The 57,671-nt window shown below is 39.8% G+C and carries 57 protein-coding genes, 2 rRNA genes, 1 pseudogene and 1 other annotated feature (1 of these 61 running past the window's edge); of the genes and pseudogenes, 49 read left to right on the forward strand and 11 right to left on the reverse strand.

Features of this window, described 5'->3' with window-relative positions:
* Nucleotides 1–76 precede the first annotated feature (76 nt).
* Nucleotides 77–192: ribosomal RNA gene (rrf, locus tag VP97_RS20175) — 5S ribosomal RNA — on the forward strand.
* Between the two features lie 341 nt (nt 193–533).
* Here the strand turns inward: rrf (VP97_RS20175) and madM are convergent.
* Together madM and madL are read right to left on the reverse strand one after the other, a co-directional pair.
* The gene (gene madM, locus VP97_RS20180) at nt 534–1,298 is read right to left on the reverse strand and encodes a malonate transporter subunit MadM (protein WP_050183960.1); all 765 of its coding nucleotides are present in this window, start codon (nt 1,296–1,298) and stop codon (nt 534–536) included.
* Complete coding sequence (gene madL / locus VP97_RS20185; RefSeq protein ID WP_050183961.1) at nt 1,279–1,704, reverse strand: malonate transporter subunit MadL; 426 nt, start codon at nt 1,702–1,704, stop codon at nt 1,279–1,281. The genes madM and madL overlap by 20 nt, the downstream gene beginning before the upstream one ends.
* 235 nt (nt 1,705–1,939) lie before the next feature.
* Here madL and VP97_RS20190 point away from each other — a divergent pair, with 235 nt between their 5' ends.
* The 7 genes from VP97_RS20190 to VP97_RS20220 are packed head-to-tail and all read left to right on the forward strand — an operon-like array spanning nt 1,940 to nt 8,715.
* Nucleotides 1,940–2,590, forward strand: a complete 651-nt coding sequence (locus VP97_RS20190) for a GntR family transcriptional regulator (RefSeq protein WP_050183962.1) — start codon at nt 1,940–1,942, stop codon at nt 2,588–2,590.
* Nucleotides 2,591–2,619: 29 nt separating this feature from the next.
* Entirely contained in the window at nt 2,620–3,552 is a 933-nt protein-coding gene (locus VP97_RS20195; protein ID WP_050183963.1) for a malonate decarboxylase subunit epsilon, read from the forward strand.
* Between the two features lie 24 nt (nt 3,553–3,576).
* A complete protein-coding gene (gene mdcA, locus VP97_RS20200) occupies nt 3,577–5,229 on the forward strand; it encodes a malonate decarboxylase subunit alpha (protein WP_050184038.1) in 1,653 nt (550 codons plus the stop codon).
* A gap of 15 nt (nt 5,230–5,244) precedes the next feature.
* Nucleotides 5,245–6,102: a triphosphoribosyl-dephospho-CoA synthase gene (locus tag VP97_RS20205; protein WP_050183964.1), complete on the forward strand. Its 858-nt coding sequence runs from the start codon at nt 5,245–5,247 to the stop codon at nt 6,100–6,102.
* A 15-nt stretch (nt 6,103–6,117) separates the two neighbouring features.
* Nucleotides 6,118–6,429: a malonate decarboxylase subunit delta gene (locus tag VP97_RS20210; protein ID WP_050183965.1), complete on the forward strand. Its 312-nt coding sequence runs from the start codon at nt 6,118–6,120 to the stop codon at nt 6,427–6,429.
* A complete protein-coding gene (locus VP97_RS20215; protein ID WP_050183966.1) occupies nt 6,407–8,095 on the forward strand; it encodes a biotin-independent malonate decarboxylase subunit beta in 1,689 nt (562 codons plus the stop codon). Before VP97_RS20210 ends, VP97_RS20215 begins: the two co-directional genes overlap by 23 nt.
* Nucleotides 8,086–8,715 carry a malonate decarboxylase holo-ACP synthase gene (locus tag VP97_RS20220; protein ID WP_050183967.1) on the forward strand — a complete coding sequence of 210 codons (630 nt, stop codon included), beginning with the start codon at nt 8,086–8,088 and terminating at the stop codon, nt 8,713–8,715. Before VP97_RS20215 ends, VP97_RS20220 begins: the two co-directional genes overlap by 10 nt.
* A gap of 239 nt (nt 8,716–8,954) precedes the next feature.
* Nucleotides 8,955–9,053 (forward strand) — a sequence feature (23S ribosomal RNA rRNA prediction is too short).
* Nucleotides 9,054–9,294: 241 nt separating this feature from the next.
* On the opposite strand, the gene VP97_RS20225 is transcribed toward VP97_RS20220, so the two are convergent.
* On the reverse strand, nt 9,295–9,885 hold the full coding sequence (locus VP97_RS20225; protein WP_156153580.1) for a restriction endonuclease: 591 nt from the start codon (nt 9,883–9,885) through the stop codon (nt 9,295–9,297).
* A 324-nt stretch (nt 9,886–10,209) separates the two neighbouring features.
* Between VP97_RS20225 and VP97_RS20230 the strand changes: the two genes are divergently transcribed.
* The 7 genes from VP97_RS20230 to VP97_RS20255 all read left to right on the forward strand — a co-directional run bounded on the left by VP97_RS20230 (nt 10,210) and on the right by VP97_RS20255 (nt 15,302).
* Complete coding sequence (locus tag VP97_RS20230; protein ID WP_050183968.1) at nt 10,210–10,494, forward strand: hypothetical protein; 285 nt, start codon at nt 10,210–10,212, stop codon at nt 10,492–10,494.
* 128 nt (nt 10,495–10,622) lie between these two features.
* A complete protein-coding gene (locus tag VP97_RS20235; protein ID WP_050183969.1) occupies nt 10,623–11,003 on the forward strand; it encodes a hypothetical protein in 381 nt (126 codons plus the stop codon).
* Between the two features lie 683 nt (nt 11,004–11,686).
* The gene (locus VP97_RS20240) at nt 11,687–11,875 is read left to right on the forward strand and encodes a holin (protein WP_050183970.1); all 189 of its coding nucleotides are present in this window, start codon (nt 11,687–11,689) and stop codon (nt 11,873–11,875) included.
* Nucleotides 11,876–12,651: 776 nt separating this feature from the next.
* A complete protein-coding gene (locus tag VP97_RS24585; RefSeq protein ID WP_245629948.1) occupies nt 12,652–12,732 on the forward strand; it encodes a Fic family protein in 81 nt (26 codons plus the stop codon).
* Between the two features lie 617 nt (nt 12,733–13,349).
* Nucleotides 13,350–13,550 carry an alpha/beta-type small acid-soluble spore protein gene (locus tag VP97_RS20245; RefSeq protein ID WP_050183971.1) on the forward strand — a complete coding sequence of 67 codons (201 nt, stop codon included), beginning with the start codon at nt 13,350–13,352 and terminating at the stop codon, nt 13,548–13,550.
* Nucleotides 13,551–13,923: 373 nt separating this feature from the next.
* Nucleotides 13,924–14,412 carry a hypothetical protein gene (locus tag VP97_RS20250; RefSeq protein WP_050183972.1) on the forward strand — a complete coding sequence of 163 codons (489 nt, stop codon included), beginning with the start codon at nt 13,924–13,926 and terminating at the stop codon, nt 14,410–14,412.
* A 401-nt stretch (nt 14,413–14,813) separates the two neighbouring features.
* Nucleotides 14,814–15,302, forward strand: coding sequence for a hypothetical protein (locus tag VP97_RS20255; protein ID WP_050183973.1), 489 nt, complete (start codon nt 14,814–14,816; stop codon nt 15,300–15,302).
* 670 nt (nt 15,303–15,972) lie between these two features.
* Here the strand turns inward: VP97_RS20255 and VP97_RS20260 are convergent.
* A complete protein-coding gene (locus VP97_RS20260) occupies nt 15,973–16,836 on the reverse strand; it encodes a DMT family transporter (RefSeq protein ID WP_050183974.1) in 864 nt (287 codons plus the stop codon).
* Nucleotides 16,837–17,007: 171 nt separating this feature from the next.
* On the opposite strand from VP97_RS20260, the gene pdxR reads away from it, so the two are divergent.
* The 3 genes from pdxR to VP97_RS20275 all read left to right on the forward strand — a co-directional run bounded on the left by pdxR (nt 17,008) and on the right by VP97_RS20275 (nt 20,073).
* Nucleotides 17,008–18,399, forward strand: a complete 1,392-nt coding sequence (pdxR, locus tag VP97_RS20265; RefSeq protein ID WP_050183975.1) for a MocR-like pyridoxine biosynthesis transcription factor PdxR — start codon at nt 17,008–17,010, stop codon at nt 18,397–18,399.
* 612 nt (nt 18,400–19,011) lie between these two features.
* Nucleotides 19,012–19,281, forward strand: a complete 270-nt coding sequence (locus VP97_RS20270; RefSeq protein ID WP_050183976.1) for a CD3324 family protein — start codon at nt 19,012–19,014, stop codon at nt 19,279–19,281.
* A gap of 141 nt (nt 19,282–19,422) precedes the next feature.
* Entirely contained in the window at nt 19,423–20,073 is a 651-nt protein-coding gene (locus tag VP97_RS20275; RefSeq protein WP_050183977.1) for a FusB/FusC family EF-G-binding protein, read from the forward strand.
* A 677-nt stretch (nt 20,074–20,750) separates the two neighbouring features.
* Here VP97_RS20275 and VP97_RS20280 read toward each other — a convergent pair.
* From VP97_RS20280 to VP97_RS20290, 3 genes are read right to left on the reverse strand one after another with little or no spacing between them, the layout of a single operon-like run.
* Nucleotides 20,751–21,497, reverse strand: coding sequence for an amino acid ABC transporter ATP-binding protein (locus tag VP97_RS20280; RefSeq protein WP_050183978.1), 747 nt, complete (start codon nt 21,495–21,497; stop codon nt 20,751–20,753).
* A 13-nt stretch (nt 21,498–21,510) separates the two neighbouring features.
* A complete protein-coding gene (locus tag VP97_RS20285) occupies nt 21,511–22,194 on the reverse strand; it encodes an amino acid ABC transporter permease (protein ID WP_050183979.1) in 684 nt (227 codons plus the stop codon).
* Nucleotides 22,195–22,209: 15 nt separating this feature from the next.
* The gene (locus VP97_RS20290; RefSeq protein ID WP_050183980.1) at nt 22,210–23,028 is read right to left on the reverse strand and encodes an amino acid ABC transporter substrate-binding protein; all 819 of its coding nucleotides are present in this window, start codon (nt 23,026–23,028) and stop codon (nt 22,210–22,212) included.
* Between the two features lie 464 nt (nt 23,029–23,492).
* On the opposite strand from VP97_RS20290, the gene VP97_RS20295 reads away from it, so the two are divergent.
* The 5 genes from VP97_RS20295 (at nt 23,493) to VP97_RS20320 (ending at nt 29,962) form a co-directional block, all read left to right on the forward strand.
* Nucleotides 23,493–23,909: a DUF2512 family protein gene (locus VP97_RS20295; RefSeq protein WP_050183981.1), complete on the forward strand. Its 417-nt coding sequence runs from the start codon at nt 23,493–23,495 to the stop codon at nt 23,907–23,909.
* Between the two features lie 465 nt (nt 23,910–24,374).
* A complete protein-coding gene (locus VP97_RS20305; protein ID WP_050183983.1) occupies nt 24,375–25,694 on the forward strand; it encodes an alkaline phosphatase in 1,320 nt (439 codons plus the stop codon).
* Between the two features lie 494 nt (nt 25,695–26,188).
* A complete protein-coding gene (locus tag VP97_RS20310; RefSeq protein WP_082220471.1) occupies nt 26,189–27,562 on the forward strand; it encodes a M20/M25/M40 family metallo-hydrolase in 1,374 nt (457 codons plus the stop codon).
* Between the two features lie 29 nt (nt 27,563–27,591).
* Nucleotides 27,592–29,136, forward strand: coding sequence for an AbgT family transporter (locus tag VP97_RS20315; protein WP_050183984.1), 1,545 nt, complete (start codon nt 27,592–27,594; stop codon nt 29,134–29,136).
* Between the two features lie 163 nt (nt 29,137–29,299).
* Nucleotides 29,300–29,962 (forward strand): GntR family transcriptional regulator, encoded by a 663-nt coding sequence (locus VP97_RS20320; RefSeq protein WP_050183985.1) that lies wholly within the window; start codon nt 29,300–29,302, stop codon nt 29,960–29,962.
* A gap of 732 nt (nt 29,963–30,694) precedes the next feature.
* Here VP97_RS20320 and VP97_RS20330 read toward each other — a convergent pair.
* The gene (locus VP97_RS20330) at nt 30,695–31,300 is read right to left on the reverse strand and encodes a TetR/AcrR family transcriptional regulator (RefSeq protein ID WP_050183987.1); all 606 of its coding nucleotides are present in this window, start codon (nt 31,298–31,300) and stop codon (nt 30,695–30,697) included.
* 176 nt (nt 31,301–31,476) lie between these two features.
* Between VP97_RS20330 and kynU the strand changes: the two genes are divergently transcribed.
* Genes kynU through kynA form a run of 3 tightly spaced genes read left to right on the forward strand, consistent with a single transcriptional unit; the run spans nt 31,477 to nt 34,262 of the window.
* On the forward strand, nt 31,477–32,757 hold the full coding sequence (gene kynU, locus VP97_RS20335; RefSeq protein ID WP_050183988.1) for a kynureninase: 1,281 nt from the start codon (nt 31,477–31,479) through the stop codon (nt 32,755–32,757).
* A gap of 13 nt (nt 32,758–32,770) precedes the next feature.
* The gene (gene kynB / locus VP97_RS20340) at nt 32,771–33,400 is read left to right on the forward strand and encodes an arylformamidase (protein WP_050183989.1); all 630 of its coding nucleotides are present in this window, start codon (nt 32,771–32,773) and stop codon (nt 33,398–33,400) included.
* A 28-nt stretch (nt 33,401–33,428) separates the two neighbouring features.
* Nucleotides 33,429–34,262 (forward strand): tryptophan 2,3-dioxygenase, encoded by an 834-nt coding sequence (gene kynA, locus VP97_RS20345; RefSeq protein WP_050183990.1) that lies wholly within the window; start codon nt 33,429–33,431, stop codon nt 34,260–34,262.
* Between the two features lie 421 nt (nt 34,263–34,683).
* Here the strand turns inward: kynA and VP97_RS20350 are convergent, their stop codons facing one another.
* Complete coding sequence (locus VP97_RS20350; RefSeq protein WP_050183991.1) at nt 34,684–35,085, reverse strand: hypothetical protein; 402 nt, start codon at nt 35,083–35,085, stop codon at nt 34,684–34,686.
* 693 nt (nt 35,086–35,778) lie between these two features.
* Here VP97_RS20350 and VP97_RS20355 point away from each other — a divergent pair.
* The 18 genes and pseudogenes from VP97_RS20355 (at nt 35,779) to VP97_RS20445 (ending at nt 51,941) form a co-directional block, all read left to right on the forward strand.
* Complete coding sequence (locus tag VP97_RS20355; RefSeq protein WP_050183992.1) at nt 35,779–36,090, forward strand: hypothetical protein; 312 nt, start codon at nt 35,779–35,781, stop codon at nt 36,088–36,090.
* Nucleotides 36,091–36,481: 391 nt separating this feature from the next.
* Nucleotides 36,482–37,495, forward strand: a complete 1,014-nt coding sequence (locus VP97_RS20360) for an SIS domain-containing protein (protein ID WP_050183993.1) — start codon at nt 36,482–36,484, stop codon at nt 37,493–37,495.
* Between the two features lie 65 nt (nt 37,496–37,560).
* Nucleotides 37,561–38,370 carry a substrate-binding periplasmic protein gene (locus VP97_RS20365; protein WP_050183994.1) on the forward strand — a complete coding sequence of 270 codons (810 nt, stop codon included), beginning with the start codon at nt 37,561–37,563 and terminating at the stop codon, nt 38,368–38,370.
* Between the two features lie 16 nt (nt 38,371–38,386).
* Entirely contained in the window at nt 38,387–39,061 is a 675-nt protein-coding gene (locus VP97_RS20370; protein WP_050183995.1) for an amino acid ABC transporter permease, read from the forward strand.
* On the forward strand, nt 39,039–39,806 hold the full coding sequence (locus VP97_RS20375; RefSeq protein ID WP_050183996.1) for an amino acid ABC transporter ATP-binding protein: 768 nt from the start codon (nt 39,039–39,041) through the stop codon (nt 39,804–39,806). The genes VP97_RS20370 and VP97_RS20375 overlap by 23 nt, the downstream gene beginning before the upstream one ends.
* A 55-nt stretch (nt 39,807–39,861) precedes the next feature.
* Nucleotides 39,862–40,698 carry a PfkB family carbohydrate kinase gene (locus VP97_RS20380; RefSeq protein ID WP_050183997.1) on the forward strand — a complete coding sequence of 279 codons (837 nt, stop codon included), beginning with the start codon at nt 39,862–39,864 and terminating at the stop codon, nt 40,696–40,698.
* A 67-nt stretch (nt 40,699–40,765) separates the two neighbouring features.
* Nucleotides 40,766–41,491 carry a GntR family transcriptional regulator gene (locus tag VP97_RS20385; RefSeq protein WP_082220472.1) on the forward strand — a complete coding sequence of 242 codons (726 nt, stop codon included), beginning with the start codon at nt 40,766–40,768 and terminating at the stop codon, nt 41,489–41,491.
* Nucleotides 41,492–41,601: 110 nt separating this feature from the next.
* Nucleotides 41,602–42,681: an SIS domain-containing protein gene (locus VP97_RS20390; protein ID WP_050183999.1), complete on the forward strand. Its 1,080-nt coding sequence runs from the start codon at nt 41,602–41,604 to the stop codon at nt 42,679–42,681.
* A gap of 14 nt (nt 42,682–42,695) precedes the next feature.
* Entirely contained in the window at nt 42,696–43,247 is a 552-nt protein-coding gene (locus VP97_RS20395; protein WP_050184000.1) for an HAD family hydrolase, read from the forward strand.
* 140 nt (nt 43,248–43,387) lie between these two features.
* Nucleotides 43,388–44,260 (forward strand): amidohydrolase family protein, encoded by an 873-nt coding sequence (locus tag VP97_RS20400; RefSeq protein ID WP_050184001.1) that lies wholly within the window; start codon nt 43,388–43,390, stop codon nt 44,258–44,260.
* Nucleotides 44,245–44,676 (forward strand): secondary thiamine-phosphate synthase enzyme YjbQ, encoded by a 432-nt coding sequence (locus VP97_RS20405; RefSeq protein WP_050184002.1) that lies wholly within the window; start codon nt 44,245–44,247, stop codon nt 44,674–44,676. Before VP97_RS20400 ends, VP97_RS20405 begins: the two co-directional genes overlap by 16 nt.
* A 34-nt stretch (nt 44,677–44,710) precedes the next feature.
* Nucleotides 44,711–45,493, forward strand: a complete 783-nt coding sequence (gene frlD / locus VP97_RS20410; RefSeq protein WP_050184003.1) for a fructoselysine 6-kinase — start codon at nt 44,711–44,713, stop codon at nt 45,491–45,493.
* 33 nt (nt 45,494–45,526) lie between these two features.
* Nucleotides 45,527–46,363, forward strand: a complete 837-nt coding sequence (locus tag VP97_RS20415) for a sugar phosphate isomerase/epimerase family protein (protein WP_050184004.1) — start codon at nt 45,527–45,529, stop codon at nt 46,361–46,363.
* 110 nt (nt 46,364–46,473) lie between these two features.
* Nucleotides 46,474–47,211 (forward strand): annotated as a pseudogene (locus tag VP97_RS24590) (sugar phosphate isomerase/epimerase family protein).
* Nucleotides 47,212–47,312: 101 nt separating this feature from the next.
* A complete protein-coding gene (locus tag VP97_RS20430) occupies nt 47,313–48,104 on the forward strand; it encodes a YitT family protein (RefSeq protein ID WP_281175128.1) in 792 nt (263 codons plus the stop codon).
* An 80-nt stretch (nt 48,105–48,184) separates the two neighbouring features.
* Nucleotides 48,185–48,982, forward strand: a complete 798-nt coding sequence (locus VP97_RS20435) for a substrate-binding periplasmic protein (RefSeq protein WP_050184008.1) — start codon at nt 48,185–48,187, stop codon at nt 48,980–48,982.
* A 130-nt stretch (nt 48,983–49,112) separates the two neighbouring features.
* A complete protein-coding gene (locus VP97_RS20440; RefSeq protein WP_050184009.1) occupies nt 49,113–50,462 on the forward strand; it encodes an aminotransferase family protein in 1,350 nt (449 codons plus the stop codon).
* Between the two features lie 45 nt (nt 50,463–50,507).
* Nucleotides 50,508–51,941, forward strand: coding sequence for an aldehyde dehydrogenase family protein (locus VP97_RS20445; RefSeq protein WP_425388507.1), 1,434 nt, complete (start codon nt 50,508–50,510; stop codon nt 51,939–51,941).
* A 129-nt stretch (nt 51,942–52,070) separates the two neighbouring features.
* On the opposite strand, the gene VP97_RS20450 is transcribed toward VP97_RS20445, so the two are convergent.
* Nucleotides 52,071–52,805 (reverse strand): GntR family transcriptional regulator, encoded by a 735-nt coding sequence (locus tag VP97_RS20450; RefSeq protein ID WP_050184011.1) that lies wholly within the window; start codon nt 52,803–52,805, stop codon nt 52,071–52,073.
* A 799-nt stretch (nt 52,806–53,604) separates the two neighbouring features.
* On the opposite strand from VP97_RS20450, the gene VP97_RS20460 reads away from it, so the two are divergent.
* From VP97_RS20460 to rrf (VP97_RS24990), 5 genes are all read left to right on the forward strand, one after another.
* A complete protein-coding gene (locus VP97_RS20460) occupies nt 53,605–53,721 on the forward strand; it encodes a GapA-binding peptide SR1P (RefSeq protein WP_050184013.1) in 117 nt (38 codons plus the stop codon).
* Nucleotides 53,722–54,377: 656 nt separating this feature from the next.
* Complete coding sequence (locus VP97_RS20465) at nt 54,378–54,722, forward strand: hypothetical protein (RefSeq protein ID WP_050184014.1); 345 nt, start codon at nt 54,378–54,380, stop codon at nt 54,720–54,722.
* Nucleotides 54,719–54,877, forward strand: coding sequence for a hypothetical protein (locus VP97_RS24080; protein ID WP_156153581.1), 159 nt, complete (start codon nt 54,719–54,721; stop codon nt 54,875–54,877). The genes VP97_RS20465 and VP97_RS24080 overlap by 4 nt, the downstream gene beginning before the upstream one ends.
* A gap of 959 nt (nt 54,878–55,836) precedes the next feature.
* Nucleotides 55,837–56,871 carry a sugar phosphate nucleotidyltransferase gene (locus tag VP97_RS20470; protein WP_050184015.1) on the forward strand — a complete coding sequence of 345 codons (1,035 nt, stop codon included), beginning with the start codon at nt 55,837–55,839 and terminating at the stop codon, nt 56,869–56,871.
* A gap of 311 nt (nt 56,872–57,182) precedes the next feature.
* A 5S ribosomal RNA gene (gene rrf / locus VP97_RS24990) occupies nt 57,183–57,294 on the forward strand.
* A gap of 62 nt (nt 57,295–57,356) precedes the next feature.
* Here rrf (VP97_RS24990) and VP97_RS20475 read toward each other — a convergent pair.
* Nucleotides 57,357–57,671: the 3' portion of a glycosyltransferase gene (locus VP97_RS20475; protein ID WP_050184016.1), read on the reverse strand. Its footprint extends 771 nt past the window's final position; 315 of the gene's 1,086 nt are visible here — the last part of the coding sequence; its start codon lies beyond the right edge, outside the window; it ends in the stop codon at nt 57,357–57,359.

Below are 57,671 nucleotides of genomic sequence, written 5' to 3' on the forward strand. Positions count from 1 at the left end.
ATTAACAATGGCACGGTATGTCGTTACTTTACAGAGATTATCCAGTTTTGAAGGAACAATTTTGTTCCATACATAGTCTGGTGGCTACAGCGAAGAGGTCACACCCGTTCCCATCCCGAACACGGCCGTTAAGCTCTTCAGCGCCGATGGTAGTTGGGGGTTTCCCCCTGTGAGAGCAGGACGCCGCCAGGCTAAAGCGGAAAGACAGCGGAAGCTGTTTTTTTTATTTCGGCATGATCTTCCATGAGAAAAATTGGCTTTAGGATAACCTATAAAGAAAAGGTGAGGTGCTACAACAGCTACCTCCTTTTATACAGATAAACACCGCTTGAATAAAATTCAGGCGGTGTTTCCGTATTTAAAATTGAGAGTGATAAAATATTAGTTGAACTTGAGCTTTGTGAGAAATATTTGTATTTTTGATAAGGACAAAAGCAAAGAAAGGAAAAGCAAGTATACATCTTTATTTAAAGCCTTTAGATGAAGGGGCTGTCCCAAGTCAGTATATAACTGACTTGGGATAGTCTTTCTTATTATCCTATAATGGCTTTTGTTACGAGAAAAAGAACAGAGGGTCCCATTAAACAGCCGAGGCCCGTGTAAAATGTAGCTGTCACTGCTCCATATGGCACCAATTTTGGATCAGTTGCCGCCAATCCGCCAGCAACGCCGCTTGTTGTCCCGATCAGCCCTCCGTATACCATGGCCGATCGTGGATTGTTTAAACCGATGTATTTAGCGATAAATGGGGTACCCACCATCGTTAAAATAGATTTTACGAGACCGGCAGCAATGCTGATCGTAATAACTGTAGAGCTTGCCCCTATGGCTGCGCCAGTGACAGGGCCTACAATGTACGTCGCTGTACCGGCACCAATTGTGGTAAGACTAACAGCATCTGTATAACCAAAAGCAAAAGCAATCGCAACCCCAACAACAAAAGAAAGAACCACACCAATAAATAATGAAGCGACACCACTAAATCCCGCTTTTTTTATTTCATCGAAATTAGCACCAAACGCGGTCGAGACAATGGCAAAATCGCGAAGCATGCCCCCGCCCATTAAGCCAATGCCGGCAAAGATACTAATATCGGATATGCCCTTTTCCCCACCAGTCCACACACCGCCAGCATAAGCAAGAATCAATCCTAAAATGATAGCAATGGCTGAACCATGAATGCGGCCTTTTGTTAGTTTATCAGACATGAAATAAGCAATATACATTGTAATACCGACTAAGGCAAAAGAAACAATCAAAGGGTTGTCTATAAATACGTCACTTAATATTTGAAACATTTGATTCCCCTCCCGCTAACATTGAATTTTCCTTTTCTTCCTCAATTGGAATTTGGTGAGCGCCTTTACTTAAAAGGGGAACAAACAGCCAGCTGATTACCACAGCTGTAACACCTGCCACAACAGCAAGCGGGCCTCCATCTAAAGCTGCTGCCACGTTTTGGTTTGCCGACATAGCGATGACAATGGGAATATACATAGCACTCCAAAAACCAAGTCCTTCTTGCGCAGGCAGGCTGAGCTTTCCGCGCTTTTTTAAGTGATCGATGACTAAAACAAGCATAAGCATCGCTAGGCCAACACCGCCAACATTTGCTTCAATACCCATTAAAACACCAAGCACCTCCCCTATAAAGAGACCGGTTAACATACAAATTGCCAGTAACGCTACACCAAAAATAACCATTATTCCACCTCACTGTTTTTTAATAATAAGGAGTCCATGGAAAACATCATTTAAGTAAGCGGTTACAAAAAAAGAAATGAATACAGTCGACTGTATTCTAAGAAATATCATAAACGCAAAAATATAAAAATGCAAACTTTATTTTTTGTTTTTTCTAAATATTGAATTATTTTTAAAACATTTGTATAATATAATCGACAGTCGACAATTTTTAAAACTGTGAAGAGGTGACAAGATGGCAGGACGTAATTTTATAAATAATGCGTTATCTAATTCCATTGCAGAACATATTACAGAACAAATTATTGCAGGTGATCTACAGCCGGGAGAAAAACTAATAGAACAAAATTATGCAGAAGAATATGGAACAAGCAGAGCACCTGTGCGCGAAGCTATTTATTTGCTGGCAATTGAAGGACTGGTTGAAAGAATTCCGCGAAAAGGTGCAGTGGTAAGGGAATATACAGAAAATGAGATTTACGACTTATTGGAAATCCGAAACATGTTAGAGAATATGGCAATGGATCGAATCAAAAAGCATGGAGCAGATCCAGAAGTGCTAAAAGAAATGAATCAGCTTCTTAAGGAAATGAGAAAAGCAGAAGATATTCATTCTTATACACAATTAAACCACTCTTTTCATATGTGTCTGATTAAGATGAGCAAAAGCGAAACGATTCGAAACGTTTATTCACGTCTTGGATGGCCGCTGTTAAGGGTTCAAAGTCTTTCTTTTGCGAGAGAGGGAAATGTTCAAAAATCTATTGCAGAGCATGAATTGATTATGCAATTGCTAATAGAAAAAAATATGACCGAGTTAGCTGATATTCTGTTGAAGCATAATAAAGATGTAATTTCCAGCCTTCATCAAAAGTTTAGGTCGTAGATGCTTGTAAATGAAAGGGGGTGAACGATATGAAAATTTCTTTTTTGTTTCCCGGACAAGGCTCCCAAAAACCAGGAATGTTAACCGATCTGCCAGCAGGAGATCCAGTTCACAAGGTTATAGCTTCCGCAAATGAAACATTGAATGAAAGCGTCTACAAACATCATTCGAAAGAAGCGCTCTATTCAACCAAGTCGGTGCAAATTTCCATGTTAACTGCAGGAGTTGGAGCCTTCAAATCGTTTGAAGCAGCCGGCGTTAACCCAGACTTTGTGGCAGGACATTCGGTTGGGGCATTTGGTGCGGCTGTTGCGGCTGGTGTTATTGACTATCGAGACGCCTTAAAAGCAGTCCGTTTTCGGGGGGAGCTAATGGAGCGAATATACCCAAGAGGGTACGGTATGGGTGTTGTACTGGGCATGGATGAGAATATGCTAAAGTCTATTGTCCGCCAGTACTATGAAGAGACAAACCCGGTATTTATTTCAAACAAAAATGCACCGGATCAAATCACGCTGTCAGGAGCCTTGCCCGGGATACAAAGAATTTTAGATGTTGCCAGACAAAATGGGGCGCGCTGTGCTTCCTTCTTGAATGTCAGCACGCCCTCCCACTGTCCGCTTCTCTCATCTGTCTCAGAAGAACTGTTTGAAATGCTTCGTGACATTCCGTTTTACCGACCTTTGATCCCATATGCGGGCAATAGAGGGGCTAGACTTTTGTTTGATCCAGTCGACATTCGACAAGACCTTGCTGAAAGTGTTTCTTCCGCTGTTCAATGGCATGATGCATCAACAATTTTGTATGAAAATGGCACCAGACTATTTATTGAAATGCCATCAGGAAATGTACTTTCCCGTTTAGCAGCAAAAGCATTTCCTGAGGCCAGAGTAATCTCAGTAGCGGAAAACGGATTTGATGATTGTGTTTTTATCGCGAGACGCGAACGCTTGAAATCATGAAGGGGGACTGCAAGGATGGAAACGATGGAACAGGCTGTACATCAAAAACGTTCATGGACAACAAGGCTGGATGCGAAGAAAAAGCGGATCGATAGTGTGAAAGGTCTTGTTAATGGAAGAGTTATTCCGACTGATCGAATTGTAGAAGTAATGGAAAAATTGATTAGACCGGGTGACCGGGTCGTTCTCGAAGGAAACAATCAAAAACAGGCTTCCTTCCTTTCAGGAGCACTCGCGCAGACAAACCCTAAAAACTTGTTTGATCTTCACATGATTATGTCCAGCATTTCAAGACCGGAACACTTAGACCTGTTTGAACGCGGGATTGCAAATAAAGTTGATTTTGCTTATGCAGGGCCGCAAAGTCTTCGGATAGCCCAAATGCTTGAAGACGGGAAGCTAACAATGGGTGAAATTCATACGTATGTTGAATTGTACGGCCGTCTTTTCGTTGACCTCATTCCTTCTGTTGCCCTCGTAGCTGCAGATAAAGCAGACAGGCAGGGAAATCTGTATACCGGTCCAAACACCGAAGAAACGCCAACGCTAGTTGAAGCGGCTGCATTCCGGGATGGTATTGTGATTGCACAGGTGAATGAACTGGCTGATGAACTGCCCCGGGTGGACATTCCCGGTTCCTGGATCGATTATATTGTGGTGGCAGATGAACCATATGAACTCGAACCGTTATTTACACGAGATCCCCGTCATATTACCGACATTCAAATTTTGCAGGCTATGATGGTCATCCGAGGTATATATGAAAAACATGAAGTACAATCGTTGAATCACGGGATTGGATATAATACAGCGGCAATTGAATTATTACTTCCTACGTACGGTGAATCACTTGGACTAAAGGGGAAAATTTGCAAGCATTGGGCGCTAAATCCGCATCCGACCTTGATTCCCGCTATTGAGAGTGGCTGGGTTGACAGCGTTCACTGTTTTGGCGGGGAAGTTGGAATGGAAAAATATGTAGCATCTCGCCGGGACGTTTTTTTTACTGGACGAGACGGCAGTTTGCGTTCAAACCGGACTCTCTGTCAAATGGCAGGGCAATATGCAGTCGATTTATTTATAGGGTCAACCCTGCAAATGGACCAGGATGGAAACTCTTCTACTGTAACACGCGGCAGGCTCGCAGGCTACGGAGGAGCACCCAATATGGGACATAATCCAGGAGGGAGACGCCATTCAACACCAGCCTGGTTAAATATGATGTCATCTAATGATTCATTGGCTCGCGGGAAAAAACTGGTTGTTCAAGTTGTTGAGACGTTCCAGGCTGGAAACAAGCCCGTTTTTGTTGAATCATTGGACGCGATTGATGTCAAGAAAGATACCGGCCTTGCGACAGCGCCTGTTATGATTTATGGAGATGATGTTACGCATATTGTTACAGAAGAAGGCATTGCTTATTTATACAAAACGGACAGTATGGAAAAACGAAGAGAAGCGGTTGCAGCAGTTGCCGGGGTAACACCGGTTGGGCTTGGGCATATTTCCAAGAAAACAGAAAGCCTGCGGCGCGAAGGGCTGATTGCACTTCCGGAAGACTTAAACATCCGGCGGACCGATGCCAAGCGCTCACTGCTGGCGGCCAAAAGTGTAGAAGAAATCGTTCAGTGGTCGGATGGGCTGTACGAACCGCCAGCTAAGTTTAGAAGCTGGTAAACAGGAGGGATAAAAATGAGCCATGCCAAAAGGACATTCAGCCGCTATGCAGCCTCGACAGCCGTTCTCTCATTAATAGAAGAAGCTGAACTAACACCGAAGCCAGGACTGGTGGATAAACATAATAATGGCGCTCACCAGGACCTGACCATTGATCTCATGAGAAAGTCAGCTGTATCACTAAAAGAAACGTTTGAAGACATAGCGTACATTAGCTATGGGAGGAGCCCGTCCGTTTTGTTAAGGGAGGAAATTGGCGCAATTGGCCGCAAAGGGGAACAAAGAATGCTAGAAACAACAGGCGGCATTAATACACATAAAGGAGCTATCTGGGCAGTTGGCCTGATCGTTTCAGCTGCAGCGATAGGAAAAGGCAGCTATTCAATAGAAGAAATGGTTTCGCTAGCCGGGGAAACCGCTCGATACCCAGATCGGAACTGTCCTATTACGGCTACAAATGGAAGACGTGTTTCTGAAAAATATGGTGTCAGCGGAGCCAGGGGAGAAGCACAGCAGGGGTTTCCACATATTATCAATGTTTCACTTCCCACCCTGAAGAAATCGCGGGCAGTTGGGCTGCCAGAAAGCAGCGCTCTCCTGAATACGCTACTGGCTTTAATTGCCCAGTTAAATGATACATGTATTTTGCATCGCGGCGGTCCTGAAGCTCTTGAATTTGCTAAAAAGCAAGCAGCCGCAGCGCTGGCAGCTGGCAATCTTTCTTATATACAGACACTGGACGAAGAATTTACAAAACGCAATATTTCTCCAGGCGGCAGTGCAGACCTGCTTGCTGCTACAATTTTTTTGGATAAAATACAGCCAAATCGGATGACCAATAACATTTTAAAAGAGTTGCAATACACACATTAAACGGAGGTGCTTTGTGTGGAAACACTCAAGTATACATTTCCTGCAACCAAAAAAATCAGCCAGCGTGCACACGTTGGGGTTGTAGGTTCAGGGGATATGGAAGTGATAGTAGAACCGTATGATGGGAAAGAAGCGGAAGTCACCGTTCGAACAGGCGTTACCGGATTTAAAAAAACATGGGAAGCCGTCATTGATCGTTTTTTTACACAACATGATATTGCAGCAAAAGTAAAAATCAATGATTTTGGCGCTACACCCGGTGTTGTCACTATACGCCTTGCCCAGGCATTGGAGGTGAGCTCTCTTGACACAAGCGTTAAGAGCTAGTTTTGTAGAATGCAGTGGACGAGAAAGAGCAATAAAGCTGTTGGACAATGGAACATATAAAGAACTGCTCAGCCCATTTGACGGAGTGGAGTCTCCTCACCTGGAACCTCAAGGAATCGTGCCTCAAAGTGATGATGGCGTTATTGTAGCAAAAGGAACCGTTAATGGACAGCAAGCTGTGGTTATTTCAATCGAGGGAAGTTTTCAAGGCGGCGGTATAGGCGAGGTATCCGGTGCAAAAATTGCTGGTGCATTGGAAACAGCCCTGAAACAGTGTGAAAATGGAATGAAAGTGATCCCTGTTTTGGTGTTTGATACAGGTGGTGTGAGACTTCAAGAAGCCAATTATGGGCTGCTTTCCATTGCGGAAATTGGCGCAGCCATTGTAGCGCTTCGTCGTCATGTTCCTGTAATTGCAGTGATTCCAGGGAAAATTGGTGCATTTGGAGGAATGTCGATTACAGCAGGTCTGTGCAGCGCTATTATTATGACGAGAGAAGGCCGTCTTGGATTAAATGGACCAGAAGTAATTGAACAGGAAGCGGGCATCCGTGAATTTGATTCCAAAGACCGTCCGTTGATTTGGAGTACCATTGGCGGGGAGCAGCGAATGGCAGCCGGCTTTGCAGACTTATTAATGGAAGATGATACAGAGTCTATTAAAGAAGCTGTTGCTTGTATAATAAAAAGCGGCGGCATGTTTGCACCAAGAGCCGAACAGGTGGAACGATATGAAGCATTTTTAAATCAATTGGATCTGTCACAGCGACTAATACCTGAAGATGTACGGAAGCTCTGGAATGAACCCGGTAAAAAAACAGTTCAAGAAAATCAATCCCTTTCAGAAAACATAAAGTCCAAAGGTCGGGGACAAGTCTGGTTTGACCTTCTGCGAAATGGTGCTCCAGAGATAAGTGATGTCCCTTCTATACGGGTGGCAGATGCTTTAATTGGGAAAACCAAAGTACGGTATATTGCTGTTGTACCGGATGCGCAAAGCCGCTTTGCAAGAGCACGAAATGGAGAAGTAGGTTTGCGGGAAGGCTGGACAATCGCAAAATACATTCGGGAGGCTATTCAGGAAGATCAGAACGGAGAAAAACGAGCGATTGTGGCGATCGTCGACGTTCCGAGCCAGGCGTATGGTTATCATGAAGAACTGCTCGGCATTCATCAAGCCTGCGCAGCGGCTGTAGATGCTTATGCTTCTGCACGTTTAAATGGTCATCCAGTTGTTTCATTTATTCCAGGTAATGCTATTTCCGGTGCTTTTCTATCACATGGCATGCAGGCCCATCGGTTAATTGCCCTGCGTGATCCTGGCGTAACCGTACATGTTATGTCAAAAAAATCAGCAGCTCGTATTACGCATAGAAGTTTGGAAGAGTTAGAAGCAGCAACAAAAAAGGTAACGGCTATGGCATACGATATTGAATCATTTGAAAAGCTCGGTGCTTTGCATTCGCTGGTCGATGGCATAGAGGCGGACAATCCAGAGCTAAAGGACCGCGATATGATTTATAAAGAAATAAAAGAAGCGATTGAAGATATTGAAATGGTTGGCTCAATGGGTTTAGAAGTTCGGCTCACATCTCCTCTTGCACAAGACGGAGGCCGCGCTGCATCCATTTTAGTAAGAAAAAAGTTGAATGAACAATGGAATTAAAGCCACATGATTTGTTAAAAATTAAAAAAGTCGAAGATTTGATCAGCTATACGCCTGTACCAGACTGGGTGGAAGCAGCCCTTGCTAAAGCACCTTTCGTGGTTGTGCGCCGGGCCCGTGCCGCCCAGGGATTGGTGGCAGTCGGCATACGGGGTTCCGTAAGAAGTGAACGGTTTGGCACTTTTTTACCTGTTGATCTTATTGTAAACCGCATGTCACCTGAACAGCTGGCGGAAGAAAAAGGATGGAAGAATCGTTCAAAGGAAATTTTTCAGTCCTTAGAACAAATCAGTAATGTAATGGAGCGCGCTTCTCTTCAATGGGGTCCTGTTGGAAGTCTCGGATTTGAGCTGGTCAGCGGAAATGAAACAGTTACAGAAAAAAGTGATATCGATATTGTTATTCGTTTTTCAAGAAAACTTACCTTAAATGCTGCCAAGAAAATAGATGATATATTGAAGAAAAATCCTTTTCGAATTGATGCTCAAGTAGACATGACAGAAGGTGCTTTTTCATTAAGTGAATATGCTATATCAGGAGAAAAAGAGATTTTAGTGAGAACGGCAGATGGTCCACTGTTAAAAAAAGTAAAAAACCACCCTTTACTGTACAGCCAGTAAGGGGTGGTTTATCTATTACCTAATAATATAAAAGAAATAAGGATCACGTATACTTGCGGACTGTTATCATACTTGATGCGGCAATCTTTGATGACGTCGATATTAAATTTGCTTGTGCCATGTTATAAGCTGCTAAGTCGACGCTTTAAAAGTTCTACAGTAGGTTGCTAATTAAAAGCATACATTTGATCAGGTATACTTTTGGGGTTTGCTGAAGCCCCCCTCAAGATGAGATTTCCCATTACGCAAGTAAGTAAGATCCCTTGAAGAAGACGAGGTAGATAGGTTCGAGGTGGAAGTGCGGCGACGCATGGAGCTGACGAATACTAATCGATCGAGGACTTAATCAATCGAAAAGCGAAGGGCAGCCGTTCAGGTACGGCAGGGATAAGACAAACTTCCTGTGACGTTCTTTGCCACAGGACAGGATGACTTATCACCGAGTATCTGGCTGTCTGAGCTGGATAACCGACTCTTGTCTCCATAGGAAAACACCTCCAAGTTGGCTTTTAGGTATTTACATACCCGTTTTTCAACTTAAAGGTGCTTTTATTTGTCTTCCTCTATGGGATCAGTCCCCTAAATTGGACGGGGCTTTTCTTGCGTCTGTATGATTGCCTTACTTTCCGCAATTAAATTTATCAAGTCTTTACGGTCAATTAATTTCACGTTAAGCCGTTCCGCGCAGTTGCAGGCGTTTTTGGTGAATGTATTATTCGTTATGACCCACGCCTCGTTTGTTCCATAATATCCTTTGGCGCCGCTTGCTTCCTGGACAGCTTTAACTCCCACAGCGCTTCTGTATCGCTTTGCCTGGATTGCGATAGTCCTATTTTCTTTGCGTAACAATAAATCGGCACCATAGTCGCCTGTCGTGGGAGTATATTGCACTTTATAACCCTTATCCTTAAACAAAGCGCCTAAGTATTGCTCGAATTGTACGCCGGGCATACGGTCGATCTCATCTAATCCTGCCTGCAATAATTTTCGTTTCTCCTTATTCTTCGCATACCAGCGTAGTAAAAAATACGGTATTGCTAAAAGTGCGGCGAGCAGGGCATAGCCAATAATTACTTCAATGTTCTGCAAGATAAAAAAAAGAATTAGGGCGTAAAGCATATAAATCGACATTTTATCATATCCAGATCTTTTGCTGCGCCTTTTTGCCACCGTCTCAACTCCCTCAATTACGTTTAACCTGTATTATTTTCGCTTTTATACAGCTTTATTCAAAAAATGTTATAGAACGGGTTTTCTGTTTATATGTATTAACGAATTGAAGGCACGCGGCGACATCGATGATATTACCGCACATGAGCTGCAGCAACTATTCCCAGACAGCGCCTGTGTCAAAAACATTGCGATGAATCTCCTGCCACTGCGCGAATTTTCCACGGCTATAATGAAATGAACGACCGCCTTGGTGAATCTTAAATGGTACGAACGTAGATAATCGCTGCGGAACAATAAATGCAAAAATCAAGAGTTTTTAATATGACAACACGCAGTATTAAAGTTATGGAGTTCTGTCAGGATAACCTTCTGGAAACCATACGAGGAACATTGGGAAATTCGCGAACGGTAGTAGGACCGCGTAAAGTTGCGAAAAAGGACGATAAAAAGCTCAATCTGTTCACTTTGCAGACGCCAGTAGAAGAAGTGGTCGATGTAACCGATATAATCCCAGCTTGGATATATCCCAAAGAAAAAGGAAAGAACATGTCTGCCGTAAAACTGGCGCAATTGTTCGTGATTGAGCTGGCACCATGTGTGGTGTAAATATAGAAAAGCCCGTTTGGAGCGATTCTGGCAGGTTTCTATCAATTATTTAAAAGATATTCAAAAATAGTTAATCGAATTAAGCTGATTGCCTTCTTTGTCATAGTATAAGGAAAGGAGGCGGATAAATGGCTAATTTTTTTGAAGAAATCAATATCTCATTGGAGATTTCTAACCCTTATAATGACGAATCCATTACTTTTAGCGGAAGAGTATTGAATTGGTTTATGGAAAGATCGAATCCTGAAGGACTAAAACAACTCTTTTTCTACCAAGCAGTACATGGTGAAGGTACTGGAGATCTAGGAAATAACTATGATTTTGCTGGGGTGGTCAGTGAGATTATAAATCTAAATCATCAAGAAATAGAGGTAGCCGAGATTGAATCAAGGAGCAAGGTGATTTCTGAAGATCCTGCACCAGGTTTCACATTAGTAGTTAAGAATAAAATGACTATCAATCCAAATGAAGATATAACTATGGATACTAACTTTTATTCTGAATATTGATAATGCAAACAAAAAGCCTGGCGCCTGCATTGTGTCGGATAAATTTATTTTAGCGACAATATATATCCCGCTTAGTTTAACTGCAATAAAGTATTAAGAAGGATTATTTGCACCTAAGACCATATAAAACACGCTATAAAAGCGGCAAATAGGGGGCAGGGGGCTGCTCGTCATTGCGTGACGTTTAAGGGCTAAGGAGATATAGGGAAAATACGCAAAGATAGTAGAGAAAACTTCTTTGTCGTATCTATGTATTACGAGGAATAGCTGCAAAAGAGTCGGCGTTTAATGCGCCGGCTTTTAAATTTACAAAAAAGGGGACGTATAAATAAAGTTATTTAATACCGAAAACGGACGATTGTAATTACCAGTGATGAATTTTTACATGCGAAGATTAAAGGTAAAAATCTCGATGAAATCAAGGTAGATGGTGTTCATATTACTGCAGCCGAGTTAGCCAAGCTGTTTAAAATTACTGGTGCCAGAAAAACGATGGAAAATATTATACGGTAAAAATTGTTTAAAAAATATCTCGCAGCATTTTGCAATTAATAAGCGGCAAATAGTCGTAGCCCTAACAAAGGGCGAATATCTTGTAATGACCGGCATGTCCAGCTTAAGCTACAGCATCGGAAGTGGGGCATGTTCAGCCGGAATCCGGAAACACGAAGGAGGGCTGGGGCATGAAACAACGTTGGAAAAGCTATGGATTGTGGATTGCAGTTGCGGCGCTTGTCGGTATGGTGCTGCAGGATTTTGGTGTAGTGATCCCATCGGAAAGGTACGATGCTTACGTAGATATCTTACTAACGATTGCAGTACTGGCGGGCATTATCAATAATCCATCAGGAATCAATGAAGAAAAGAAATAACGAGCGGCCTTCGGGCGGCTTGTTTTTTTATTGCTAAAAAAGAAAGGACGAGGCAAATGGACGGAAAAATTGAAACGTTAAAAGTGCTATTTCGCGATGTAGATAACATTGTAAAATTCACAGGGCGTAAACGTATTATATTAGCGTCGCACATACCAGCAGCCTACAGGCGCACAAGGCTGTTTTCTCAAAGGAGAAGCCTGGCCGACGTTTCTTGCGCTTTTATTAGGTGGCTTTTATGCAGGCGTTTAACACCCTATATTATTAGTATTAAATAGATTTAAAAAGATTGCATATATCCTAGCAGCCATACACCCATGGTACAGCTAAGGGCATAAGCCATATACTACACAATGAGACACATGCAAGCCAGCAGTACCAACCCACGTACGTACCGTCGGAAATTAAAAACCAAAAGTGGATTGTCAACACTACTAATCTTAGTATGTTTTTTTAGAGACGAGCGTTTGTAATCAATCGGGCTTGTATAGCCTATTATTCCATCAATTCGCGGCTTGTTAAACTAGGTAACATAATCACTAATTTCAATCAAACATAAGATGCTCCAAACTATCAAATTTTATTTAGCTAATAAACCCTGTTTTAATGATTTTAAACGTGGTTTCCGCCACGGCATTATCATATGGACAGTCTTTTATGCTTAAAGAGCGGCCAATCTGGAAGGCAGCTAACCATCAAAAGAAAAGAAGGAAGAACTCGTTAAATGGTTTGAATGAAAAGCACAGCAGCTTCATCCGGTTGAACGGGCGGCCAAATTGCATGCCATTTTTGTTGGCATTCATCCCTTTATAGATGGAAATGGATGTACATCCAGACTGCCGTTAATCTCAATTTAATGAAGTCAGGATTCCCGCCGATTGTCATTAAAGTAGAAAACCGCCTGGCTTACTACAATGCACTAGATAAAGCACACAACAAATGATTTCCAAGAATTTGTTGAATTAGTGGTGCAAGAAGTAAATCACACGCTAGGTCTGTATTTGTCAGCGGTAAAATAAGTTTGGATAAATCATTATCTTAACGGGCAAACAGAATGTTATATGTCTAACACGAGAAAAAAAGCACTATGCAGTTTTAAAATGGTGCTTTTTTCTTATGATGTTACGAAATAATATTTTAAACCAATGTTTTATGATATAGCCTCTCTAAAGTATCATTAAAAAATGCTTTTAAACATAATCGGATAGCTCTTGTGGTTTTGCCAGTTGTTTAGAAAGGCTTCAACCACTTATTAGGTTTACTATACTGCTGATACGCGCAAACGAATTCATTTGGAAAAAACTTTGCAATAAAAAATTTCTTGAAGCTAGAATAGCGTGGATAAAGTGCCGGATTCAATCCATACTAGGCATATGATCACATCGGGTTCTTCATCCGGCAGTCCGGACGATTGAATCGCAGCGGTGCAACTCCGTTAGTACCCGGCCAATTAAAAAAAGGGAGATGAACAGTTATGCCAAACAACAATTCTAATCAGTTAGTCGCACCAGGAGCACAGCAAGCCATCGACCAAATGAAGTATGAAATCGCATCAGAATTCGGTGTACAACTAGGCGCTGACGCTACATCACGTGCAAACGGTTCAGTTGGCGGGGAAATCACAAAACGTTTAGTACGTATGGCTGAACAGCAATTAAACGGATTCCAAAAGTAATACGTTAATTTCCAAACATCCCTCCTTAAATAATGGAGGCATTGAAAAAGTCTAAATAATTTTAACCAAGCCAGGCATTCGACAATTCAATCGTCGAATGCCTGGTTTTTTTCAAAGGCATAATGGATTTTGGATAACACGGCATGAAATGACGTATAGCTGTTTATCTCTTGGTGATGCTGGCAATGTTTGAGCACAGGGACTATAACAATTAGGTGTAAAATGTTATTGTTTTCTTGTTGAGCTAACAGGATGCTTATGTTTAAAAACGGAAGGTGCTGCGGCATCTTTTTTTATTGAAGTAAAGGGCAGGTTAGCTTAAGAAGGGAAATGATAAGATATAGCCAAAAATTAAGTTGAAAGGTGGGAAGTAATGAACACCATTTTAGATGATTTCTTAGAGCTTAAAGAAATATTAAACGCATTCAATGGAATCGAAAAAAATTACAATTGGTTACTAACTGACTTAAATTGGTTTTATCCTGAACACCATATTGATTACTTTGAAGATTTTCGAATATTGGATGGTAGTGATAACTGCCTTGATAGCTACTGGATTACAGGCGAAAACTTAACGAAACTAGCTAATGATAATAAAGTATATTTTATATGGGGTGTGTTTTCAGCATTTGATAAAAATCAGACAATTGATTTAGATGAGATTAAAGAAAAGCCAAATGCTGATGGGAATCCAAACTTTTGGGGTGACTCCCTTAAAATCCAACATCCAAAGGCAATCGTTGAATTGGTATTCTGGGACTCTTCATTAATTCTGCTTCTTAGCAAAGATAATGACCTGTCTGAAAATTTTAGAAATAATTTTGAAGGCTGGAAAGATTTAAATTCCTTTAATCGTTCGTAAGCCTTATTCAACTAACAAGGGCGTCAGTTAAAAAAAGAACAAATAAGGGAGTGTACATGCTCCTTTATTTGTTCTTTTGATGGAATATCAATACTGTAGTTTAACAGCTCCTAAAACATTAAAAACAAAACAACTCAAATTGTTATTCAATAGTTTGTCCATATTAGTAAGCATTATTCATTGAACAAATGAAAAAGGGTAACATAAGCAGCATAGAAAACAAAAACTGAGCCTAAAAGCGGGTCCAGTTTTTGTTTTCAGGTTAGAAGTTCACCGCTATCCTTGAGTCCCAACACATGATTTCTGCTGTCTTCGTCTTCATTATTTTTGTATACATAAAACATCGCTTGTCATCATATGTATGTATTAGTATACAAAAAGACAAAAGGAGAGAGGATCACATGAGCTACCTGGAACAATTCGCAAGAAATAAAAGAAGAAAAGAGCCTTCAACAGTCCTAACTGCCCGCCTTCCAGACAGCCTGTATGAAAACTTTAAGGAGCATTGTGATGAGTTGGGCCTTTCTATGAGTGAAGCCATTTATCTCCTGGTAGAACGCGAAATAACCGTTAATCAAAAAACAGGGAAAGAGTCTGCAGCATACATAAGTAAACACATCCAGAGCGGCGAAGAAGCGGCTACGAATACTAGACCTGTCATTAAGGATACAATTAAGATGCAAACGAACACAAAGCGATTCACCGTCAAACAATGGGAGGTGGATAGGGAGCTGCCGTGTCCGATTTGCAACTCCTGGTCCAATGCAGGTAACTTCTCAAGACACGCAAAGAAGCACTATACCAATACTCAGGCCATTTTTACAAATCAGGAATATATTAAAAAAGCAGATGAGATGGTCCGTCAGAGAAAAGCAGAACAGAACTTATAGATAAAGTAATAGAAAAAGCAAGAATGCCTTAATGGCCTTTCTTGCTTCTTTTTTAGTATCAAAACCCATCAGTAGGTTTTACAGACGCTCATAATATAAAGTAGATCTTGTTTAGCTTTTAACTTTTACAAATAATTTGAAGCTAACTAGAATATACATGAAATACATAATTTTTAAGTTTTTTTCCAAAAGATGGAAGAAGCGGACCTGAGAGTAGATAGCAAATAGATTGGATGGCTACGGCTACAGCAGAAATGTTAGGACTTCGGTGAAAGTAGACTGAAGGACGTGAACGGCAATGAAATATGTATTCGTCATGAAAGGTGAGGAAATGGCCGTTACTTTACATGATGGCGAATTAGTTTTGTGACCAATATACTTCTGTTTAAAGGATACGGACTTGGGTATGTGACAAAAGAGGAATTTTTGAAAGAAGAAGCACAAGAGATTTAAGCTACTGGCTTAATCGTAAAGCTAAATTAACTCCAAAGAGAATATAAAAGGAAAAGCGGCTAAAAAGCCTTTTATACAGCTAGCAAACAATAAAGATATAGAAAAGTATGTTTTTAGCGATCACTTGAGATGAGTTTCTTCTACATGTACTAGAAACAATGATAAACAAGCCGGAGCAGAATACTTATGCTGTTCCGGCTCGTTTTAGTGGTGCCTGTTATCTTGCAAATCGCCGAGCGGCTGCCACGCATAGTACAACAGCCATATTCACTGCTACGAGTGCCAGACTCACTTTCTCGTTTAGAATCATAGAAGCAAGCAGCAGCCCAAAAAAAGGTTGAAGAAGCTGCAATTGTCCAACCGCGGCTATACCACCCTGGGCAAGACCACGGTACCAGAACACGAAGCCGATTAGCATGCTAAATAAAGATACATAAGCAAGGCTGATAAAGGCAGGAACGCCAATTTCTGCCCATGAGTCCGGTGTAAAATAGAATGAAAGCGGCAGCATAAGGGGAAGCGATAGAACGAGCGCCCATGAAATTACCTGCCAATTTCCTAGCCTTCGTGAGAGCTGAGCTCCTTCTGCATAACCAAGGCCGCATACGATGATAGAAGCAAGCATAAGGGCATCGCCTATCGGTGATGATTCCCCATCTTGGAATAGGGCAAATCCTGCGACCAGAAAGCTACCTGCCGTTGAAAAGATCCAGAAAGCGGGGCGAGGCCGTTCGCCGCCCTGAAGCACCCCAAAGATCGCCGTCGAGAGCGGAAGAAGTCCAATGAAGATAATGGCATGCGCAGACGTGACATATTGAAGGGCCAATGCAGTCAGCAGGGGAAATCCAACCACCACGCCAAACGCCACCACCAATAGGGGAACGATATCGCTTTTGACAGGACGTTGCTGCCGGAAAGTGAGAAGGAGAGTGCCCGCCAATACACCAGCAATCGCAGCGCGGCAGACGGTGAGGAATAAAGGATCGAAATCCGCTACAGCCAAGCGTGTCGCAGGCAGCGAGCCGCTAAAAATAAGAACACCTAAAAAACCATTCACCCAACCATTTGTTGCTTTGTTCATCACAATCACTCCAAATCACATTTCTTCTTGATTAAGTTACTAAATCATTTTTTATGGATCGCCTTACCAAATCTTTCATCATGGATTACAATGACTATAAACTGGAATTGGCCCTTTATAAACAGCCAGTTTCCTTAAATAAAACCATGCCAGTCAGGAGAAATTTCACAAATGGATATCATGCCTTTTTTAAATCGTGATCTGGATGTTCCGCTTTATCAGCAGCTCTACCAGTTTTTCAAAGAAAATATGCATGAAGGCCGTATTCAAAAAGGAATCAAACTTCCTTCAAAAAGGCTGCTCGCAACACAGCTTTCTATTAGCCAAACGACTGTAGAACGGGCTTATGAACAGCTTGCTGCTGAAGGCTATATTGTGAGTAAGCCAAGAAGTGGCTGGTTTGCTGCTTATAATGAGTCTGATTTTGTCCATGTTAAAATGCCAGGCACATTATCCAATAAGCCAAAAGGACAAGAAAATGAACAATCGATTGATTTTCACTATGGGAATGTGGATTCTACCCACTTTCCTTTTTCCGCTTGGCGAAAAAGCATGGTCAGTAGTTTAGGCCAATATGGCCAGCAGCTTTATCAGCCAGGAAATATTTTAGGAGAACTTGAGCTGAGAACACTCATTGCAGAATATCTGTACTATTCGCGAGGCGTCCATTGTCAACCTGAACAAATCATCATAGGGGCTGGGAGTCCAGTTCTCATGCATATCTTGTGCCAAGTCTTCGGACCGAATATTTGCATAGGGTTTGAAGACCCGGGTTCTTCTCGATCAAGAAGGATTTTTGAAGCCAATCATATGAAGATTCTTCCTATACCAGTTGATGATGAAGGAATCTGTATAAAGAACCTCCGAAAAGAGCGGCCAAGTCTTTTATATGTAACACCTTCTCATCAATTTCCATTAGGAACCATTATGACAATTAACAGAAGAATACAGCTGCTTAAATGGGCAGCGGAAAATCAATCACTTATAATCGAGGATGATTATGACGGCGAATTTAGGTACAGCGGACAGCCAATTCCCTCCTTGCAAGGGCTTGATCACCATAACTGCGTTATTTATATGGGTACTTTTTCAAAATCACTTCTCCCTTCGCTGCGTATCAGTTATATGGTTCTTCCTTCGTCCCTTTTAGAAAAAGCTAGTGAAATCACTTCTTTGTATAAGCAGACGGTATCCTGCCACAATCAACTGACGCTGGCTGAATTTATAAAAAAAGGCGACTGGCAGAAACATATTAATAGAATGAGAAAGCTGTACCAAAAAAAGAGGGCGATTTTATTAGAAGCCTTACAAAGCGAATTAGGAGAACAAGTGAGGATTCGAGGGGAAAACTCCGGACTGCATATCTTGCTTGACGTTTATTCGCCATTTAGTGAAAAAGAGCTAATTGAGAAAGCAAAAGGGGAGGGGGTTAAAATTTATCCTGCATCTCCTTTTTATAAAAACGACCCTCCTACAGCCACTGTCTTGATTGGGTTTGCAGGGGTTTCTGAGGATGATATACAAGAAGGCATAAAAAAACTAAAAGCTGCTTGGGAAATATAAAATGGCTTGCAGGTTTGATTAAGACGGAGATTATCTACTTTTCTTTTAGAAAAGACAGTTGTATGTGATCAAGCAAAATTACTTCAAAAAGCAAGAATAGATGGATAATCTAGAACACCTTACGCTTGAATTCAGTGATGGATTGTCAACACTAAATCACACAGCTTTTTTAAGGGACAGTTGCTTATATTCATGAGAGCTCATGTAGCTCAACACTCCATGAATACGCAGCTTGTTAAATCAGCTGTCATTATCACTGTGAGATAATTGAGATGCTAAAACCTCGACTTAGGTCATAAAAGGAACGGGGGGTTAGAGAAAATATTCGAACAAGTTGATTGGTCATCCCTTGAACAAGTAAAGACTGTCTGAAAAAAGCCAATGATGCAATTAAAAACAAATTTCGCTATACTGATGAATTAAAGGGGGTGCTTACATATGGAGAATCACATAAGATTGTCTGGTACTTCTTCCACTTATGCAAAGCCTATTATTGGAAAGGCGATACTTTGCATGAGGCGAAACAGTTAATTCTATCGCTGAACAAGCTTTTCTAATATTTTGGCTTTGCACCTTATTTTTTAATAAAATCGAAATAAGGGGCGGGCAAAATTGAAATATATAAATGCAGATAAAGTTCTACCTGAAAAGCTACTCATTGAAATCCAAAAGTATGTCCAGGGAGAAACCCTCTATATTCCTAAACCGAAAACCGAATATAGGAAATGGGGAGCTTCAAGTGGCGGAAGACAGCTGCTGGATCGCCGCAATTCTGCAATTAGACAATGTTTTATTAGTGGCAGCAGTATCCAGGAGTTAGCTAAGGAATATTACCTTTCAACTGAAACCATTAAGAAAATTGTTTATTCACATAAAACATAAACAAACAGCACTGATGAAAATCATTCATCAGTGTTTTTATGTAAAAAACGTTTCTAAGTCATTTTCTGCATTTTAAAAGCTTACTATATTTTTTAAAATAAGGGTAAAGAGACGTCAGCAAAATGAATGGAGAGACGCGTGATGACCGAAAAATTTATTAAGAATGAACATGTAAATTTTATAAAGAAACAGATTGCCTTGATTAAGGACAGTAAAAAAAAGAATGTACCCCCAACTGTTTTAGCTGCTGTGATCGACTTGGCCAATGCTAAAATCCTAGAGCTCATTCCAAAGATATCATTGGCTCAGCAAGAAATATTGGATCTTTCCAGACTGAAAACAGATGATGAGTACGATCAATATATCCAGCGTCTATCTAAATTTTTGATTCCCTTTCCAAAAATCACTGATCAGCAACTGAAAAAGATGTTTCCAAAGAATAAAAAATTAAAGCTGCCTGATTTATCAAGAATAGACTATAGCCAGTTGACCTATTTAGGCTGGGACGATTTAGGATCCAATAAAAAATTTATTGTATATGAACTGGACGAAAAAACGGTCGGAATTGAATGTAGAATTATCCCTACTAGTAAAAACAATATTTGTTCCTTCTGTCGTTGTGCTGGCAAGGTTGTCTTTTTTTCTACAGTAACAAAAGCGAAAAAAGCGAACAACCCGGATTACTACAAGTCCATCGGTAATTTTATTTGTGCTGATAGCAGTGAATGTAATAAAAAAATAACCAATGCCGAATATGTAACAACTTTTCTAAAAGATTCACTAAGAATGTAAAACCTCGTATGATGTCTGTTACCATTGCAAAATCTTCTCTTTTGTTTTTTATTAGTTTATTTAAGCTAAAGTATGACTACCGATTTGCGGGAACTAGTGTGATGTAGGTTACGTTGGGGGACACCGGTAATTCATTCGATCAAGTATTACTCTTTTCTATAAAAACAAAGGTCGCTAAAAGTGTAGTTGCGACACTACACTTTTAGCCTGTTTTCTGAGTGTCGCCAGTATGGAATAAAGAATTTCTTAGAAGACTGGCTGGAGGGAGACAACTCTTCTTTTTAAAGACCATTTTAAAAAATGCGTAAAGCATACAGGTAATCTAGCTGGGTAGAGAGGGTATTGCCATATCTGCGTTTGCCCCGTATATATTCTTAAGGATAAGTGGAGCTATCCGATACAAAATCCCTGCAGCGTCATTGTGTGAACAGCTCCAATATCACGCATGACATCACCTGCTGGCCTGGAGCCAAACAGATATGCTCTGAGAAACGGTACCGCATAGTTCTTTTTACGAGTGATGAAGGGCGTGAAATCCGTGTCGTACCAATGTTGCAGATATTCTGTATCGAAGCGAGAATATCAACGGATAGGTCTGTGTAACTTTAGATAATCAACAGGCGCGATAAAAAATATCTTCTCAGGAGTAATTCCTGGAGATGGTACAGGACAAGGGATCATCGTTCGAATACTTTATTCAGGAATTGAAGAGTTCTCGGGTTTCTAGCCGCATGAAACAATTCATTAGGTGTGCCCTGTTCAACTACAACTCCGCCGTCCATAAAAATGACCTGGTCGGCGGCTTCGTTCGCAAACTTCATTTCGTGGGTGACAACTACCATTGTCCGTCCTTCGTTTGCCAGGTCTTTCATTACCTTTAATACTTCACCGACCAGCTCAGGATCGAGAGCAGATGTTGGCTCATCAAAAAGAAGAACTTCTGGATCCATAGCCATCGCGCGTGCGATCCCAACGCGCTGCTGCTGGCCTCCGGATAATTGAAACGGATACATATCTGCCCGGTCGCGCAGCCCGACTTTTTCTAATAAAGATAAAGCTTTTTTTCTGGCATCGTCTTTAGAACGTTTTAAAACGCTCACTTGTCCCTCCATGACATTCTCAGCAGCCGTCAAATGAGGAAATAAGTTGTAGCCTTGAAAAACCATCCCGGTCTGCTTTCTAAAAGAAACAATTTCCGCTTGTTTAAGTCTGGTGCCTGCCGTTATATTTAGCGTTTTGTCTCCCAGAGTGATGGTTCCTTTGTCAGGCAGCTCCAGCAGGTTCAAACAGCGGAGGAGCGTTGTCTTTCCAGATCCTGAAGGCCCGATAATGACTGCTGTTTTTCCTTTTTCAATAGAAAGACTTACTCCTTTTAATACTTCGAGTTTATCAAACCATTTGTGCAAATTATCAATTGTGATCATCGCTTACCCTCCACTATTTCGCCACGCCGCGGCCATACCGTATTTCGAGCCTGCCCTGAAAATAAGAAAGCACAGTACTGAATATTAAGTAGAAGAGGGCTACTTCGATATAAAGCCACAGGGGCTCATACGTAACAGCTGCAATCTGCTGTCCCTTTTGAAACAATTCAGTAACTGTAATAGTGGCGGCAAGAGAAGTATCTTTAACAAGACTAATAAAAGAATTTCCAAGCGGCGGAAGGGAAACACGAACCGCCTGGGGAAGCACAATCCGTTTCATAGCCTGGGATTTTGTCATGCCGATACTATAGGCGGCTTCCCACTGGCCTTTATGAATCGATAATATGGCGGCACGTATAATCTCCGAACTGTACGCTCCTTTATTCAGGGTGAAAACAATAACGGCAGCCGCAAATGGAGAAAGGGTAACGCCTACGCTTGGAAGCCCATAGAAAATGATAAAAAGCTGAACCAATAATGGTGTTCCCCTGAAAATCCAGACATAAAAACGTGTTAAAAGAACAAGTGGTATAAATCCGGAAATCCTTGCTACAGCTGTAAAGAAAGCTAAAATTAACCCAAGAGTAAAAGTGATGAGCGTTAAAGGAATGGTGTACTGCAAACCAGCCATTAAGATAGGAAAAAAGGATTCACCAAGGATTCCTATAATTCGTTCTGTACGTTCCTCCCCAACCATATGAGATCTCTTCCTTTATTTCGATACGTCTGCACCGAACCATTTATTGGATATTTTTTCGAACGTACCGTCTTTTTTCATGTCGTTAAGAGCACCATTCACAGCATCCACTAATTCTTTGTTGTTCTTGCGGAAAAGAAAAGCACTCTCAGCAGCATCGTTTTCCGTATAAGCGATCTTGATCGGAAGCTCAGGGCGCTGCTTTTTCAAATCTAAATAAGAAAGACTGTCGTTTAGGGTAGCGTCAGCGCGCTTAGAGGTGACTAAATCTACCGCCTGGTTAAAACTTTCTACTCCGGTAATTTTCGCTCCATGTTCTTCTGTTGTTTGCCGGTAATTGCTTGTTAATGACTGGGCAACTGTTTTGCCTTTCAAATCATCAAGCGATTTGATATCGTTGTTGTCTTCTCTTACAATGAGAACGGCTTTTGAAATGGTATAAGGATCAGAAAAATCATACTTTTCTTTGCGCTCATCGTTTATTCCAACCTGATTTGCGATCATGTCATAGCGTTTTGCATCAAGCCCGGCAATCATGCCATCCCACTTTGCTTCCACAAACTGCGTCTTAATATCTAAACGTTTAAATACTTCAGTGGCAACTTCAACATCAAACCCCGTTAATTTTCCAGATTTATCATGGAAGGTAAAGGGAGAGTATGTACCTTCGGTGCCAATGGTGATGACGCCTTTTTCTTTTATTTTTTCGTAGGAGCTTTGTGCTTCCTGTTTATTTTCTTCTTCTTTCTTACCTTCGTTTACATTGTTTCCGCCGCATGCAGCAAGTGCGAAAACCAAAACAAAAGTAAGGATAGAGAATGCTAATTTTTTCATGGTGTAGCCTCCAGTGTTGTTGTAGGTTTTGTAAATGTATTGTTAGATGGCGTAGTAATTTATAGATGTCAACGAATTTATGATGTATTTTTCCCACAGAGCAAAGTAATATTCCATTATTCATAACTAGATAAAATAAGATGAAAGGTATGGGGAGAAAGCGCCCGAAAACCGCTATACATCTTGTTCTCTGCAGAATAAACGAGATGTATTCCACTACATGAACGGGATGCATCCGAACCAAGCAGAGCAAAAATAGTGCGTGAACTAAGGGGCCGATTTGTTCAAGTGAAACGAAATAAGAGCCGTCGGTTGCATAACAGCAGCGGGCTGTTTAAAGATGTTTTGATCCCTTTCCCCTGTGATTTTTTACGGTTAACACACATCTTAAAAAATCTAAACAGGTGTTTACTGTTTCCATTTAGGGTATTAACTGAGCATCACAGAAAAAGGAGGACATCAACTTGGAACACGTAAAAGCACTTCTTATTAAATTTGTGATGATTGCAGTTTTACTCAGTATAATCCTTACAGGAATTTACAATGGCGAATTTAGTGATACCCTTCTCCTTAGTGTTGTTCTTACCGTTGTAGCTTATGTATTGGGTGATTTGTTTGTTTTCTATAGATCTGGCAGTGATTATAAGTATCCAGCAGATCATACTCATTTCCAGAGAAACTTCACTGCAACCATTTGTGATGCGGTTTTAACTTTCTTTGTAGTTTGGCTTATGGGAAGATCACTATTTATCAATGATGGCGATGTTCTAGTGGCTTCTTTTGTCTCAGCGATTGCGATCGCTGCTGGTGAATGGTTTTTCCATAAATATCTTGACAGACATGTATTTGATGAGAAACGCAGGCTCACTCGCGTTAAATAATGTATAAAGCAGGGAATTCTTATGGCGGCATGCATGAGCATAAGAGATTCAATCCTTTTATTTTACAATCTGGTGGAAGCCATTCTAATAGAAAAACAAAGTACCCCGTCCGGTAATAATCGGCGGGTTTTTACTGTTAAAGTAGGTTTTTTAAACACAGATCCGCCAAAAAGGGCCGGTTATGCAGCTAACTCAGAATTGTTAATGTTTTGTAAATATAGGATGAACGGAAATACCAGGATGTTTTACCCAACCAGGCGGATCATTATGGGTGATACATGGTTTATGATCATTACATGACTGCCATCAGTAGGATATTATCATTAAAAACACCCTTTATATGGAACAAAAGAAAATATACCGGCCTATTTTTTGTGCTTCATAGAATATTTACTTTATTTAAAAACTGATTTAACAAGAACAGACTACAATTTTCCTATCAAGTTATTTTAGGAGGAAAAAAGAATGAATAACAAAACGAAAAAGAAACTGGTGCCCTTGGCCATTGCAAGTTCTCTCGCTCTTGGCGGTTTAATAGGAAGTTATTCTGCGCCACAAGAAACGGTGAAAGCGGATAACGAACGAAATGGCAAGGTAAAGAATGTCATCTTTATGATTCCGGATGGATATTCTGCTTCTTACAACACCAACTACCGCTGGTATAAAGGCGAAGAGTCCGTCTTAGACTCCATGCTGGTTGGAATGCACCGTAGTTACTCAGCTAACAGCAAAATCACCGACTCTGCTGCAGCCGGTACAGCAATGGCAACTGGTATCAAAACGAATAACGGCATGATTAGCACGTCTCCGGAAGGGAAAGAATTGAAGACCATCTTAGAAGCGGCCGAAGAAAAAGGAAAAGCATCAGGATTAGTGGCGACTTCAACAATTACCCATGCTACACCAGCCGTGTTTGCTTCACACGTTGCGTCCAGAGCTAACGAAGCGGACATTGCACCGCAATTGATTGAAAATGAAGTGGAAGTTATTTTGGGCGGAGGAAACAAATATTTTCCTGAATCGCTGTTACAGCAGGCCGAAAAAGATGGCTATGAATACATAACAGATAAGAACGGGCTAAACGAAGCTCAAAGAGCCGACAAATTAATTGGCCTGTTCGCAGAGGATGGAATGGCTCCAGAATTAGACCGTGATGTAACAAACCAGCCGAGTCTTGCTGAGATGACAGGCTCAGCCCTGGATGTCTTGAAAAAAGACAAAGATGGTTTCTTCTTAATGATAGAAGGAAGCCAAATTGATTGGGCGGGGCATGACAACGATGCAGCATGGGCCATGAAAGATGCGGAGGCCTTTGAAGATGCGGTAGAGGAAGCTCTTGAATTTGCGAAAAAGGATAAAAATACGTTAGTCGTCGTAGCAGGTGATCACGACACCGGCGGCATGTCTGTAGGGGGTTATGGCAAAGGCGATGCCAATCCTGAATTGCTTCGTAATGTGACGGCAACAGGTGACTTCATGGAATCCAAGCTGAGTGCCGACCGCAATAATATTAAAGAAGTCGTCAAACAATATACAGGCTTGGACCTCACCGAACAGGAAGTTGAAAAGATTCAAACAGCTAAAAGCCCTTCCATCGCGATTAACCAGGTGGTATCAGAACGAGCATCGATTGGCTGGAGTTCTACAGGTCATACAGGAGTAGATATTCCAATTTTCGCTTATGGACCTCATGCAGACGCATTCAGCGGTCTGCACCAGAACACGGATTTCCCTGTGTTGATGGCAAAAGCCATGAAGCTGAATAACTTCAAACCTTCGAAATAAGCATAACAGGAAGACAAAGTGTCACAAACCACTTGTCGGCGGGAGGGCAGCACAGACTTCTATGCTATGGGACGAGCGGGCTCAGCGCCTGCCCCATAGAAAGCGGAGCTGCCGACCTATCCCATTCATGTGACAGTTATCAATCATTTGTTTACAGTCTGAGACAAATCCCTTAATTGAGGGATTTGTCTTTTTTTAATTTTACGATTTGCAGATCTTATGAATGAGTGCCCGTTCTACTTTCTGATGTAAGGAAGCAAGTGGTATAAATTAAAATGATTGATGATCCTTTTCAATTCTCACTCTGCAATCTTTATATAGTTAAAAAAACAGGATGAAAGGTTGGAGACGCTCCGACTTTTAAGGTCAGAAAATTTCACAATGTTATTGTACTATTCAGAAAAATAAGATTTAATTATTGATAAGTGAATGAAACCTAAATCATAAAAAGGTCGACAAACGACTGTTAACAAGTGAAAGGAGAATGAAAGCAATTGACAGAGAGAGTAACACGTTCAAATGAAATTGAGAGCTTAATTTTAAAAAGAAAAGATGAGTACATGGAGCAGTTATTCACATTATTACGCCAAAAAAGCATCAGTACTCAAAATACGGGTATGACTGAATGTGCAGAATTACTAAAGAGCATGATGGAGGAGATAGGCATTTCCTCTCGTTTAATTGAAACAAAAGGCCACTCTGTTGTGTATGGAGAAATATTAAAAGATGAAAAAGCGTTTACACTGCTTATTTATGGACACTATGATGTCCAGCCGCCTGAACCACTGGACAAGTGGATATCTCCTCCTTTTGAACCGACGATTCGAGAGGGAAGAATTTATGCGAGAGGGGCCGGAGACAACAAAGGGCAGCTTATGGCTCAACTGCTTGGCATTAAAACGTATTTGGACCTTTTTGGTGATTTGCCGATCAATGTGAAGTTTGTATTTGAAGGCGAAGAAGAAATGGGAAGTGTACATTTAGCTTCCTTTGTAGAGGAAAATAAAGAGCTTTTAAAAGCTGACCTTGTTTATACCTCGGATGGCTCATCTCATAATAGCGGGCTTCCTCTTATTCTACTGGGTGTTCGGGGAGTGCTTTCACTTGAGCTGGAAGTAAAAGGCGCCGATTGGGATAATCACTCCGGAAATACAGGCAATATTGTTCCTAATCCCGTCTGGAAATTAATCGACTTGCTGCAGACAATGCGTGATAAAAACGGCCATGTATTAATCGAAGGGTTTTACGACAATATTCGCAGGCCAACTGAACGGGAGCAAGAATTGCTTAAAAATCTACCATTCGATGCTGAAAATATTGGAGAAAAAATTGGTTATTCTTCATTAGAATTGGATGGCGAAACGTATTATCGCAAATTGACAATGGAACCGACCTTTAATATTTGCGGTATACAAAGTGGTTATACCGGAGAAGGCACAAAAACAATTATTCCTTCTCAGGCTGCTTTAAAAATGGATATTCGTCTTGTAGTTGATCAAGAACCGCTGGATATTTATAACAAATTCTGCCAGCACGTAAAACAACATGACCCTGACATCGAAGTAAGATATTTAGGATCAATGGAGCCATCAAGAACACCTGAAAATCTTCCTGTAGTCCAGGTTGTAACCGGTGCTGTTCACAAAGCTTTTCAACAAAAACCTTTGATTCAACCAAGTCTTGGAGGATCTCTTCCAGACTATGTATGGACAAAGATTTTAGGAGCACCATCTATTATTGTGCCTTATGCAAATTTTGATCAAAAAAATCACTCTCCTAATGAAAATATAGAAATAGACTATTTTTTAAATGGGATTAATTGTACGTGTCATGTTATTCATGCAATTGGCAGCCTACAAACACATTAAATGATGAAACTAGAAAGGGAGGTTTATATATGAATCAAAGTCAACCGAATATTCCCCCGCCTACTCGCCCTAAGTATTTATTTGTTTTAGATGGAGTCGAGCGTATAGGAAATCGCCTCCCGCATCCCGCGTTAATTTTCCTTTATTTAACCGTGCTTGTCATGGTGGCGTCATGGCTGCTGAATTTATTAGGCGTCAGTGTAATGGACCCTGGAACAAAAGAGGAATTGGCAGTGAAAAGCCTGCTTTCTGTTGAGGGAATACAGTATATTATTACGTCAATGTTTGGTAACTTTATTGAGTTCAAACCGTTAGGACTGATCATTGTCTTTACACTGGGTATCGGGTTAGCTGAGAGGGTAGGCTTATTTGAAGCTGCGATAAGAAGAACGCTTTTGAAAGCGCCAAAAGTGGTTATTACGTACGCAGTACTTTTCATTGGTATTATGGGCAGTGTAGCAGCGGATTCGGCTTATATTATTGTTCCGCCAATAGCTGCAATGGTTTTTCACATGTTTGGGAGAAATCCCATTGCGGGACTGGCTGCCGGGATCGCGGGAACAGGCTGTGGCTTTACAGCAAATTTGCTTGTTTCCGGATTTGACGCAATGCTGGCAGGTATTTCAACAGAAGCTGCTCATACAATTAATCCTAATATAGTTGTGCACCCTGTAGACAATTGGTATTTTATGAGTGCTTCTGTGCTTGTTTTAACTGTAGTCGGGGCGTTTGTTACAGAGCGGATTATTGAGCCGAGATTAGGAACATACGACGGAGATGTAGAAGTTAAGTTGGATGATAACGAAGAAGATAATAGTTTAATCAACAAGGGGCTGAGAAACACCTTTATCTCAGTTGTTTTATTTATTGGTGTGATTGTAACAGCTCTTTATGTTCCCAATTCACCGTTAAGAGGAGAAGATGGAAGTATCCTCAATTCACCTTTTATGAGCGGCATTAATACAATTATTTTGCTGTTTTTTATTCTTATCGGCTTAACCTACGGTATTACCACCAAAAAAATCAGACGTATTGATGATGTAGTTAAAAAGATGGCTGAATCAATAAACGATATCGCCCCATTTATTGTCCTGGCTTTTTTTATTGCACAATTCATCGCCTATATTCAATGGAGCAACCTTTCTACACTAACAGCAGTGAATGGGGCAAATCTGCTGGAATCTGCTAATTTGAGTGGTTTGCCGGGTGTTATCCTGCTTATTCTTGTAACAGCAGTATCAAGTTTGTTTATTACAAGCGGTACCGCTCTATGGGCGTTACTCGCGCCTATATTTGTTCCAATGTTTATGCTGCTGGATTTTCACCCTGCTTTTATACAAGTAGCTTATCGAATTGCAGATTCCGCAACAAACATGATTACGCCGCTTAATCCGTTTGTTGCTATCATGTTAGGATTTTTAATGAAATATGATAAAAAGGCAGGACTCGGCACCCACATTGCCTTAATCTTCCCTTATACGGTTGCTTTTCTTATTGCCTGGCTCGTAATGATTATTGTTTTCGCAGTGTTCAATATTCCTATAGGTCCTGGAGTGCCAATGCATTTAAAATGAAATAATGGAATCACCCAGGAAAACGGATTATTCCTATCAAAAATAGAAGTTTAAATATTAAAAAAGATTGAATATTGCAAACATGGTCAAGTTGATTCGACCATGTTTGCAATTCATTATATTCTGCGAGTTCAAGCTTGCCTTTTAAAAAAGGAGAGACGATATGGATAAGGTAGACCTTAGTAAAAATTCATTATCAAATAAAATTGCTGAACACATTACAGAACAAATTATCACAGGAGAGTTGAGGCCGGGAGAAAAGCTGGTTGAAAGCTTATATGCAGAAGAATACGGCACAAGCAGAGCGCCGATACGAGAGGCTTTTTTTTTGTTGACGATTGAAGGTCTGGTGGAAAGAATTCCGAGAAAAGGGACCATTGTAAAAGGTTATTCCGAATCGGAAATATATGATTTGCTTGAAATTCGTGTCATGCTCGAATCACTGGCAATGAAACGAATTGAAAAACAAGGTGTGGACCTGGACATTGTCTTTAAAATGGACTGTCTTTTAGATGAGATGCGTTCTGAAAAAGAAGCCGCGGAGTATACAAAACTAAATTACTTGTTTCACATGCATTTAATGCAAATGAGTAAAAGCCACATTATAAAAAAAGTTCATTCACATTTAGAAGCCCCGCTGTTAACCATTCAAAATATGTGCTTTGAAGCAGAAGGGAATATGGCCAAATCTCTCTCAGAACATTTGGAGATGGTTGCACTTTTAAAAGATAAAAAAGTAAAGGAAGCAGCGGATATGCTGGAGCAGCATAATCACGACTTAATTACAAGTATACAAAAGCTCTTGAGAAACAAAGCAACTTTTTAATTTACTTACGAAAATAAGTATGTAAAATCATTCAATCAATCCACTAGTATTGATTGAATGATTTTACAAACAAAAAGAGTAAAGGTGAGAGCATTTTTAATTACTGAAAAGAAAATGTAAAACACTGTTTTTCAAAAAGCGGCTGTGGCGTCAATTATTTCTTAAATATTCTCTGTCGACAATCGACTTCATACTACTTATTTTTCATGCTGGAAAGAAAGGAGAACATCCATGAATACTATTGTTGTTTCCAGGAAGAGGTTCTCAGCAGCAAAGTTTTCTGCCCAATTTGTCCCATCGCCCTGCCAGTTGCAGTTGGTTCAAGAGTTTTCCATGCTTCCGTAAGGGTTGCCATGCAGATTGAAATGCCTGTTGGGGCTGTTTCGTTAATAGAATATGCCTGTGACAGCGGATTTGTTTTACTTCGAACAGCCAATGGTCCGTCACTTGTTACTCCTTCCCGGGAAGAATAATAGCTAAAAGGAGTTTTGACGAAAAGCTGTTTCAAGAGGTTGTTCAACAAATGGCTTGGTACCTTGATAAACTAAACAAAGAGGCAATGCTTTTTCCTTCGTAAGCTGACATTTACCCCGCCGATTTCATCCTGAAACAGGATTGAAACAGGAGTACTCTGCCAGCAAAACAGGCCGCCTGGCATTAGCAAGCGGCTTAAAAACGATATGATCAAAAGTAAAGAGAGAATGCTGCAAAAACTTTCTGTCACCAGCGTGATTAATGGCTGCTGTATAAGCCGTTTGTATAAATGACCGTCATATGCTGGATGATCTCTTCCATGCTTTCAGCGGAATCGCCATTTATCAGTTCCCACATAAACATTTCATTTGTATAAAACCAGGAACGTGCCACTAAAGAGGGGATAAGCTGCGGATTGGCCAGCGATTTAGACTGTGCATAAAGAATATCCTGGGTAATGCTGCTAATAAAACGATCGCGAATATTCTGCCAATTCGCTTCGATGACAGGTGAATTTCCAATCGCTTCTTTAATAATCCTCATAAATTCTTTTCTTTCCATAGCTAGCGAGAGAAAAAGTCTAACTTGATTCACAATTAGATCTTGCGCCTCTTTTTTAGTAGAAGGAGTAAAGGGCAACGACGCTACTTCGTAAAATTGTTCCATCACTTCTTTCATCAATTCGATTAAAAAGTCATCTTTGTTTTTAAAATACACATAAGCTGTTCCATAACCGGTCTGTGCCCGGCTTATAATATGGCGAATAGTTGTTTGCTGAAATCCTTGTTCAAAAAAAACAGCTTCGGCCGCTTTTAAAAGCTTTTTCTTTGTTTCTATCGCCTGCTTTTGTCTGGTATTAATCATCTTATTCTCCTACTGAAAATGTAGTAATTATAAAAGCTAAACTAACACAACTTTAATTAAAAAGAAAGAGCTTTAAATGATCCAATCATTTAATTGACACTATGTCATTGACATAGTGTCAACGAATGATTTATATTGTTTATATAATTCAGAAAACTTATTTTAGGAGGGATTAAATGACTTTAGTTGAAGATGTATACTCAGTTGAATATGCGAAAGAAAAGGACCGTATCGATCCGCTACGTTCGTATAGAAATGAATTTTACCAAAATGAAAGTATTTATTTAGATGGAAACTCTCTTGGACTGTTGTCTAAAAGAGCCGAACGTTCACTAATGAATGTGTTGGAATCATGGAAAAGCTTTGGCATTGATGGCTGGACGAAAGGAGATCATCCCTGGTTTTATATGGCGCAAGAATTGGGGCGAAAACTGGCTCCGTTAGTTGGAGCAGAGGGGAATGAAGTGATTGTAACAGGGTCCACTACGACGAATATTCATCAGCTGGTTTCAAGCTTTTACAAGCCGACTTCAAACCGCTATAAAATTCTGGCCGACGATGCAACTTTTCCATCTGATATTTATGCACTTCAAAGCCAGCTTAAATTAAAGGGGTACGATCCGGAAGAAGCTTTAGTAAAAGTTGAAAGCAATGATGGTCTTTTGTCGGAAGAAGCCATTATTACTAAAATGAAAGATGATATTGCTCTTATTCTATTGCCGAGTGTTCTTTACCGGAGCGGGCAAATTCTAGACATGGAGCGCTTGACTCTAGAAGCTCATAAACGTGGCATTGTGATTGGGTTTGATTTATGCCATTCCATCGGTTCTGTTCCACATCATTTAAACAAGTGGGGAGTGGACTTCGCTATGTGGTGCAATTACAAGCATCTTAATGGCGGACCGGGAGCAGTGGGAGGCTTGTATGTTAATCAAAAGTATTTTGGCCAGGAACCGGGGCTGGCTGGCTGGTTTAGTTCCAGGAAAGATGTGCAATTTAATATGAGCCATGAATTACAAGCGGATACAGATGCAGGCGCTTATGAAATTGGGACACCTCATATTTTAAGTATGGCTCCGTTAATCGGGTCACTGGATATGTTTAATGAAGCGGGTATTGAAAATATAAGAAAAAAATCATTAGAATTAACCGATTATATGGTTAACCTAATTAATCATGAATTGAAAGAATATGATTTTGTCATTGTAAGTCCCCTGGATCATACTAAACGAGGAGCTCATATTCTTCTGGAGCATAAGTTTGCCGCTAGTATATGTAAAGCATTAAAAAGCAATCAAATTATTCCCGACTTTAGAGCGCCAAGTTTTATTCGATTAGGCCCTGTTGCTTTATACAATACTTTCTATGATGTATGGAAGATGGTTCATACACTTAAAATAATTATGAAAGAAGAACAATACAAAGAGTTTGAAAATGAGCGAGACGTGGTTGCGTAAGGGAGGATGAAAGATGGCAAAGGATAAATGGATTGACATTTCCCAGCCGCTGAACAATAAGATTGCTCATTGGCCTGGTGATACCCCTTTTTCGTACGACGTAGTGTACGAGAAAAAAAGCACAGGCTCTGTAAATATTGGGAAAATCACAACAAGTTTACATACAGGTACACATATTGACGCTCCGTTTCATTTTTCTGATAATGGGGCACGTGTCATAGATCTGGATATTAATATTTATATAGGCCGCTGTCTTGTTGTGGATGTATCTAATTACGAAGAGATAAGTACTGATATTTTGAAAAAAGCAGATATCCAAAACTGTGAACGTTTGCTTTTAAGAACATCTGCCATAACGGATCCTGCGGTTTTTCCGGAACAAATTCCGGTGCTTACGCTTGATGCAGTCAACTATTTAAAGCTGCAAAACGTGAAATTGGTAGGGGTCGATTTACCATCAGTCGATCAACTTGACAGCAAGGAACTGCCGATACATCATTCTCTTCATAATTATGGCATTCATATTTTGGAAAATGTTGTTTTGGATCACGTTATTCCCGGTCACTATGAACTAACGGCTCTTCCGCTGCCTCTTACTCATGCCGATGGGAGTCCTGTCAGAGCAGCAATTAAACCTGTTTAAAAAATAACCATTACACGGAGTGATCATAATGAAGAGCCTCACAGAAAACGAAAAAAATATTGAAACAAATTTTACCGATAAAATGACTTATGGCGAATATCTGCAACTGGATACGCTGCTTTCCAGTCAAAAAAGTTTATCAGGACACCACGATGAAATGCTGTTTATTGTTATTCACCAGGTGAGCGAGCTCTGGATGAAGCTCATCTTGCATGAAATGAATGCGGCCAAACAAGCAATAATAGAAGATGATTTATCTATGAGCTTTAAAAAATTAGCTCGTGTATCCCAAATACAAGCCCAAATCATTCAAGCATGGGATGTACTCTCTACCTTAACTCCTTCAGAATATTTAGAGTTTAGGAATTCACTGGGAAATTCTTCGGGTTTCCAGTCTTATCAATACAGGTTAATCGAGTTTGCTCTCGGGTATAAAACAGATTTTATTTTAAAAATATACGAGAAAGACCCTGTATTACTTGCCAAACTAGAAGAAGCATATAAATCTCCAAGTTTATATGACGCATCTATTCATGCTTTGAAAAAAGCCGGTTTTGAGCTCTCGCAGGACGTATTGACACGCGATGTCACGAAAGCCTATCAGTCTGATGAAAGTGTATTGCAGGCGTGGAAGGCCGTCTATCAAAATACAGACAAGTATTGGGATTTATACGAGCTTGGTGAAAAACTTGTAGATATTGAAGACCGCTTACAGCAATGGCGTTTTCGCCACATGAAAACAGTAGAAAGAATTATCGGTTTTAAAATGGGTACAGGAGGTTCTAGCGGAGTTCATTATTTGAAAAAAGTATTGGATCAACGTTTTTTTCCAGAGCTATGGGATTTGCGAACTAATATGTAAAAGGATCAAAAGGTGTAAGACTCTTTCTTTTTTACCTGCATTTTGTAGAAACAACTCTAATAATAGCACGAGAGCAAACTTTACTTTGAACTCGCCAAACTGGTGTAGTCAAATGGTAAGGCAATTAAAAAGTTAGTAATAAAGGTGTACGTTAGCAAAACTATATAGTTGCTAACGTACACCTTTTATTGTCAGGACACTCCTAATGTTTAGTACTTTAAATGGTTTAAACCTATTATTGCAGTTCTTACAGTGCAGCATATGTAAAATTTAATATAAGTATTGTAAAACGAGCACTATGGAAGTTTGTATAGGTTATCTTCACTCATACTCATTATAGTGACTTTGCCACAATCATGTTGTTATTTTTCTCATATGATAATAATGAGCATTAACATGAGTGATCTGGCTCTTTACAATGTTATATAGTCGAAACTGTTTTTGTAAAAATGGGTACCACTTTCTTATTTAAGGAAAAATAGCCCTTTATCTGTAAAACAATATGTATCCAACATAAGAGCACAGAAATTAAAAAGAAGGAAGATGAAAAACATGCGATTTTATCCTCCAAATCCTGGTCCAGGTCCATACCGGCCGTACCAGGGACCAGGACCGTATGACTCGTTTTTCGTACCATTTCCACCCAATCAAAGGCTGCCTTATCAACATCCCGGTTCTGTCTATCAGGACCCGAGATATTTTTCACAAAATCTGACTCAAAGACCGCCTCAGGGAGCTCCGATTCCTCCTCAGAGATCTGGTGAGTTGGGGAGTTTTTTACAGGATCTGACTCAGGGACCTTCTCTGGAATCTGCTCCTCCACCGCAGGCACCTGATATACCGAGTAATTTAAATATACCGCCTCAAGCAGGAGATGGTAACCCTCCACAAACACCCGGCATGTGGGAAAATATCAATCAAATGCTTGCGTATGCCGATGAAATATACCGAGGAATTAATACTTTAAGACAGATAGGGTCAGTGTTCACTAAAAAATAAAAACAGTGAATTACAGAATAAAATAAACTTTTCTGTTTTCAGCGAGAACAAACTCGCTTCTAGACTCGCCAGGTAACCGGTATAGCCCGAATGTTAAGGCGATCAAAAAGTTAGTAATCAAAGGTGTACGCTGGCAAAATTGTTGGTTGCTAACGTACACCTTTGCTATTATTGAGGTATTAGGAATCAATAGGTTTTATAGATTTCACATGGTTTTAGATCTCTTATAAAAATTTATATGACATGTTATGTGTAAAATTCAAAAAAATATACTTCAGGAGCCAAAAGCATAACAAACAGCAAAAAAGTCTAAGAAGCTATTTGGATCTCTACGTAATTGGCTTTTCAGTCTAATATCAATATATATTGACCAATGAATATTCACTTCGTATAGTGAGAAAGAATAAAAAGTAATACCATTATCTAAATGGTAGATGAAAAATATATATCACCTGGTTTTAAAGAGAGTTGATGATGAGCATGCTGAGGTATATTGAGATTAACATGTGCCATCAGAATGAAGCATTCCATAGGATATACGAGGGAAAGAATCTCTTGGTGTTGGTCTCTATTCGTTATCGCTTGCCAAAAAAACTTTGATCTGGTGGGATTTGAAGGATATGTGATCTTTATTGCAAAAATCAAATTGGTCGAACACTACCAGAAAACCTTGAATGCAGTCATGAAAATTAAAGCAATAGAGGTAAAAGAAGGTGTGTGCGTTGAACCAGTGAAATTACCGGGAGGCCAAGATCTAATCATAAAAAGCCAATTGAACAAATGGAGAAGAGCAACAATAGATAGCTGGGAGATGGTGAAGCGGGACTGAAAGGCGAGACCCTGTGTTTTTCTTCAAATCAACAAACTTCTAATTTTCGATTACAAGACAGACTTTTAAAATTTTAAAATCCCCATTATCTACAGCCCAAATAGGCGAATAAAAAATTTTTAATTAACTCCAAAAAAGTCTTGCAAATATGAAAGCGCTTCAATATAATAAGGACAACAAATTAATCAATTGTAAATATTCAGATTTCTTGTTAGGGTATCTGACAAATTGGTTGATAATAAATTTGTTACTCAGCATAATGAAGTTAATTCTTTAAAGGAAGAATGGTTGAAGAGGAAAGAAGCTAATTTAATTTCTTTTAAGCAAACATTGGTATATACCATAGTAATCTTTTTGGTATATACCAAAAATAAAAAGAGGAGTGAAGGTAATGTTGAATTTTAACAAAGACGAATATCTTACAGTGACAAATGGAGCGTTAGGTTTGCGGAATCAAATTGAAAGCTGCGCAGACAAAGTAATGGCAAAAGGATTTAAAAATATTTTCTTGCTTGGTTCTGGGGGGTCTATTGCCATCATGTATCCATTTGAATACATGATAAATTCACTTTCCACTATTCCGGCTTACGCAGAAATTGCTTCAGAATTCATGCTTCAAAATCATAAACAGTTTACAAAAGATTCACTAGTTATTTTGTCTTCTTTGTCAGGTACGACTGAAGAAACGGTAGCTGCTGCAGAATATTGTAAAGAGCGAGGCATTACAACAATCGGGCTTGTAGGAGAGATGGGGACGGCTTTAGCCGAAATTGTTGATTATCCAATTGCCAATTACGCAGAAAACAACTTTGCGGCTGATTCAATCAATTTACAAATGTACATGCTCGTTTTCCGCTTAATTTACAACAATGGAGAATTTTCAAGTTACACAGCCTTTATTGATGAATTGCAGACAATTCCAGAAGAATTGGTAAAAGTGAAAGAAGCCACTGATCCAAAAGCAGAAGCATTTGCGAAAAAGTATAAAGATGAAGAATACCATATGCTTGTTGGCTCAGGCACAGCTTGGGGACGTACATACGCTTATTCAATGTGTGTATTGGAAGAGATGCAATGGATTCGCACTAAAGCAATTCATGCAGCTGAGTTTTTCCATGGCACAATCGAATTAGTAGATGAGGAAATGAGCATGATTTTGCTGAAAAGTGAAGATGAAACACTTCCATTAATGGAGCGGGTAGAACGCTTTGCAGAAAAGTATACCAAGAAGCTAACAATTTTTGATACAGCCGATTATGCATTACTAGGCATGAGTCCGGAATTCAGAAAGTACCTTGCTCCACTTGTTTTGGCTACTGCCTTGCAACGTGTTAGTATTCATTTAGAAAAAGAACGTGGCCATTCTTTAGAAACACGCCGGTATTATCGGACAGTTGCTTACTAATATTTATTTCCTTCACTTTGGTATATACCAAAGTGAAGGAGCTAACTTTTTAAGGAGGCTTATTTATGAAAAAAACATTGGTTGCCATCTTGCTCTTAGTATTAGCAGTGGTTAGTGCCGCATGCGGGAAAACAGCAGAAGACTCAACGGGTGCAAAAAACGAAGATTCATCCAGTGGCCAAATGATAAAAGTCATTACAACGGCAGGCGGCTATCCGTTTAATGCTACAAATCCAAGCACAAATGAAATCGAAGGATTTATGGTGGATATCGTCAAGGAAGCAGCCAAACGGGCGAATGTTCAAACAGAATTCGTCACAGGTGAGTGGAATTCACTCATTCCTTCTCTTCAATCCAATAAAACCGACGTAATAATGGATGGTATGTATATTACGGATGAGCGAAAAAAGGAAATTAACTTTACCGATCCGGTATTTGGTTTTGGAGAAGGGCTTATTGTGCAAGAAGGAGATACTAAAACTGCGTCTCTTGAAGATTTAAAAGGAAAAACAATTGGTGTTCAAATGGGGACTTCTTTTAAAGATATGCTGGAAGAGCGAAGTCCGGAGCTGAATCTAGAAATTAAAACATATCAAACATTAGCAGATTTACTGAAAGATATTCAGGCCAAGCGTATCGATGCTGCTTTAGCAGACAAACCAGCTTTTACTTATATGAAAAGTAAAAATCCGAATATGACCTATCGTGTAGTGGATGAGTATGTTCCAACACTAGCCGGAGAAATTGGTCTTGGGGTGTCAAAAGAAAATCCAGAGTTGCTAGAGAAATTAAATCAAGCGATAGCAGAGATGAAAGAAGACGGCACATTAACAGAGATTTTTGAAAACTGGGGCGTAGAGTGGGATATTAAATAAGTGAGGGGGACTGAAAATGGGGGAAATCTGGTCAAATATAAAAATATTTGCTCCGAGTCTGCTGGAAGGAACAGTGATTACAATCGAATTAACGATTATTTCGTTAATTCTTTCGCTTGCTATTGGTTTAATAGTCGCGCTCGGGAAAATTACTTCCAACAAAGTTATTAATAAAGTTTGTAACGTATACATTAGTATTATTCGGGGAACCCCTCTTCTTGTTCAGCTATTGTATGTATATTTTGTTTTTCCGGACTTCGGTATTTCCTTAACTGCTTTTCAAGCAGCCATTGTCGCTTTATCAATCAACGAAAGTGCTTATTTAGCTGAAACGTTCCGGGCCGGCATTAAATCTATTCCAAAGGGACAAATGGAAGCCGCTCAAGCGATCGGAATGGATTATTCGCAGGCTATGCGCCGAATTGTGCTGCCACAGGCGATACGAAATATGATACCTGCAATTGGGAACTCGGCGATTGTGTTGATTAAAAACTCTTCACTCGCAGCAGTCATCACTGTATCAGAATTAATGCACAACGGTAACTTGCTTGCTGCCTCTACTTATCAGAACATTCAGATATTTACAATGGTCGCGATTGTATATTGGATCCTGCATTATCCGTTATCAATGCTTGTAGATTATTTAGAAAAGAGAGGAGTTAACCATCATGTTACAAGTAACCAACATTAATAAATCATTTCATGGCAAACAAGTAATTAAAGGAATTGATTTGTCGGTTCAAAAAGGTGAAGTTCTTGTTATTATTGGCCCAAGCGGAAGCGGGAAAAGTACTTTTCTACGTATGATGAATGCCTTAGAGTTTCCAACGGAAGGCGATGTGCTGCTTGAAGGAGAATCCATCCTCTATAAAAACGTAAACAATAAAAAACAGCCAAGAAAAGAAAAAGAATTAAGTAAATTTCGCGCTGAAATCGGCATGGTATTTCAAGGTTTTCATTTATTTGCGCACAAAACGGTACTTGAAAATATTATCGAAGGACCTATGCAAGTAAGAAAAATAAAGAAAGAACAAGCCATTCAGCAAGCAGAGCAGCTTCTAGAGAAAGTTGGGCTTTCTGACAAGGGGAATCAGTACCCGCATTCTTTATCAGGCGGTCAGCAGCAACGAATTGCCATTGCAAGGGCGCTGGCTATGAAACCAAAAATGCTTCTTTTTGATGAACCTACTTCTGCTCTAGATCCAGAATTGGTTGGAGAAGTACTAGCAGTTATGAAAGAATTAGCGAATGAAGGCATGACGATGGCGGTAGTTACACATGAAATGGGCTTTGCACGAGAAGTCGGTGATAGAATCGTTTTTATTGATCACGGAGTAATAGTGCAGGACGCACCTGTTCATCAGTTTTTCCAAACAAATCAAAAAAATGACCGGATTAATCGCTTTTTAAGTACAATTTCTCGGAACGTCGTATAGAGAAAAAACACTTTTTTAAACGAAGTTTTTTACATCAACTAGTGAGGTGAAGATAATGAAAATTATTGGAGCAGGCGATAATGTAGTGGACTATTACAAAGAAAGGGAAGAAATTTACCCTGGAGGTAATGCATTAAATGTAGCGGTTTTGGCTAAACGGTATGGAGCAGAAGCTGTTTCCTATATGGGGATTATTGGAGATGACTACAAAGCTGATCACATTGTAAACAGTTTAACAGCTGAAAACATTGATATATCAAAAATCCGAAAAGTTTGTGGGCCAAACGGGGAATCAGTCATTGCTTTAAATGAAGAACTAGATCGGATTTTTATCGGCTCTAACAAAGGTGGTGTGCAGTCTATTGTAAAATTAAATTTCACAGAAGAAGATCTTCGCTTCATTGCTGAACACGATTTGTTACACAGTAGTATGTACAGCCATACCGAAACAGAGATTCCAAAATTGGCTAAAGTGATTCCTGTATCATTTGATTTTTCTTCAAAATACGATGAAGAATACTTGCAGTTGCTTTGTCCGCATGTAACATATGCTTTTTTCTCAGGCAGTGAGTTGACAGAAGAAGAAGGTATTCAATTAATGCGTCACGCCAGCAAACTCGGGGCTGAAATTTGTGTGATGACGCGCGGATCAGAAGGGGCATTAGCACTGATAGAAGACAAGGTTTATAAACAAGGAATTGTGAAAGCAAATGTAGTCGATACGCTTGGAGCTGGCGATTCATTCATTGCCATGTTCTTACTGGATTATCATCTAAATCAAGATGTGCAGGGAGCAATGCAGAAAGCAGCTCAAGCTGCGGCGGCCACTTGTGAAATTTACGGAGCTTTCGGTCATGGTATCTCTAATGTTCCGGCCGGAAATGCTGTTTAATCATTCCTTTCCACAAGTCATTAGAGCCTCGCCGTTATGTGCTAAATAAGGGATGGGGAGGCATTGCATGAAAAAAGAAGAGATTGATATTCCTTACTACCAGCAATTAAAAACGATTTTTATCGAAAATATTAAGAGTGGAAAATTAAATTACGGAGATAAAATTCCCTCTGAAAGGGAATTGGCAAACATGTATCAAATCAGCCGGATGACCGCAAGACACGCGGTCAGCATGCTGGAACGGGAAGGCTTTGTGGAAAGACGGGTAGGAGCAGGAACGTTTATTACCAATGAGCGAATCCGCTGGAACACTGTTACAGTAAACAGCTTTACTAAAGGGATGCAAGATAAAGGGCTGGTTCCGTCTACAAAAACGCTTGTAATGGAAGTAAAAGAAGCGGATTTAGAGACAGCCCGATTGCTGGAGATTTCTCCAGGAGACAAAGTTTTTCATTTAAAAAGGTTACGGAAAGTAGATGGCATACCTTTAGCGCTTGAATTAAGTGATATTCCCTATCATTTATGCCCCAACATTGAACAGCATATGAAAGACAACGTATCTCTTTACCACGTATTAAAAGAGTATTATGGTCTTCAGCTTGTTCGCCAAAAGCAATACATGAGAGTGGCTTTAGCCGATCAAGCGGAAAGTTCCTTATTGGGAATAAGGAATGAAAGTCCTTGTATTTTAATAGAAGGCCATACATTTGCGGCGCCTGATCAGTTCATTGAGATTTCGAGGACACTTGCTAGAGGAGATCTTGTGGAATTTTATTCTGAACCGGCAAATTAATAAAACAACTTTATTTTTTCAAGCCGGCTGAGCAAATGCTCCATACGGCATGTTTCTCGCCGGCATCAATCAGCGCTAAACAAAACTAAAGAAATTCGGAGGAAATGAACATGGCTGAAACGATGTATACATATATAAACGAGCAGCCGGCTGTTTTACATGCAATGCTTCAGACGAGGCAGACAGCCTGGACTGGTTTTGCTCAATTGTTACAAAGCCATCGCTTGGATAAATTAATTTTTACCGCTTCAGGAACATCTTATCACGCGGCGGCAGCCGCAAAACATTTTCTCGAAAAGATTCTTGATATGGAAGTGGAAGTGGTTTATCCCTTTTCATTTATACATTATGAAAATCGATTGAGTTCACACTCCATGGTCATTGGTATTTCTCAAGGGGGAGGCAGTACCGCTACCATCGATGCTTTAAGAAAAGCGGAAGCGAAGGGGTGTTTAACGGCCGCTTTAACAGCCAATGAGCATGGGCAAATCGTTAAAGCTGCACGCCATACGATTTTAATCCCCTGCGGAGAAGAAAAAGTCGTTTTTCGCACAAAAGGATATACATCTACTCTTTGTGCGTTATACATGATGGCTCTTGAAGCAGCCCTTGTAACAGAAAAAATTAACAATCAATTATATACGAACTATCTTGCTGATTTGGAACAACTCATTGCCGGCATATCATCTATTGTTTCACTTTCTGATCACTGGTATGGAAGAAACCAACAACAGCTTCAACAGGCCAAGAAAATAATAATAGTAGGATACGGACCCAACTTCGCAACTGCCTTAGAAGGCGGCTTGAAATTAAATGAAACGGTCAGATGTCCAGTTAACGCTTATGAGCTAGAAGAATTTATGCACGGTCCCCACCTTTCCTTAGACCAGTCATCTTATGTATTTTTAATCGCTTCTCAAGGAGCCGGCCAAGAGCGGATTCTCGCCCTGTATGATTATTTACAGCAAGTGACCCCCTACACATACTTGATTGTGAACGAAGAAAGAGAATGTTTTCGTCCAGAAAAGGACTTGAATATTTTTTCCGATTCAAGTGAAGTATTTAGCCCACTCGAATTTGTCATCCCTTTTCAAATCTTGTCTTACCGATTATCAGCTGACAAAAAAATTGACTTAACGGTTTCAAAGTATCCTGATTTCCATCAGCGCTTGAAAACAAAAATTAAATAAGGATGGATAAAAAATTGATTTCGCATGTGATCTGGGATGTAGGCGATACACTAACGACGCTGCCGCCGGAAGGAATGGATATAAAGCCACTTGATCAATACAAAGAAATTACGCTTAGGGATGATGTGGAAAAAATACTGGAAGAAGTCAACTATCTCGGCTATACTCAAGCGATTTTAAGCAATACCGCTATTAGTAACAGTAAAGCTCTTCAAAACATGCTGGAGAACTTAGGGATTGCACGGTTTTTTTCCTTTGTTTATGCAACACAGTCTGAATTGGATCATCAAAAGCCCGAAAAACCTGACCAAGAAGCGTTCGATATTGTATTCCAAGCATTAAACATACAGCCCGGCGAAGCAGTAATGGTCGGGAACACATGGGATACTGACATCATTGGTGCTAATCACTGCGGCATGCATGCCATTTGGCTGCAAAATCCAAGCGTTTCTTTTCGGAAAATAGCGTCATCCATGGTTCAGCATCCTCCTTGGATCATTCCCGTTTGGGATGTGGCTTGTATTCCCAATGCTTTAAAATGGCTGAAAACCGTTGAAAACCGTTGAAAACCGTTGAAAAGCATCGTTGAAAAAGTAAATATCCAAATTTTTCTTTTTCGTTGGTATATACCATTAGATAGGTAAATATTGATAGCTTCGTTAACGCTAAGAAAGCTACAAAAATCTTTTAAGCCGGGAGTGAGAACATGATTGATATTCACCAACATCCGCTACATATTAAAGAAATTGTTGAACAAAACGATGAGTTAAGCCGCCACACTAAAAATGTATACGGGATTTACAGCTCACCTCATTCACTGGAATCTCATTTTTATCAATTAGATGTTGCCGGGATTGATCAGGCAGTGATAATGCCGATCGACTGTACAACAGCACACGGTTGTAAGCTGGTTACGAATGAACAAATTGCCTGGTTGACAGAGAAAAGCTCCCGTTTTATCGGATTTGCCTCTGTTGATCCACGCAGTCCAAATGCACTGAAGGAATTGGAAAAAGCAGTGACGGAATATGGCTTAAAAGGATTGAAATTGGATCCTTCATTACAGCAATTTGATATTAGCAATAAAGATTACGCTTTTCCCTTATATCAGCTGTGTTCAGAACTGGATATTCCTATCTTTTTTCACTGTGGAATGAGCTGGTCGCCTGTTGGAAAAGCTGCTTTTGCACATCCGATGAAGCTAGAAGAAGTGATTCAGCAATTTCCAAATCTTAGAATTATCATTTCTCAATTTGCGTGGCCATGGGTAAGTGAAGCGTTTATGTTGGGCATTAAACATAAAAATGTTTATTTTGATACATCCATTTTGTTTAGCGGCACGCCTACAGATTCGGTTCAGCAAGTGCTTGGCGAACAAATCGGTTTGAAGAATCTGGACAGAAGCTTATCAAAACAAATTTTGTTTGGTTCTAATACACCACGAGTTGATCCTAAGCGGTTGGTCTGGGCGATAGAAGATCTCAAGTTAAAGCCTTCTTTACAACAAAATATTTTTCATGAAAATGCAGCTTCCTTATTACAGTTGAATCAGGGAGGGGTAACATGCAGTCTGTCGTAAAAACAATAACCTTACACACGAAGCAGGATATGGAGATTATCAATATTACTGATATTGTGAAAAATACGGTAGCTGCTACCGGTATACAAAATGGAACGGTTCATATTATGACAAAGCATACAACAAGCGGTATTACAGTCAATGAAGGGCTGCCAGATATTGAAGATGACTTGGTTGATATGTTACAGCGTCTTATTCCGAGAAATGGGGAATACCGCCATGCCCGTTTTCTTAACTCGGACGGACAAATGGCGGTCAATGGCTATTCTCATCTGCGATCAGCCTTGGTTGGGAAAGATACATTTTTTCCTTTGCACGAAGGAGAAATGGTTATGGGTTCTCGACAAACGATTTATTTTATGGAAATGGATGGGCCGCTTTACAGAGAATTTCTTGTACATGTATTAGGTATCTGAGGCATTCCCATTTATTCGAAAAGGGGTGGCAAAAATGCAGGTTGTGACAGTTGGCGACAATTGCATTGATGATTATGAAGATCTTCAAACATATTATCCCACAGGAAATTCAGTTGACGTGGCGATTCACCTAAAGCAATTAGGCATACCAGTTTCCATTGTTAGCGTAACAGGAGATGATGGCTATGGAAATGAAATGGTTGAGTTGCTGGAAAACCATTTGATAGATGTCACTCACTTTCATCAAAAGCCAGGAAAAACAGCTGTTACCAAGATGGGAATGAAGGGAAACGACCGTGTACATTTAAAATATTTTGAAGGTGTTTTAAGTGAGTTTACGTTAAGACAAGAAGACATAGAATTTATTAGCAAGCATGAGATTGTTCATTCATCTGTTTGGGGAAAAGTCGACGGCCATTTGCAAGACTTCCAAGCTGCCGGGGCAATGGTTATGTATGATTTTTCTACTAAACTAGAAAAAAAGAGAGCGGAAACCATTCTGCCAATGGTCGATTATGCGTTTTTTTCTTATCAAGATCATGATGATTACATTGAAAACTATATGAAATGGGCAAAGAAACAAGGTCCTCAAGTAGTGATTGTTACATTAGGAAGCAAGGGGAGCCTTGCTTTTGATGGAGAAACTTTTTACAAAGAAGGCATTGTTGACGTGCCAGTCGTCAATACGGTAGGCGCCGGTGATTCATTTATAGCGGGCTACATTCGAGGCGTGATTGAGCAGAAAAGTATTTCAGCTTGTTTGAAAAGTGGAGCAAGCGTCGCAGCACAGGTTGTTCAAATTTTTGCCCCGTATTAAGAAACTGTTACTAAATAATAGGAGAATGATAAGATGGCACATCACTCTTTTCAAATTGCTGGAATGAATGAGCATTTTAAAAGGCACCCTTTGTCGATGTTCTTAGATGCCATGGTTAGTTTGGAAATTGAATCCATTGAGCTATGGGCGGGTTCTCCTCATTTATATGTGGAAGATGCTTCTGTTCAGGAAGTGGAAAAACTTCGCCGGGACATTCAAGAACGTGGTTTACACTTGATTTGTTTAACGCCGGAGCAATGCATTTATCCAGTTAATATTGCTGCAAAAGAACCGGAAGTCAGACAGAGAAGCATTGAGTATTTTCTGAAAAGCCTTGAAATTTCAAGTGCGCTTGAATGTAATATGCTTCAAATCGTTCCAGGAAAAGGATATTACGACGAATCAACTGGAGAAGCATGGAAAAGGTCAAGAGAGTCACTTGAAATTATTGCAAAAAAAGCGGAGCAGATGAGTATTTCCGTTGTATTAGAGGCGCTAGAGAAAAAAGAGTCAAATTTAATTCCGGACAGCCTATCCTTAAAAAGGATGCTTGAAGAAATTAAATCGCCGAATTTAAAAGCAGTCGTTGATACATGCCCAATGGCTGCAGCAGGAGAATCTTTTACAGATTGTTTTCGAGAGCTTGGATCAGACATTAAGCATGTCCATTTGGCTGATTCATTTCACTCCGTATTGGGAGAAGGCACACTTCCTATCTATCAATACTTGGATGAATTAACAAAACATAATTACAGGGGTTTTGTCACAATTGAGATAGTTGGCAGAACTTATGTATTCGAGCCAGTGAAAGCTATACAAAAATCTCTTGCTTATCTCGACCAGTATGCAGTAAGCAAAGCTGCTCTTTAAACGGAGGTGTAAATATGAAAAAGATCATGATGTCGCAAATTTCTGGCATGAACTTGCATTATATGCTTTACTCGCTGGATTACTTTTTAGATGAAATGGTTAAGTATGAAATGTCAAACGTTGAATTATGGGGCGGCTACCCTCATCTTTACTCAGAAGATATGACGCCGGCACAAGTAACGTCTATTCGGAAAAAAATAGAGCAACGCGATTTGCAGCTTGTTTGTTATACACCAGAGCAGCTGATGTATGCGAATAACATTGCAGCGCCGGAAGCAGAGATTCGCAAAAGAAGCTTAGATTATTATTTGAAAAACATTGAGATTACCGCAGAGCTTGGTACGGATCGAATGCTGATGACATCAGGATAGGGTTACTATCATGAACCAATCGATGAAGCATGGAAGTACGCACGTGAATCGTTAACTACTTTGGCTGAGAGAGCAGAAAAAAAAGGTATAACGCTATTGCTGGAACCACTACAGCCATTTGAATCCAACCTGGTCACAAACGTAAAGGAATTAAAGCAAATGCTTGATGACGTAAACAAGCCAGCTTTAAAAGGGATGCTGGATCTTGTGGCAATGGCTGTAGCAAAAGATACCGTCGCTAATTATTTTCGCCTATTAGGAGACCAATTATGGCATATTCACTTAATTGATGGGAAGCCTTCAGGCCATTTAGCTTGTGGTGATGGGGCATTGCCTTTATCACAATATCTGGATGAAATCGCCCAGTTTAACTATACAGGTTTTCTTTCTCTGGAGATAGCTTCTGCAGCTTATTACACCAGACCAGGACAAGAATTTAAGAAGTCAGTGGATTATGTAAAAAGAATTTTAGCTTGAAAAGGAGATGGTGACAATGATGAAACGCTCGTTCTTTCCACGGCTTCCCATTAGATCGGCAAAATAAATATAAGGTAGCGGGGGAATTAGCCGGTCTTACAATCGCTTGTTTCTTGTTTGCTTTTGGTACTAATCAGCTGCTGACGCCGGCCGAACTGCTTGCCGGTGGATTAGGTGGCGTTTGTGTAATATTTTACCAAATATTTGGCTGGCCGATTGGCACCCAATACTTTTTGTTTAATGTGCCGCTGCTTATAATAGGATATTTCCATATTGGAAAAAAGTTTATTTTTTACACAATTTATTCCGTTATTGTTTCCTCCTTTTTCTTCGATTGGATACCTATTCAGGAAATTTGGACAGAAGATGTGATGCTAAATGCGGTTTTTGGCGCTATCATTTCTGGAATAGGTGCCGCTGTTATTTTGCGGTTAGGCGGATCTGTTGGTGGTATTGATATTTTGTCCCGTGTTATTGCAAAGTACTATAACATTACAATCGGGAAATTTGGTTTGATTTTCAGTGCTTGTATTGTATTAATTTCAGCGCTCCTATTTGATGCTCAGTCTGCAATGTACACTATTATTTCTTTTTTTGTCGGAGCAAAAACATACGATACAATTTTAAGTATTGCTGAGAGAAGCACTATTTTAATTGTTACCGAACATGGTGACGACATTGCGTCTACATTAAACCAGATGCTTAATAGGGGCGTTACTTCCTGGAAAGCCTTGGGGGTATATAGTGATGCTGAAAGAACCGTTTTGTTGTGTGTAATTGTAAACATTGAATGGTCAGAAATAATTCGCGTTGTAAAAGAAGTGGATTCAGAGGCCTTCGTCACCTCGGTGCCTACTCAAAAAACATTCGGTAATTTCCGCGTGAATTGGTAAAGAATCTTCGCTGTGGTATATACCTAAACAAGCAAGTCGTTGTAAATGGTGAGCTTATTAATACTAGGGGAGGAACCAAAATGAAAAAGTTCTTGTTCTTTAGTTGGCTTCTGATTTTAATGATGATTTCGGCAGCGTGTGGAAGTGAGGCAGAAAAAGTAAATTCGGAAACCCCCAATCCAGATTCGATTAAAATTATTACTACAGCCGGCGGTTATCCATTTGCGGCAAAAAACAAAGAAACAAGTGAAGTAGAAGGGTTTATGACAGATATTATGAACGAACTAGCAGCTAGAATCGATTTAAAAACAACATTGGTAACAGGTGACTGGAACTCGCTTATTCCATCTGTTCAATCTGGAAAAGCAGATGTGATTGTAGATGGCATGTATATTACGGAAGAGCGAGAAAAAGTGATTAACTTTACAGATCCTGTTTTTGCTTATGGAGAAGGACTTATTGTTAAAGAAAGTGACACAGCAACAAAATCATTAAAAGACTTAAAAGGAAAAACAGTGGGTGTTCAACTAGGCACGTCTTTTAAAGATATGCTGGAAGAAAAAAATCAAGATCTCGGTTTGAATATTAAAACATATCAAACACTTGCTGATATGTTGAAAGATATTCAGACTGGCCGAATTGATGCTGTTTTAGGAGACAGCCCCTCTTTTAGTTATCTATTGAGTACCAATCCAGAGATGAAATTTAGAATCGTAGAAGAGTATAAACCTTCTCTTGTAGGACAGATCGGTATTGGAATAGCAAAAGAAAACACAGAGTTAGTGGAAAAGTTAAATGAAGAAATTAAAAAGATGAAGGAAGATGGCACAATGAAAGAAATTTATAAAAAGTGGGCGGTAGACTGGGATTTTAATTAATAAGGGAACGGCTATGCTTGAATTAGAATATACCAGAAAACCCTAGGCTATTTATAGTATCAAAGATAATAATTTCACTAGTCTCACCTTTAATTTAGCAGGAATCTTTATCAAAGAAAGGATGTTTACCATGACACAAATAGAAAATGTAATTGAAGAATTGAGAGAGTTAGACAAAAAGCACTTCTTTCATCCGACCTCTGCGATTCAACAACAACAAGAACAAGGAGCTGCGTTTGTTTTTACTGAAGGCAAAGGAATTCATCTTTATGATATAACAGGCAAAAAAGTGATTGATGGTATGTCTTCTCTCTGGAATGTAAATATAGGCCACGGTCGTGAAGAGTTAGGGAAGGTAGCTATGGATCAAATGTCAAAGTTAGCATTTAGTTCGAGCTTTGCGACTTTTAGCAATGAACCTGCTATTCGATTGGCTGCGAAACTCGCTCAAATTGCACCTGGAAATTTAAGTGCCACATTTTTTACCTCTGGGGGATCTGAAGCAAATGACACAGCGTATAAACTAGCCCGCCATTATTGGCTTTTAAAAGGGCAGCCAGAAAGAAAAAAAATCATTTCTAGAACTAAATCCTACCATGGTGTGTCCATGGGAGCAACGAGTGCTACGGGATTAAAAGCGTTTCGTGACTTTACTACCTCATTAGCTCCTGACTTCCTGTATGTAGATAATCGTTCTCCGGAGTCGTTGCGATCACTAATTGAAGCAGAAGGGCCGGAAACAATTGCGGCTTTTATTGCGGAACCCGTTCAAGGAGCCGGAGGCGTTCATGTAGTACCGGACAATTACTTTCAAGAAATTCGTCAAATATGTGATGACTATGACATCTTATTTATCACAGATGAAGTGATTACGGGATTCGGTCGGACAGGAAAATACTTTGCGATGGAACATTATGGCGTCGCCCCGGATATGATGTGCTTCGCAAAAGGTGTCACAAGTGGCTATGCCCAGCTTGGTGGCGTAATGGTTTCAGAAAGAATATATAAAGATTTTACGACACTTTCAAGGGGGACCCTTCTTCATGGTTACACATACAGCGGACATCCAATGGCTTGTGCCGTAGCTTTAAAAAATTTAGAAATCATCGAACAGGAACATTTAATCGGAAATGCGGCTAAAAGGGGAGAGGAATTGCTAGCCGGCCTTGAAGAGATACAAAAAGAAAGAAATATTATCAGCAAAGTAAAAGGCTTAGGATTAATGTGCGGCATTGAAATTGCCAAAGACAGAAAATTAAATGAAGTTTTTGAAATACCTTTATCTCCTTCTATTGTAGCGGAAGCAGCAAAACGAGGACTGATTTGCAGATCAGTCGTGCTAGATGGTCAGGATATTGTCGTATTCGCACCTCCATTAACAATTACTAAAGAAGAAATTATAAATATGATCCAAATTTTAAATGAGTCGATTGGTGTTGTTGAAGCAGCAGTTTCGAAAAATCTTTTACCCAATACGTAAATCATATGGATCACTGAGAAAGGGGAAACAACTATGAAAGAGGCGTTGAAAGAAAAGCTGAAAAAAAATCTGTTTATAAATGGCGAGTGGATACCAGCAGAACACTATACCCCTCTCGATTCTCCCTATAACGGTGAATGTATCGCAGAAGTTCCTTCGGCAACAGTTGAAGAGGTAGAACGGGCTTTGCAATCTGCTTATGAAGCAAGAAAAACAATGGGTTCCATGCCGAGCCATCAGCGTGCAGCCATTTTAGAAAATCTTGTTCGTCTACTAGACCAACGATCAGAAGAAGCAGCTCAAATCATTGCTATGGAAGCAGCAAAACCTCTGATGACGGCAAGGGGTGAAGTAGCCCGTACCATTCAAACATATAAGTTTGCGGCTGAAGAAGCGAAGCGCATACACGGTGAAACGATACCGGTCGATGCAGCTCCCGGCGGGGAAGGGAGAATCGCATACACGGTGAGAGAACCACTTGGAGTGATTGGAGCTATCACACCTTTTAACTTTCCCATGAATCTTGTTGCTCATAAAGTTGGACCGGCAATCGCTTCCGGCAATACTGTTATTTTAAAACCAGCAGAACAAACTCCCTTATCCGCATATTTTCTTGCTGAGTTACTGCAAGAAGCTGGTTTACCGCCGGGGGCTTTAAATATAGTCACCGGCAACGGTTCCTTAATTGGCGAAAAGCTTGTAACTGATGAAAGGGTTCAGAAAATCTCTTTTACAGGCAGTCCAGCAGTAGGAAAACATATTCGAAGCAAAGCGGGATTAAAACGGGTTACGCTTGAATTAGGTTCTAACGCTGCAGTGATCGTGGACAAAGAAGTTGATCTTGATAAAATTATCTCCCGTTGTGTATCTGGGGCATTTGCTTTTCAAGGACAGGTTTGCATTTCCTTGCAGAGAATCTATGTTCATCAAGAAATATATACTGCCTTTGTCGAAAAATTTGTTTCTGCAGCTCAAAAACTGGTAATAGGAGATCCATTGGATTCAGCAACCGATGTTTCAGCTCTAATCAGTTTCCGTTACGTTCAGCGCTCCCTTGATTGGATTGAGGAAGCAAAACAACAGGGAGCGACAATCGTAATGGGAGGAAAAGCAGAGGGAAATATTCTTTATCCAACGGTACTTCTTAACGTTGAACCATCTTTAAAGGTTTCTTGCCAGGAAGTATTTGCTCCAATTGTGTTAATTAATAAGTTTTCGTCTATTGATGAAGCGATAGAACTTGTGAACGATTCGCGTTATGGATTACAAGCAGGCATTTACACGCAGAACATTCAAACAGCCCTTAATGCTACACAGCAGTTACACGTTGGAGGCGTAATAGTCAATGATATCCCCACATTTCGTTTAGATCATATGCCGTATGGAGGAGTCAAAGAAAGTGGAATAGGCCGGGAAGGCGTAAAATACGCAATTGAAGAAATGACAGAACAAAAATTAATTGTATTTAATCGTACCTAACCTGGACCTGTTTAACATTTAAAGAATCTAATCGTTATATATGTAGGTAAATAAGAAACCATCATCTCAAAATATGACATAGAAAGCCCTTGTCGTATTTTGAGATTTTTATTTTTAACTTGAATAATTTTAATGCGGATTTGTGGGTTCAGAGTAAAATTCGATGATGTCTCCTCTGGCTAATCCCGTTGTATATTCAATAATTCGATCGGAAGCGTCATGAGTAGTTCCCTGGATTAATAAACAGGGACTTTCACTTTTTATGTTAAGAAGTTTACTTTCCGTAGAGTTAGATAAAGTAATTTTCATTCGTTGTTTTTGCTTCATTAACTGAATGTTATATTTTTTTTCTAGTATTTCATATAACGATACATTGTCCTCCATGTATTTTTCGATTCCCTCACAATATTTATAAGGAATTTGACTTAATTCAACAGCAATAGGAATTCCATCCACTATTCTCAACCTTTTCAAAGAGAAAACGTCTTCTCCAATATCAATTTTCAACGTTTTCGCTAAAAATTCATCAGCTTTCTCAAAAAGCATATTTATTTTTTTCGTAGAAGGCTGGAAACCTTTACTTACCATGCCTTTTGTAAAACTATTAACGGTAATAAAGTTCCATCTGATGCGACGATTTATCACAAATGTACCTACTCGCGGCCTGCGCTCAACGAGCCCCTCTCTTTCTAAGAGATCAATGGCATGACGAATGGTCATTCTGCTAATTTGTAAAGTTTCAGCTAATTCTCTTTCAGAAGGAATTTTATCCCCATGCTTTAATTTTCCGCTTTTAATATCTTCAATAAGTAATTCTCTTATTTGTTGATAATATGGTTTATTCTCGTCTGACTTTTTTAACATATTTAGCACCAACTTTACATAATATGGAAATATTTAAATATGATTTATGTGTTGTCCATGTGAACTACAAAAAGAAACTACTTCTACAACCCCGAAAAGTCTGTTGTTGATTCTGCTGCTTCTAGTTTTAACCAAACAGCAGCAATTTAGCAGGAGATTATAGATTTTTTTAGTATATACTAATTTTTTTAAATTTTAAAAGAAAACGGTTTACTTTATATATTGGTTTTGGCTACATCAAAAAAGAGAGGAATCTTTAAGCTGAAAAGAAGGGAACTGACCCCTTAAAGATGTTTTTATTTGTCTCGCTTTCTGGGCAGTCTCTCTGGAATTTAGAACGTTTTTTACCGGGTCTACTTTGTTTGTATTAGATTTTTTGGGTTTGATAGATAAATGCCAAAAACTTAAGGATTAAAAATTCAATTCGAATTTTTTGGCAGGACAAATTAATATAACGATGGGTCTTTATTTGTCCCATAATAAATATAACTTGTTGATATTTAATCATTTGTTTCAAAAATTTAAAGTCATTGACATAGAATTTTTTGATAAGCTGAATAAATCCAAAAGAGGTCTGATTAGCGAGAGGATTTGAGCGGAAAATCCTTAACAGAACAGCATTTTCTAGCTTGGTCAATTTCACTTATTTAAAAAGAAAGAGGGTGCTACATTTAAAGAAGGCTGAGGTAAAATAAAAAAAGTGGGTATTTTTTGTCCCGATCTCTTGATTCATCATCTTATTTGTATTATGATAAAGTCAAATAAAAAACGCTTTCAAAAAAGCTAGGAGGAATACACAATGGGTACTATCGTATGTCAAACTTGTTTAGAAACAATGGAGCATTTTGAAGAAGAAAAAGTAACATTGTTGTATGCAGATTGCGGCTGCAAACATGAAACAGCTGGCAATGAATAATTAATCAAAAGTTCAAATCATTTCATCATAATATAAGATGCATAAATCCGCCCGGATGATACATTCATCCGGGCGGATTTATGTTATCGGCAATGGAAGCTGTTCTGAAGGCTTTGACAGCCTCCAAAATCTGGAGCGTCTTTCAGAAGTTTCTCCGGCGGCATATGGACAAACAGGATAGATATTATCGCACCGATATATAAGGGGAAATAGGCGCCTGGGATCCTTCCCGGCGTTTTTCATTTTTGTCTATGTTAATTCATAAGGTTGATTTCAGGTAAAAATATCATTTAACGTTCTTGTATTGTAATCTTTTTATCGTAACTGCAGCCGGTAAGAAATAGAATTGCTTCAGCCAGGATTACTTTCTTCCTGACATTCCCTCGTCTTTAACTTCCTACAGTTGTGAATACAGTATCATAACTTGGTTTCGTATATACAAAATAAAAAAGGAAGTGTTGAGCTACTGAAGCAGCTTAAAAGCAAAGCCAATGATTTGCTTCCAAAGAAACGGATATATTGAATTAAATTTTTTACGATTACATCTAGTTATTCCTTAATCATTATGTACAAAGTCGCGTTTTAAAAGAGAAGCTCATTCAAAATTCACAACAGTGTATAATTGGAATATTGTTACCATTTCAGTAGGGGTTGTTTTGCTTGAGGGATTACATAACTTTGCAGGATGTAATAAAAGCAATATTTTTTTCCTCATTCTAGGAATCGTTTTTGGAGGATATACACACTGTAAGGAGAAAATGAATCCTGCTACTGAACAAAAAATTGAAAAGATACATATAGGTGAGCAATATCCATCCTATGAAGCTGCTTCTAATATAGTGATAAATTCTGTAGAGGTTACACAAGATAGAAATGAACTTGTTAAAGCGGATAGAGTGTTAAAGGTTAATTATACATTAACGAATAAAACAGATAATTTAAAGGAAAATATCAAAAGTTTAGATGTGATTGAAAGTAGTAAACAGGCCATCAACCAGTGAAATATCCATTCATTACAAGTGATCCATCTAAGGTAGAAGCCAATTCTTCTGCCGCTTTTAATGGTTACTACACATTGCCTGATGAAAAGCAATCTTATCAAATTATTTTAGAGGATAATGAGTATAAGAAAACAATAGTAGAATTTGATATCTAAATGAATAGGAAAGTGCGGGAAGAATTGATTTTCCATAAATCTCTCTACCTAAATGAAAAATTGTAATGAAGCATTCCTTATCTTGAACACAGTACAGCATCAGCTAGTTAAGCTTCTTTTGGAAGTCCGAGTGCATGATGCAGACTATGGAAGAAGGCAAAGTCTGTAATGGCCTTGTTGACCGATCAGGAGCTTTTTTCCATTTTGTTTCCGGAGTGGATTTTTAAAAGCCCGATTAACATATCGGGCTCTTATGCGATAGGAAACAGATAAATTCATCTGAAAGACTTTGCCGGTTGAAAAGACGGCAAGGTCTTTTTTGCAGTATGGTTACACTTTTCCGGATTCGTCGAATACCAGGACGCTGTTGCTTCAAGGATGCCCAGACAGTGCGTCATTTTTCGATCTTATTCTGGATTTTATCTATGGCGTTGCTGAGAGAAATGGGCAAGTGTTTCAGTAATATCTTTGCCCATCCCTTGCAGCCGCATTAGATGCAAATGCCAATTTCAGATGGTACGGTCGAAGCGGGAAAATAGGAGCCATGCCTGTTTCGAAAGCGGAAAAGAAATTGAGAAAAAAAACACGCAACATTTACGCAGAGAATAGGATGTATAAAGAGCTTCCGATCAGCTGTTTTAAGCTCTTCAACCGTACTTGTAAGCTTCGATGTTTAAAGAAATACTGTACTACTTTGCTCAGGAATAAGAAAGGAGGGTATTATCTCGTTTTTATTCTCCGTACTTAAGCATTTTTTATTGCTTATACAAGGGTGAATATTTTCCGGTAATTACCTTTTAACAACGGATTAAGGACAAATTCTCACAGCTGGATACCTGCTTAAGGACGTCCTTGTTTCCACTCACTGAAAGAGCCATGAAACATTGTTTCTGGAAGCGGCATGGAACAGGAGTCATGGTAGAAATTTATGAAAACATTGTGAGGGAAAGGGGCATTAAATGAAAGGAATACTTCTATGCGCTGGGCATGGTACGCGAATGCAGCCATTTACTTTTTCATTGCCAAAACCACTATTGCCGGTGATGAATCGTCCGCTGATCGATCACGCGATTGACAAATTCCAGGCTGCTGGCATACAAGAGATTGGGCTGGTCATCAACCCTGCTCAGCAGGCAATTGCCGATCATATAAACACTGTTTATAAAGACAAGAAAATTGAGCTGCTGGTTCAAAGAGAGCCACTGGGTATTGCACATGCGCTTCGTTCCGCACAGGATTTCATTGGAGAAGAAACATTTGCATTGCTTCTCGGCGACAACCTTTTAACCGGCCCACTGCGTGCATTAGTTCAGTCAGCTGTAGATGGAAAGTCGTCTCTTCTTTTAAAGCGGGTACCGAATCCACAGGAATTCGGTGTCGCGTTAGTCGACAAAAAACAGGATCGTATTTTAAAGCTGGAAGAAAAACCTTCCGTACCAAAAAGTGATCTGGCCGTGATGGGTGCTTATGTGTTTCAACCTGCTATTTTTGAGGCGATTAATGCTATTCAACCATCAGGACGTGGTGAATATGAGATTACAGACGCTATTCAGTGGCTGATCGACCACGATCATCCGGTAACATATCGGGAAACCATGTTACCTATTTTTGATGTTGGAACGCACAGCCGCTGGCTAGAAGCGAATACGTGGATGATGGCGGAACACGGGCGGGGAGAAGTCAGCATTGGACGAAATGCCCGCGTAGAAGGATGCGTATTTTTCGGAAATGTCCATGTGGGGGACAACTGCGTACTGGAAAATGTAGTGATAGGCCCAAACGTATCTTTGCAAAATGGCTGTGTGGTGAAAGAATGCCGCATCGAAAACAGTATTTTGCTGGCAGGTGCAGCTGTTCATACTCGTCAATCCATTCGTGATAGTATTTTAGGGCAGGGGTCAGTCATAAAAGGGGATATGATTAGAGGGAAAGTTCGCTGCATCCTGGGAGACAAATCGGTATATGAACTATATGAGCAGGAATCCGATATATGAGCAATTGTAGAATCGGGCAAAAAGATTCCTATCATAAAGGAGAATAGAGACGATAGGGCAGTGGGTTGCAAAAGTGTATGTTTCCAGTCCAGGAGAATCTTTTTGCTCAGTAAAATACAATGAGGAAAAGGCTTATGGAGCTTTTAACAGTCCTCCATTAAAGGCTTTAACATGTAAACTTCTAGACATTGACGGCATTTTCAAATGAAAAATATCTGCGGCTTTGCTTTTGCTCTTAAGAGCAAAAGCTTTTTGCCTATACAGTGAGCTTCTATCTGAGTTTGAAGGAACAACTCTTTCAAACTTCACAGTCTGATGGCTGCAGCGAAGAGATTACGCCGTTCCCACACCGAAAACGGCCGTTAAGCTCTTCAGCGTCGATGGCAGTTGGGGGTTCCGCCTGTGAGAGCAGGGCGCCGAGATTCTTATTATATTTCTATTATACCTCTCATTTATCCATTGGACGTAAAACAACTTGAATAAAACTACTTTACTTGAAAAGGCGTCAGTTTTAATATTTGTTCATATATGTCAGGCAAATCCAACAGAGATTTCCCCGACAGCATTTTCATCGATTGAGCTACAATGTCTGCCCCATGATGAGGGATTTTGCTAAAAGCTGCTTCGTAATACTGTTTTTGACTGATCATTTGTTTTATTCTTGCTTCTAGTTCAGGCAAGGGCATGTCAGGCTCCGCGACACAAGGCTCATCCCCGGCAAGCTCCTTCAGCATCATGTTTTTGACTTCTCGCTCCTTTGTATCTGCAGGCAATGCGAGCAAAGGAGTTCCTGTAGAGAT

It is taken from the genome of Domibacillus robiginosus (assembly GCF_000966195.1).
Taxonomy (GTDB): Bacteria; Bacillota; Bacilli; order Bacillales; family Domibacillaceae; genus Domibacillus; species Domibacillus robiginosus.

Excerpts from the sequence above, each read along its gene's own strand:
- madM (WP_050183960.1), bottom strand. The coding sequence starts at position 1,298 with ATGTTTCAAATATTAAGTGACGTATTTATAGACAACCCTTTGATTGTT.
- madL (WP_050183961.1), bottom strand. The coding sequence starts at position 1,704 with ATGGTTATTTTTGGTGTAGCGTTACTGGCAATTTGTATGTTAACCGGT.
- VP97_RS20190 (WP_050183962.1), top strand. The coding sequence starts at position 1,940 with ATGGCAGGACGTAATTTTATAAATAATGCGTTATCTAATTCCATTGCA.
- VP97_RS20195 (WP_050183963.1), top strand. The coding sequence starts at position 2,620 with ATGAAAATTTCTTTTTTGTTTCCCGGACAAGGCTCCCAAAAACCAGGA.
- mdcA (WP_050184038.1), top strand. The coding sequence starts at position 3,577 with ATGGAACAGGCTGTACATCAAAAACGTTCATGGACAACAAGGCTGGAT.
- VP97_RS20205 (WP_050183964.1), top strand. The coding sequence starts at position 5,245 with ATGAGCCATGCCAAAAGGACATTCAGCCGCTATGCAGCCTCGACAGCC.
- VP97_RS20220 (WP_050183967.1), top strand. The coding sequence starts at position 8,086 with ATGGAATTAAAGCCACATGATTTGTTAAAAATTAAAAAAGTCGAAGAT.
- VP97_RS20230 (WP_050183968.1), top strand. The coding sequence starts at position 10,210 with ATGACAACACGCAGTATTAAAGTTATGGAGTTCTGTCAGGATAACCTT.
- VP97_RS20235 (WP_050183969.1), top strand. The coding sequence starts at position 10,623 with ATGGCTAATTTTTTTGAAGAAATCAATATCTCATTGGAGATTTCTAAC.
- VP97_RS20240 (WP_050183970.1), top strand. The coding sequence starts at position 11,687 with ATGAAACAACGTTGGAAAAGCTATGGATTGTGGATTGCAGTTGCGGCG.
- VP97_RS20245 (WP_050183971.1), top strand. The coding sequence starts at position 13,350 with ATGCCAAACAACAATTCTAATCAGTTAGTCGCACCAGGAGCACAGCAA.
- VP97_RS20250 (WP_050183972.1), top strand. The coding sequence starts at position 13,924 with ATGAACACCATTTTAGATGATTTCTTAGAGCTTAAAGAAATATTAAAC.
- VP97_RS20255 (WP_050183973.1), top strand. The coding sequence starts at position 14,814 with ATGAGCTACCTGGAACAATTCGCAAGAAATAAAAGAAGAAAAGAGCCT.
- VP97_RS20260 (WP_050183974.1), bottom strand. The coding sequence starts at position 16,836 with ATGAACAAAGCAACAAATGGTTGGGTGAATGGTTTTTTAGGTGTTCTT.
- pdxR (WP_050183975.1), top strand. The coding sequence starts at position 17,008 with ATGGATATCATGCCTTTTTTAAATCGTGATCTGGATGTTCCGCTTTAT.
- VP97_RS20275 (WP_050183977.1), top strand. The coding sequence starts at position 19,423 with ATGACCGAAAAATTTATTAAGAATGAACATGTAAATTTTATAAAGAAA.
- VP97_RS20280 (WP_050183978.1), bottom strand. The coding sequence starts at position 21,497 with ATGATCACAATTGATAATTTGCACAAATGGTTTGATAAACTCGAAGTA.
- VP97_RS20285 (WP_050183979.1), bottom strand. The coding sequence starts at position 22,194 with ATGGTTGGGGAGGAACGTACAGAACGAATTATAGGAATCCTTGGTGAA.
- VP97_RS20290 (WP_050183980.1), bottom strand. The coding sequence starts at position 23,028 with ATGAAAAAATTAGCATTCTCTATCCTTACTTTTGTTTTGGTTTTCGCA.
- VP97_RS20305 (WP_050183983.1), top strand. The coding sequence starts at position 24,375 with ATGAATAACAAAACGAAAAAGAAACTGGTGCCCTTGGCCATTGCAAGT.
- VP97_RS20315 (WP_050183984.1), top strand. The coding sequence starts at position 27,592 with ATGAATCAAAGTCAACCGAATATTCCCCCGCCTACTCGCCCTAAGTAT.
- VP97_RS20320 (WP_050183985.1), top strand. The coding sequence starts at position 29,300 with ATGGATAAGGTAGACCTTAGTAAAAATTCATTATCAAATAAAATTGCT.
- VP97_RS20330 (WP_050183987.1), bottom strand. The coding sequence starts at position 31,300 with ATGATTAATACCAGACAAAAGCAGGCGATAGAAACAAAGAAAAAGCTT.
- kynU (WP_050183988.1), top strand. The coding sequence starts at position 31,477 with ATGACTTTAGTTGAAGATGTATACTCAGTTGAATATGCGAAAGAAAAG.
- kynB (WP_050183989.1), top strand. The coding sequence starts at position 32,771 with ATGGCAAAGGATAAATGGATTGACATTTCCCAGCCGCTGAACAATAAG.
- kynA (WP_050183990.1), top strand. The coding sequence starts at position 33,429 with ATGAAGAGCCTCACAGAAAACGAAAAAAATATTGAAACAAATTTTACC.
- VP97_RS20355 (WP_050183992.1), top strand. The coding sequence starts at position 35,779 with ATGAAGCATTCCATAGGATATACGAGGGAAAGAATCTCTTGGTGTTGG.
- VP97_RS20360 (WP_050183993.1), top strand. The coding sequence starts at position 36,482 with ATGTTGAATTTTAACAAAGACGAATATCTTACAGTGACAAATGGAGCG.
- VP97_RS20365 (WP_050183994.1), top strand. The coding sequence starts at position 37,561 with ATGAAAAAAACATTGGTTGCCATCTTGCTCTTAGTATTAGCAGTGGTT.
- VP97_RS20370 (WP_050183995.1), top strand. The coding sequence starts at position 38,387 with ATGGGGGAAATCTGGTCAAATATAAAAATATTTGCTCCGAGTCTGCTG.
- VP97_RS20375 (WP_050183996.1), top strand. The coding sequence starts at position 39,039 with ATGTTACAAGTAACCAACATTAATAAATCATTTCATGGCAAACAAGTA.
- VP97_RS20380 (WP_050183997.1), top strand. The coding sequence starts at position 39,862 with ATGAAAATTATTGGAGCAGGCGATAATGTAGTGGACTATTACAAAGAA.
- VP97_RS20385 (WP_082220472.1), top strand. The coding sequence starts at position 40,766 with ATGAAAAAAGAAGAGATTGATATTCCTTACTACCAGCAATTAAAAACG.
- VP97_RS20390 (WP_050183999.1), top strand. The coding sequence starts at position 41,602 with ATGGCTGAAACGATGTATACATATATAAACGAGCAGCCGGCTGTTTTA.
- VP97_RS20400 (WP_050184001.1), top strand. The coding sequence starts at position 43,388 with ATGATTGATATTCACCAACATCCGCTACATATTAAAGAAATTGTTGAA.
- VP97_RS20405 (WP_050184002.1), top strand. The coding sequence starts at position 44,245 with ATGCAGTCTGTCGTAAAAACAATAACCTTACACACGAAGCAGGATATG.
- frlD (WP_050184003.1), top strand. The coding sequence starts at position 44,711 with ATGCAGGTTGTGACAGTTGGCGACAATTGCATTGATGATTATGAAGAT.
- VP97_RS20415 (WP_050184004.1), top strand. The coding sequence starts at position 45,527 with ATGGCACATCACTCTTTTCAAATTGCTGGAATGAATGAGCATTTTAAA.
- VP97_RS20435 (WP_050184008.1), top strand. The coding sequence starts at position 48,185 with ATGAAAAAGTTCTTGTTCTTTAGTTGGCTTCTGATTTTAATGATGATT.
- VP97_RS20440 (WP_050184009.1), top strand. The coding sequence starts at position 49,113 with ATGACACAAATAGAAAATGTAATTGAAGAATTGAGAGAGTTAGACAAA.
- VP97_RS20450 (WP_050184011.1), bottom strand. The coding sequence starts at position 52,805 with ATGTTAAAAAAGTCAGACGAGAATAAACCATATTATCAACAAATAAGA.
- VP97_RS20460 (WP_050184013.1), top strand. The coding sequence starts at position 53,605 with ATGGGTACTATCGTATGTCAAACTTGTTTAGAAACAATGGAGCATTTT.
- VP97_RS20470 (WP_050184015.1), top strand. The coding sequence starts at position 55,837 with ATGAAAGGAATACTTCTATGCGCTGGGCATGGTACGCGAATGCAGCCA.